Source organism: Bacillus sp. ABP14 (assembly GCF_001831375.1).
Classification (GTDB): domain Bacteria; phylum Bacillota; class Bacilli; order Bacillales; family Bacillaceae_G; genus Bacillus_A; species Bacillus_A paranthracis.
Window position 1 is genome coordinate 1,370,240 of sequence record NZ_CP017016.1, and the last position, 57,671, is coordinate 1,427,910.

At 35.5% G+C, this 57,671-nt stretch carries 58 protein-coding genes, 1 pseudogene, 2 riboswitches and 2 other annotated features (1 of these 63 cut by a window edge); of the genes and pseudogenes, 41 read left to right on the forward strand and 18 right to left on the reverse strand.

Annotated features, from left to right (window positions below):
* The first annotated feature begins 149 nt into the window (after positions 1-149).
* The 11 genes from lysA (at position 150) to BGI23_RS07265 (ending at position 10,314) form a co-directional block, all read left to right on the forward strand.
* Entirely contained in the window at positions 150-1,466 is a 1,317-nt protein-coding gene (gene lysA / locus BGI23_RS07210) for a diaminopimelate decarboxylase (RefSeq protein WP_070805584.1), read from the forward strand.
* A 117-nt stretch (positions 1,467-1,583) separates the two neighbouring features.
* Positions 1,584-1,692: riboswitch (SAM riboswitch) on the forward strand.
* Positions 1,693-1,764: 72 nt separating this feature from the next.
* Positions 1,765-1,908 (forward strand): YezD family protein, encoded by a 144-nt coding sequence (locus BGI23_RS07215; protein WP_000116161.1) that lies wholly within the window; start codon positions 1,765-1,767, stop codon positions 1,906-1,908.
* An 86-nt stretch (positions 1,909-1,994) separates the two neighbouring features.
* Positions 1,995-2,699, forward strand: coding sequence for a phosphoadenylyl-sulfate reductase (cysH, locus tag BGI23_RS07220; RefSeq protein ID WP_070805585.1), 705 nt, complete (start codon positions 1,995-1,997; stop codon positions 2,697-2,699).
* A gap of 38 nt (positions 2,700-2,737) precedes the next feature.
* Positions 2,738-3,874, forward strand: a complete 1,137-nt coding sequence (gene sat, locus BGI23_RS07225) for a sulfate adenylyltransferase (protein WP_070805586.1) — start codon at positions 2,738-2,740, stop codon at positions 3,872-3,874.
* 12 nt (positions 3,875-3,886) lie between these two features.
* Positions 3,887-4,480, forward strand: a complete 594-nt coding sequence (gene cysC / locus BGI23_RS07230; RefSeq protein WP_000380508.1) for an adenylyl-sulfate kinase — start codon at positions 3,887-3,889, stop codon at positions 4,478-4,480.
* An 11-nt stretch (positions 4,481-4,491) separates the two neighbouring features.
* Positions 4,492-6,114 (forward strand): nitrite/sulfite reductase, encoded by a 1,623-nt coding sequence (locus tag BGI23_RS07235; RefSeq protein ID WP_070805587.1) that lies wholly within the window; start codon positions 4,492-4,494, stop codon positions 6,112-6,114.
* Positions 6,115-6,124: 10 nt separating this feature from the next.
* On the forward strand, positions 6,125-6,325 hold the full coding sequence (locus tag BGI23_RS07240; protein WP_000366909.1) for a DUF3906 family protein: 201 nt from the start codon (positions 6,125-6,127) through the stop codon (positions 6,323-6,325).
* Positions 6,326-6,411: 86 nt separating this feature from the next.
* Positions 6,412-7,188 carry a uroporphyrinogen-III C-methyltransferase gene (gene cobA, locus BGI23_RS07245; RefSeq protein ID WP_070805588.1) on the forward strand — a complete coding sequence of 259 codons (777 nt, stop codon included), beginning with the start codon at positions 6,412-6,414 and terminating at the stop codon, positions 7,186-7,188.
* Between the two features lies 1 nt (position 7,189).
* Positions 7,190-7,945, forward strand: coding sequence for a sirohydrochlorin chelatase (locus BGI23_RS07250; protein ID WP_000644365.1), 756 nt, complete (start codon positions 7,190-7,192; stop codon positions 7,943-7,945).
* The gene (locus BGI23_RS07255; protein ID WP_070805589.1) at positions 7,920-8,537 is read left to right on the forward strand and encodes an NAD(P)-binding protein; all 618 of its coding nucleotides are present in this window, start codon (positions 7,920-7,922) and stop codon (positions 8,535-8,537) included. The genes BGI23_RS07250 and BGI23_RS07255 overlap by 26 nt, the downstream gene beginning before the upstream one ends.
* Positions 8,538-8,598: 61 nt before the next feature.
* Positions 8,599-8,847: a binding site (T-box leader), on the forward strand.
* A 111-nt stretch (positions 8,848-8,958) separates the two neighbouring features.
* Positions 8,959-10,314, forward strand: a complete 1,356-nt coding sequence (locus BGI23_RS07265; RefSeq protein ID WP_000665448.1) for a sodium-dependent transporter — start codon at positions 8,959-8,961, stop codon at positions 10,312-10,314.
* A gap of 30 nt (positions 10,315-10,344) precedes the next feature.
* Here BGI23_RS07265 and BGI23_RS28350 read toward each other — a convergent pair whose 3' ends face one another.
* Both BGI23_RS28350 and BGI23_RS07270 read right to left on the reverse strand, forming a co-directional pair.
* Complete coding sequence (locus BGI23_RS28350; RefSeq protein ID WP_001095994.1) at positions 10,345-10,506, reverse strand: hypothetical protein; 162 nt, start codon at positions 10,504-10,506, stop codon at positions 10,345-10,347.
* Between the two features lie 101 nt (positions 10,507-10,607).
* Complete coding sequence (locus BGI23_RS07270; protein WP_070805590.1) at positions 10,608-11,879, reverse strand: murein hydrolase activator EnvC family protein; 1,272 nt, start codon at positions 11,877-11,879, stop codon at positions 10,608-10,610.
* Between the two features lie 494 nt (positions 11,880-12,373).
* Between BGI23_RS07270 and gltP the strand changes: the two genes are divergently transcribed.
* The 9 genes from gltP (at position 12,374) to BGI23_RS07315 (ending at position 20,090) form a co-directional block, all read left to right on the forward strand.
* Positions 12,374-13,645, forward strand: a complete 1,272-nt coding sequence (gene gltP / locus BGI23_RS07275; protein ID WP_070805591.1) for a glutamate/aspartate:proton symporter GltP — start codon at positions 12,374-12,376, stop codon at positions 13,643-13,645.
* Positions 13,646-13,711: 66 nt separating this feature from the next.
* Positions 13,712-14,230 carry a ribonuclease FAU-1 family protein gene (locus BGI23_RS07280; protein ID WP_070805592.1) on the forward strand — a complete coding sequence of 173 codons (519 nt, stop codon included), beginning with the start codon at positions 13,712-13,714 and terminating at the stop codon, positions 14,228-14,230.
* 120 nt (positions 14,231-14,350) lie between these two features.
* Positions 14,351-14,456: riboswitch (SAM riboswitch) on the forward strand.
* A gap of 94 nt (positions 14,457-14,550) precedes the next feature.
* Positions 14,551-15,867 (forward strand): Na+/H+ antiporter NhaC family protein, encoded by a 1,317-nt coding sequence (locus tag BGI23_RS07285; RefSeq protein ID WP_070805593.1) that lies wholly within the window; start codon positions 14,551-14,553, stop codon positions 15,865-15,867.
* 228 nt (positions 15,868-16,095) lie between these two features.
* The gene (locus tag BGI23_RS07290; RefSeq protein ID WP_000808648.1) at positions 16,096-16,452 is read left to right on the forward strand and encodes a lmo0954 family membrane protein; all 357 of its coding nucleotides are present in this window, start codon (positions 16,096-16,098) and stop codon (positions 16,450-16,452) included.
* 50 nt (positions 16,453-16,502) lie between these two features.
* Positions 16,503-17,165 carry a PspA/IM30 family protein gene (locus BGI23_RS07295; RefSeq protein WP_000814138.1) on the forward strand — a complete coding sequence of 221 codons (663 nt, stop codon included), beginning with the start codon at positions 16,503-16,505 and terminating at the stop codon, positions 17,163-17,165.
* A gap of 106 nt (positions 17,166-17,271) precedes the next feature.
* Positions 17,272-18,012, forward strand: coding sequence for a cell wall-active antibiotics response protein LiaF (liaF, locus tag BGI23_RS07300; protein WP_000716091.1), 741 nt, complete (start codon positions 17,272-17,274; stop codon positions 18,010-18,012).
* A complete protein-coding gene (locus BGI23_RS07305; protein WP_000744320.1) occupies positions 18,012-19,067 on the forward strand; it encodes a sensor histidine kinase in 1,056 nt (351 codons plus the stop codon). Before liaF ends, BGI23_RS07305 begins: the two co-directional genes overlap by 1 nt.
* Complete coding sequence (locus BGI23_RS07310) at positions 19,064-19,696, forward strand: response regulator (RefSeq protein ID WP_000598709.1); 633 nt, start codon at positions 19,064-19,066, stop codon at positions 19,694-19,696. Before BGI23_RS07305 ends, BGI23_RS07310 begins: the two co-directional genes overlap by 4 nt.
* Positions 19,697-19,751: 55 nt before the next feature.
* The gene (locus BGI23_RS07315; protein ID WP_369805084.1) at positions 19,752-20,090 is read left to right on the forward strand and encodes a DUF3922 domain-containing protein; all 339 of its coding nucleotides are present in this window, start codon (positions 19,752-19,754) and stop codon (positions 20,088-20,090) included.
* 23 nt (positions 20,091-20,113) lie between these two features.
* Here BGI23_RS07315 and brnQ3 read toward each other — a convergent pair whose 3' ends face one another.
* Positions 20,114-21,469: a branched-chain amino acid transport system II carrier protein BrnQ3 gene (gene brnQ3 / locus BGI23_RS07320; protein ID WP_001099145.1), complete on the reverse strand. Its 1,356-nt coding sequence runs from the start codon at positions 21,467-21,469 to the stop codon at positions 20,114-20,116.
* A 57-nt stretch (positions 21,470-21,526) separates the two neighbouring features.
* Positions 21,527-21,785, reverse strand: a binding site (T-box leader).
* 270 nt (positions 21,786-22,055) lie between these two features.
* Between brnQ3 and BGI23_RS07325 the strand changes: the two genes are divergently transcribed.
* Positions 22,056-22,265, forward strand: a complete 210-nt coding sequence (locus BGI23_RS07325; RefSeq protein WP_000880630.1) for a hypothetical protein — start codon at positions 22,056-22,058, stop codon at positions 22,263-22,265.
* Positions 22,266-22,304: 39 nt separating this feature from the next.
* Here BGI23_RS07325 and BGI23_RS07330 read toward each other — a convergent pair whose 3' ends face one another.
* A complete protein-coding gene (locus BGI23_RS07330; protein ID WP_070805594.1) occupies positions 22,305-23,081 on the reverse strand; it encodes a class I SAM-dependent methyltransferase in 777 nt (258 codons plus the stop codon).
* A 108-nt stretch (positions 23,082-23,189) separates the two neighbouring features.
* Between BGI23_RS07330 and BGI23_RS07335 the strand changes: the two genes are divergently transcribed.
* Positions 23,190-24,044, forward strand: a complete 855-nt coding sequence (locus BGI23_RS07335; protein ID WP_070805595.1) for a YhfM domain-containing protein — start codon at positions 23,190-23,192, stop codon at positions 24,042-24,044.
* 104 nt (positions 24,045-24,148) lie between these two features.
* Here the strand turns inward: BGI23_RS07335 and BGI23_RS07340 are convergent, their stop codons facing one another.
* The gene (locus BGI23_RS07340; RefSeq protein ID WP_070805596.1) at positions 24,149-24,346 is read right to left on the reverse strand and encodes a hypothetical protein; all 198 of its coding nucleotides are present in this window, start codon (positions 24,344-24,346) and stop codon (positions 24,149-24,151) included.
* Between the two features lie 87 nt (positions 24,347-24,433).
* Here BGI23_RS07340 and BGI23_RS27175 point away from each other — a divergent pair.
* Both BGI23_RS27175 and BGI23_RS07350 read left to right on the forward strand, forming a co-directional pair.
* Positions 24,434-24,798 (forward strand): annotated as a pseudogene (locus BGI23_RS27175) (site-2 protease family protein); the annotation flags it as partial.
* Between the two features lie 114 nt (positions 24,799-24,912).
* Positions 24,913-25,431, forward strand: a complete 519-nt coding sequence (locus BGI23_RS07350) for a hypothetical protein (protein WP_070805597.1) — start codon at positions 24,913-24,915, stop codon at positions 25,429-25,431.
* Positions 25,432-25,483: 52 nt separating this feature from the next.
* On the opposite strand, the gene BGI23_RS27180 is transcribed toward BGI23_RS07350, so the two are convergent.
* A protein-coding gene (locus BGI23_RS27180) for an IS3 family transposase (RefSeq protein WP_157441027.1) occupies positions 25,484-26,841 on the reverse strand; the annotation gives its coding sequence in 2 pieces (ribosomal slippage) (positions 25,484-26,385 and positions 26,385-26,841; 1,359 coding nt in all).
* Positions 26,842-27,043: 202 nt separating this feature from the next.
* Between BGI23_RS27180 and hmpA the strand changes: the two genes are divergently transcribed.
* Entirely contained in the window at positions 27,044-28,252 is a 1,209-nt protein-coding gene (gene hmpA, locus BGI23_RS07365) for an NO-inducible flavohemoprotein (RefSeq protein WP_070805599.1), read from the forward strand.
* 32 nt (positions 28,253-28,284) lie between these two features.
* Here the strand turns inward: hmpA and BGI23_RS07370 are convergent, their stop codons facing one another.
* Positions 28,285-28,797, reverse strand: a complete 513-nt coding sequence (locus BGI23_RS07370; RefSeq protein WP_000600590.1) for a Crp/Fnr family transcriptional regulator — start codon at positions 28,795-28,797, stop codon at positions 28,285-28,287.
* 169 nt (positions 28,798-28,966) lie between these two features.
* Between BGI23_RS07370 and BGI23_RS07375 the strand changes: the two genes are divergently transcribed.
* On the forward strand, positions 28,967-29,194 hold the full coding sequence (locus tag BGI23_RS07375) for a hypothetical protein (protein ID WP_000882907.1): 228 nt from the start codon (positions 28,967-28,969) through the stop codon (positions 29,192-29,194).
* 294 nt (positions 29,195-29,488) lie between these two features.
* Here BGI23_RS07375 and BGI23_RS07385 read toward each other — a convergent pair whose 3' ends face one another.
* From BGI23_RS07385 to BGI23_RS07395, 3 genes are all read right to left on the reverse strand, one after another.
* Positions 29,489-30,289 carry a sulfite exporter TauE/SafE family protein gene (locus BGI23_RS07385; RefSeq protein ID WP_000455758.1) on the reverse strand — a complete coding sequence of 267 codons (801 nt, stop codon included), beginning with the start codon at positions 30,287-30,289 and terminating at the stop codon, positions 29,489-29,491.
* Positions 30,290-30,406: 117 nt separating this feature from the next.
* A complete protein-coding gene (locus BGI23_RS07390; RefSeq protein ID WP_000380271.1) occupies positions 30,407-31,405 on the reverse strand; it encodes an inorganic phosphate transporter in 999 nt (332 codons plus the stop codon).
* An 11-nt stretch (positions 31,406-31,416) separates the two neighbouring features.
* Complete coding sequence (locus tag BGI23_RS07395; RefSeq protein ID WP_000231448.1) at positions 31,417-32,037, reverse strand: DUF47 domain-containing protein; 621 nt, start codon at positions 32,035-32,037, stop codon at positions 31,417-31,419.
* A 312-nt stretch (positions 32,038-32,349) separates the two neighbouring features.
* Between BGI23_RS07395 and BGI23_RS07400 the strand changes: the two genes are divergently transcribed.
* Positions 32,350-34,392 carry a transglycosylase domain-containing protein gene (locus tag BGI23_RS07400; RefSeq protein WP_000769281.1) on the forward strand — a complete coding sequence of 681 codons (2,043 nt, stop codon included), beginning with the start codon at positions 32,350-32,352 and terminating at the stop codon, positions 34,390-34,392.
* 95 nt (positions 34,393-34,487) lie between these two features.
* Here BGI23_RS07400 and BGI23_RS07405 read toward each other — a convergent pair whose 3' ends face one another.
* The 3 genes from BGI23_RS07405 to BGI23_RS07415 form a co-directional block, all read right to left on the reverse strand.
* Positions 34,488-34,916, reverse strand: a complete 429-nt coding sequence (locus tag BGI23_RS07405) for a hypothetical protein (protein WP_070805600.1) — start codon at positions 34,914-34,916, stop codon at positions 34,488-34,490.
* 195 nt (positions 34,917-35,111) lie between these two features.
* Positions 35,112-36,935, reverse strand: a complete 1,824-nt coding sequence (locus BGI23_RS07410; RefSeq protein ID WP_070805601.1) for a Gly-Xaa-Xaa repeat protein — start codon at positions 36,933-36,935, stop codon at positions 35,112-35,114.
* Positions 36,936-37,178: 243 nt separating this feature from the next.
* Entirely contained in the window at positions 37,179-38,450 is a 1,272-nt protein-coding gene (locus BGI23_RS07415) for a PAS domain-containing sensor histidine kinase (protein WP_000937011.1), read from the reverse strand.
* Positions 38,451-38,610: 160 nt separating this feature from the next.
* Here BGI23_RS07415 and BGI23_RS07420 point away from each other — a divergent pair, with 160 nt between their 5' ends.
* Positions 38,611-39,456, forward strand: a complete 846-nt coding sequence (locus BGI23_RS07420) for a DUF72 domain-containing protein (protein WP_000897342.1) — start codon at positions 38,611-38,613, stop codon at positions 39,454-39,456.
* 445 nt (positions 39,457-39,901) lie between these two features.
* Here the strand turns inward: BGI23_RS07420 and BGI23_RS07425 are convergent, their stop codons facing one another.
* The 4 genes from BGI23_RS07425 to deoD all read right to left on the reverse strand — a co-directional run bounded on the left by BGI23_RS07425 (position 39,902) and on the right by deoD (position 43,529).
* The gene (locus BGI23_RS07425; protein WP_001094859.1) at positions 39,902-40,096 is read right to left on the reverse strand and encodes a DUF3924 family protein; all 195 of its coding nucleotides are present in this window, start codon (positions 40,094-40,096) and stop codon (positions 39,902-39,904) included.
* Between the two features lie 119 nt (positions 40,097-40,215).
* Complete coding sequence (locus BGI23_RS07430) at positions 40,216-40,746, reverse strand: tyrosine-type recombinase/integrase (protein ID WP_000806236.1); 531 nt, start codon at positions 40,744-40,746, stop codon at positions 40,216-40,218.
* A gap of 107 nt (positions 40,747-40,853) precedes the next feature.
* Complete coding sequence (locus tag BGI23_RS07435) at positions 40,854-42,665, reverse strand: sensor histidine kinase (protein WP_000797495.1); 1,812 nt, start codon at positions 42,663-42,665, stop codon at positions 40,854-40,856.
* Positions 42,666-42,821: 156 nt separating this feature from the next.
* Positions 42,822-43,529: a purine-nucleoside phosphorylase gene (gene deoD, locus BGI23_RS07440; RefSeq protein WP_000110703.1), complete on the reverse strand. Its 708-nt coding sequence runs from the start codon at positions 43,527-43,529 to the stop codon at positions 42,822-42,824.
* A gap of 175 nt (positions 43,530-43,704) precedes the next feature.
* On the opposite strand from deoD, the gene BGI23_RS07445 reads away from it, so the two are divergent.
* On the forward strand, positions 43,705-44,493 hold the full coding sequence (locus BGI23_RS07445) for a hypothetical protein (RefSeq protein ID WP_070805602.1): 789 nt from the start codon (positions 43,705-43,707) through the stop codon (positions 44,491-44,493).
* A 4-nt stretch (positions 44,494-44,497) separates the two neighbouring features.
* Here BGI23_RS07445 and mprF read toward each other — a convergent pair whose 3' ends face one another.
* Positions 44,498-47,083 (reverse strand): bifunctional lysylphosphatidylglycerol flippase/synthetase MprF, encoded by a 2,586-nt coding sequence (gene mprF, locus BGI23_RS07450; protein WP_070805603.1) that lies wholly within the window; start codon positions 47,081-47,083, stop codon positions 44,498-44,500.
* 186 nt (positions 47,084-47,269) lie between these two features.
* Between mprF and BGI23_RS07455 the strand changes: the two genes are divergently transcribed.
* The 12 genes from BGI23_RS07455 to resE all read left to right on the forward strand — a co-directional run.
* A complete protein-coding gene (locus tag BGI23_RS07455; RefSeq protein WP_070805604.1) occupies positions 47,270-47,659 on the forward strand; it encodes a hypothetical protein in 390 nt (129 codons plus the stop codon).
* A gap of 21 nt (positions 47,660-47,680) precedes the next feature.
* Complete coding sequence (locus BGI23_RS07460) at positions 47,681-48,172, forward strand: YpuI family protein (RefSeq protein WP_000067566.1); 492 nt, start codon at positions 47,681-47,683, stop codon at positions 48,170-48,172.
* Between the two features lie 105 nt (positions 48,173-48,277).
* Positions 48,278-49,192 carry a superoxide dismutase gene (locus BGI23_RS07465; protein WP_000082666.1) on the forward strand — a complete coding sequence of 305 codons (915 nt, stop codon included), beginning with the start codon at positions 48,278-48,280 and terminating at the stop codon, positions 49,190-49,192.
* Between the two features lie 111 nt (positions 49,193-49,303).
* On the forward strand, positions 49,304-50,428 hold the full coding sequence (gene dacB / locus BGI23_RS07470) for a D-alanyl-D-alanine carboxypeptidase DacB (RefSeq protein ID WP_001252623.1): 1,125 nt from the start codon (positions 49,304-49,306) through the stop codon (positions 50,426-50,428).
* Positions 50,421-51,017 carry a spore maturation protein SpmA gene (gene spmA, locus BGI23_RS07475; protein WP_000247807.1) on the forward strand — a complete coding sequence of 199 codons (597 nt, stop codon included), beginning with the start codon at positions 50,421-50,423 and terminating at the stop codon, positions 51,015-51,017. The genes dacB and spmA overlap by 8 nt, the downstream gene beginning before the upstream one ends.
* On the forward strand, positions 51,014-51,544 hold the full coding sequence (gene spmB, locus BGI23_RS07480) for a spore maturation protein SpmB (RefSeq protein ID WP_000029511.1): 531 nt from the start codon (positions 51,014-51,016) through the stop codon (positions 51,542-51,544). Before spmA ends, spmB begins: the two co-directional genes overlap by 4 nt.
* A gap of 289 nt (positions 51,545-51,833) precedes the next feature.
* Positions 51,834-52,562, forward strand: coding sequence for a 23S rRNA pseudouridine(2605) synthase RluB (gene rluB, locus BGI23_RS07485; protein WP_000440555.1), 729 nt, complete (start codon positions 51,834-51,836; stop codon positions 52,560-52,562).
* Between the two features lie 93 nt (positions 52,563-52,655).
* On the forward strand, positions 52,656-53,177 hold the full coding sequence (resA, locus tag BGI23_RS07490) for a thiol-disulfide oxidoreductase ResA (RefSeq protein ID WP_000742210.1): 522 nt from the start codon (positions 52,656-52,658) through the stop codon (positions 53,175-53,177).
* A 121-nt stretch (positions 53,178-53,298) separates the two neighbouring features.
* Positions 53,299-54,924 (forward strand): cytochrome c biogenesis protein ResB, encoded by a 1,626-nt coding sequence (resB, locus tag BGI23_RS07495; protein WP_070805605.1) that lies wholly within the window; start codon positions 53,299-53,301, stop codon positions 54,922-54,924.
* 14 nt (positions 54,925-54,938) lie between these two features.
* Positions 54,939-56,096 (forward strand): cytochrome c biogenesis protein ResC, encoded by a 1,158-nt coding sequence (gene resC, locus BGI23_RS07500; protein WP_000250096.1) that lies wholly within the window; start codon positions 54,939-54,941, stop codon positions 56,094-56,096.
* Positions 56,097-56,398: 302 nt separating this feature from the next.
* The gene (resD, locus tag BGI23_RS07505) at positions 56,399-57,115 is read left to right on the forward strand and encodes a DNA-binding response regulator ResD (protein WP_000426862.1); all 717 of its coding nucleotides are present in this window, start codon (positions 56,399-56,401) and stop codon (positions 57,113-57,115) included.
* On the forward strand, positions 57,115-57,671 hold the 5' portion of the coding sequence (gene resE / locus BGI23_RS07510) for a sensor histidine kinase ResE (RefSeq protein WP_000964669.1). It continues 1,219 nt past the right edge of the window; the window shows 557 of its 1,776 coding nt (coding positions 1-557); it begins with the start codon at positions 57,115-57,117; its stop codon lies off the right edge, out of view. Before resD ends, resE begins: the two co-directional genes overlap by 1 nt.

The following is a 57,671-nucleotide window of genomic DNA, read 5'->3' on the forward strand; positions in this document are numbered from 1 at the left end:
ACAACTCGTTTATTTTTTCAATATATATTTTTCCTAATAAGAAACGCGTGTGAACATTGTTCCGCGCGTTTTTTGTCTATCTAAAAGCGTGCTGCAATGAATAGAAGATTGGGGTTATGAGTTTTAGAGGAAATAAGGGAGGAATTCAAATGTATTTACACGGCACAAGCCGAATCAATGGGCAAGGACACTTAGAAATTGGAGGGTGCGACACGACGCAGCTAGCAAAACAATATGGAACACCACTTTATGTATACGATGAAGAGTCAATTCGAGGAAAGTGCCGCGCGTTTCATCGTGCTTTTAAAGAAAGTGGGTTCTCTTATCAAGTAGCATATGCAAGCAAGGCGTTCTTGTGCATGGAGATGTGCCGAGTAGCACGTGAAGAGAATATGTCATTAGATGTTGTTTCTGGAGGAGAATTATATACTGCACTACAAGCAGGATTTCCTGCATCGCGCATTCATTTTCACGGCAATAACAAAACAGATGAAGAAATTGTGATGGCTCTTCAGGCGAATATTGGTTGTTTTGTCGTAGATAACTTCTTAGAATTAGAAATTTTGCATGATTTAGCAGTGCAACATGGGAAATTTGTGAACATATTAATTCGTGTAACGCCCGGAGTAGAGGCGCACACACATGAATATATTACAACAGGTCAAGATGATTCAAAATTTGGATTTGGCGTGTCAAATGGTCAAGCGATGCAGGCAATTGAGCTTGCTTTACAAAAATCAAATTATAACGTGTTAGGAATTCATTCACATATCGGATCACAAATATTTGAAACGGCTGGCTTTGTGCGAGCGATTGAAGTTCTTCGTCAATTTTTAGAAGCAGTGAGAGAGCGAACAAACTATGTAGTAAAAGTGCTAAATGTAGGGGGAGGATTCGGAATACGCTACACAGAGTCCGATACACCATTAACTCTTGAGACGTATGTGCGAGCTATAACAAGTGCGGTGAGAGAACAATTTACGTTATGTAATTATCCATTGCCAGAAATATGGGTTGAACCAGGCCGTAGTATTGTGGGTGATGCCGGAACGACACTTTATACAGTCGGATCTGTGAAAGACATTCCTGGTATTCGGAAATATGTATCAGTGGATGGTGGGATGACTGATAACTTAAGACCTGCTTTATATAACGCTCGTTATGAAGCGATGTTAGCGAATCGAGGGAATGATGAGAACGAGGAAGTTGTTTCGATTGCAGGGAAATGCTGTGAGAGTGGAGATATGTTAATTTGGGATATTAATCTACCGAAAGTTGCTTCTGCGGATTTACTAGCAATTTCTTGTACAGGGGCATACGGGTACTCGATGGCGAATAATTATAATCGGATTCGTAGACCAGCTGTCGTCTTCGCGAAAGGTGGTACATCACAAATTGTTGTAGAGCGCGAAACATATGAAAATATTATTGGGAACGATCGCATACGTATAAAAGAACTTGTTTAAATGAGGAAAAAGGAGTTGTTCGGATGGGCAATTCCTTTTTTATAAAATAAAATAATTAAAATATATCGGAAAACTAGGATTGAAAAAAATCAGAATTGTGATAAAATACAAATACAAAGCTTATCAAGAGAAGCGGAGGGAACTGGCCCGGCGAAGCTCGGCAACCTGCTTATAGAAAGCAAGGTGCTAAATCCAGCAAAATGGAATCCATTTTGAAAGATAAGGTAAAATATATTACCGAACAGTCTTTTCGAAATGGGAAAGATTTTTTTTATGAATAAAAAGGGGGGCTGTTCGCGTGAGTGTACGGGAACATTTTGAGGAAGTATCTGAGAAAATTGAAGCGATGCTTGCTGATATGAAATATGGTTCAATTACAATTGTTGTGCAAGATGGAAAAGTCATTCAATTAGAGAAAAGTGAAAAAGTACGTTTAAAGTAAAAAGCGCTGACTAGAAAAACTAGAGGCGGTTTTAACCTATTTTATTAGGTTAAAACCGTCTTTTTGCTTTTACAGGGGGAAAAAACATGTTGACGTATGAAACGTGGGAAGAAAATGATGTTTCATTTTCAGAAGAAGATGAAACGAAAGGCGCGTTATCTGTATTAAGTTGGGCTTATAAAGAATATAAAAGTGAAATTGTATACGCATGTAGCTTCGGAGTGGAAGGGATGGTACTGCTGCATCTTATTAACCAAGTAAATCCATCTGCTAAAGTTGTTTTTTTAGATACTAACGTACATTTTCAAGAAACGTATGAATTAATTCAAAAAGTGCGGGAACGATTTCCTTCATTAAATATTATAGAAAAACAGCCGAAACTTACACTTGATGAACAAGTCAACTTGCATGGTAACAAGCTATGGGAAAGCAATCCTAATCTTTGTTGTAAAATTAGGAAAATTTTACCATTAGAAGAATCATTAGCGAATGAAAAAGCGTGGATATCGGGACTGAGGAGGGAACAATCAGAAACGCGTAAGCATACAAAGTTTATAAATCAAGATCATCGCTTTCGATCTATTAAAGTTTGTCCGCTCATTCATTGGACGTGGAAAGAGGTATGGCGATATGTATACAAACATAGTTTGCCGTATAACCCATTACATGACATTGGATATCCAAGTATTGGGTGTGAGAAGTGTACGTTGCCTGTAGGAGAGGGTGGCGATTCAAGAGATGGTAGATGGGCAGGGAAAGTAAAAACTGAATGTGGCCTTCATTATCAATAAGGTGAATTTGAAAATAAAACTAAGAGAGGGTATAGAAAATGAGTACAAGAAACGAATTAATAAATCGAATAGACGAGACATACGACGTATCACAAATTGAAAAAGAAATTGGGCTAGACAACATTGCATTAAGTGATTTAGAACTATTAGCGACAGGGGGATATAGCCCGCTTACTGGTTTTCTAGGAAAGAAAGATTATGATTCGGTTGTAGGAACGCTTCGTTTAAATAATGGAAGTGTTTGGAGTATACCCATTACATTACCAGTAACGGAAGAGGTAGCAGAGACGCTAAAAGTTGGAGAGGAAGTAAAACTTGTTAACGGTGGAAATGTATATGGTGTTATTCAAATAGAAGATATTTTTGTGCCTGATAAGGAAAAAGAAGCGTTACTAGTGTATAAAACGACGGATGAGGCTCATCCTGGAGTGAAAAAATTATACGAAAGACCGAACGTTTACGTCGGAGGAGCTATTGTTCTGACGAAACGCTTTGAAAATAATCCGTTTCCTTCTTATCATTTAGACCCAATTGAAACGAGAGAAGAATTTAAAAAACGTGGTTGGAAAACAGTAGTAGGATTTCAAACGAGGAACCCGGTGCATCGTGCCCATGAATACATTCAAAAATCTGCTCTTGAAATTGTAGATGGACTCTTTTTAAATCCGCTCGTTGGGGAAACAAAATCGGACGATATTCCAGCTGATGTAAGGATGGAAAGCTATGAAGTATTACTTCAAAACTATTATCCGAAAGATCGTGTCTTTTTAAGTGTATTTCCTGCGGCAATGCGTTACGCAGGACCGAGGGAAGCAATATTCCATGCATTAGTTAGAAAGAATTTTGGATGTACCCACTTTATCGTAGGGCGCGATCATGCTGGGGTAGGAGATTATTACGGTACTTATGAAGCGCAAGAAATTTTTACAAACTTTACAGTGGAAGAGTTAGGGATTACACCGTTATTTTTTGAACATAGTTTTTACTGTACGAAATGTGAAGCGATGGCTTCGACAAAAACATGCCCGCACGGAAAAGAAGATCATGTTATTTTATCGGGTACGAAAGTAAGAGAACTATTAAGAAACGGTGAGATTCCGCCAAGTACATTTAGTCGTAAAGAGGTAGTAGAGGTACTAATTAAAGGTTTGAAAAAAGAAGTAGTAACAGAATAGGGAGAGAATGAGATGGATACGAATATTACTTGGCATACAGCTTCTGTTTCAAAAGATGAGAGAAGAGTGAAGAATGGGCATCATAGTTTTGTAATTTGGTTTACTGGTTTATCAGCTTCGGGTAAATCTACAGTAGCAAACGCGGTTGCTCGTAAACTATTTGAAAAGAATATTGGAAACTATGTACTTGACGGAGATAATATACGCCACGGTTTAAATAAAGACTTAGGCTTTTCTGAAAGTGATCGTATGGAAAATATAAGGCGGATTGGCGAAGTGGCGAAGTTATTTGTAGATCAAGGGACTGTTGTTCTTACAGCGTTTATTTCACCGTTTCGAGTAGACCGAAAACAAGTTAGAGATCTATTAGCTGCAGATGAATTTATAGAAGTGTTTGTAAAATGTCCAATTGAAGAGTGTGAGAAACGTGATCCGAAAGGGCTTTATAAAAAAGCAAGAAAAGGTGATATTAAAGACTTTACAGGTATCGATTCACCATATGAGGAACCAGAGAAAGCGGAATTAATTGTACAAACGCACAAGTATTCTATTGAAGAATGTGCAGAACAAATCGTGAAGTACTTACAAGAGCGTAGTTTTATATAGGGGGATAAAAAATGAGTTATGAAAAAGTATGGGCTAACAATGAAAAATTAAATCAAACTGAGAAAAATAAATTAAAAAAAGATGGATTGGAAATCTTTAATGACATTCCTTACTATGCAGAGAATGGCTTCGAATCTATTCCGAAAGAAGAGTGGGACGCATTCAAATGGGCAGGGTTGTATTTGCAAAGACCGAAAGAAGCTGGTTATTTTATGATGCGTGTAAATATTCCTTCTGGCATTATTACGAATGCACAGGCAGAAGTGCTTGCTTCTATCGCTGAGGATTATGGACGTGACGTAATAGATATTACGACAAGACAGGCGATTCAGTTTCATTGGTTAGAAATTCATCAAATTCCAGATATTTTTAAAAGATTAGCAAGAGTTGGGTTATCTTCAGCTGGGGCGTGTGGTGATATAACGCGTAATATTACAGGAAATCCACTTGCTGGCATTGATGCAAATGAATTATTTGATACAACGCATATTGTGAAAGAGGTATATGACTACTTCCAACATAATGAAGAGTTTTCTAACTTACCACGTAAATTTAAAATGTCTATTAGTTCTAACATTTATAACGCAGCAAACGCAGAGATTAACTGTGTTGCATTTACACCTGCTACGAAAGAAATAGATGGTGAGAAAAAAGTTGGTTTTCATATAAAAGTAGGCGGTGGGTTATCGGCTCGTCCATATTTAGCTGATGAATTAGATGTATTCGTTTTACCAGAAGAAGTCAAAGCGGTAGCGATTGCGATTGCTACGATATTCCGTGATTTTGGATATCGTGAAAAACGTCATTTAGCTCGTTTGAAATTTCTTGTTGCAGACTGGGGAGCAGAGAAGTTTAAAGAGAAACTAATAGAATATACAGGACCATTACAAAGTAAAGGAGAAAGTGCTCTTAAAGGCTGGAATGCGGGATACTTTTATGGTGTCCAAGACCAAAAACAAGATGGACTAAAATATGTAGGTTTTAATGTGCCGGTAGGACGCCTACATGCAGAAGAAATGTTTGAGATTGCAAGAATTGCTAAACAATATGGAAATGGACAAATTCGTACATGTAATTCACAAAACTTCATTATTCCGAATGTTCCGCCAGAAAATGTAACTGGCTTGCTAAATGAGCCGTTGTTTGAAGCGATATCAGCAAATCCGAAATCGTTTATTGGTCACGCGGTTTCTTGTACGGGTATTGAATATTGCAATCTTGCATTAGTAGAAACGAAAGAAAGATTACGAAAAATTGCCGAATACTTAGATACACAAATTGCACTCGATGTTCCGATTCGTATTCATATGGTAGGATGCCCGAATTCATGTGGTCAACGTCAAATTGCTGACATTGGATTACAAGGTGTAAAAATGAAAACGAAGGAAAAAGGAATTGTTGAAGCCTTTGAAATATATGTAGGTGGAACGCTGTTAGATGGTGGTGCTTATAACCAAAAGTTAAAAGGAAAAATAGATGGTGAGGATCTACCTGATGTACTCGTATCATTTATAAGTTATTTCAAAGAAAATAAATTACCAGCTGAAACGTTTTATGATTTTGTAGGCCGTGTTGGTGTAGAGACATTACAAACAGCGTTAAATAACGTGTTAGAAGAGGTAATAGCGTCTTAGGAGGGACAATATGGATTTATATCGATTTGAAGCTGTATTAGAGAATAGTATTGTTCCAATTGTTGTTGTTGCTGAAAGTGAAGAAAAGGCATTTAAGATGGCGGAGATTGAGCTTGAAAAACATTTTTTACCGTTACCAGAAGTAAAGGAGATTGCTCTATTTGAAAAAAAGAAGATTCGAAAAAGCGCGGCTTTTGTTATTCATGAGTAAGGAACATTGAAATATGAAGAAATGAAAACTTCCATTCCTATATAAGGATGGAAGTTTCACTTTAATAGTAGAAATGAGGAGAGATGATGGGAAAAGTATATATCGTTGGAGCGGGCCCTGGTGATCCAGATTTAATTACTGTAAAAGGATTGAAATGCATTGAGAAAGCAGATGTTATTTTATACGACCGTCTCGTGAATAAAGAATTGCTTTCCTATGCAAAGCCCGAAGCGGATTTAATTTATTGCGGAAAACTACCAAATTATCACACGATGAAGCAAGAGACAATTAACACGTTTCTTATCAAATATGCGAAAAAAGGAAAAGTTGTAACGAGGCTAAAAGGTGGGGATCCATTTGTATTTGGTAGAGGAGGAGAAGAAGCTGAAGCGTTAGCAAAGCAAGGTGTACCGTTTGAAATCGTTCCTGGTATTTCAGCTGGAATAGCTGCTCCTGCTTATGCTGGTATTCCAGTGACACATCGTGATGCAAGTGCAAGTTTTGCTATTGTGACAGGGCATAGAAAAGAAGATGCTGAAGAGGAAGTGAAGTGGGGAAATTTAGCGAAAGGTGTAGAGACTTTAGCTGTATATATGGGGGTTAGTAATTTACCCTACATATGTGAGCAACTGATAAAGCATGGAAAAGATAAAAGTACGCCTGCTGCTATTATTGAGCGGGGAACGACATCTATGCAGCGCACAGTTGTTGGGACGTTAGGAACAATTGTAGATGTTGCGAAAAAAGAACAAATTCAAAATCCAAGCATGATTGTAATTGGAGAAGTCGTCCGTTTTCGAGAAAAAATCCATTGGTTTGAGAAACAGACAGAAAGTACGTATCAAGTAAGTGGAGTGTTATAAAATGAAAGCCATCTTATATATATGTCATGGAAGTCGCTTGAAAGCAGCGAAAGAAGAAGCGGTTGCATTTATTACGTCATGTATGAACCGTGTAGAGGCAAGTATTCAAGAAATTTGTTTTTTAGAGTTAGCGAGTCCAACTATTGATGAAGGGTTCCGTACATGTGTGAAGCGTGGTGCTACAGAGATTATTGTTATTCCAGTTTTTTTATTAGCGGCAGGTCATGTGAAAAAAGATATCCCGTTTGAATTGGAAAAGTTAACCAATCAATTTTTGAATGTTAAAGTGACCTATGGTAATCCGTTTGGTGTATCAGAAACACTTGTTAAATCGGTGTATAGCGGAAGTGGCATTGAACAGGAAGATAAGAATGAAGTGACGTTACTTCTCGTTGCAAGAGGGAGCAGTGATCCTGAAGTACTAAAAGATATAAACTGGATCGCTTCTTTATTTCAAATGGAAGAGAAAATTAAAAAAGTAGAAGTTTGTTATTTAGCAGCTGCCGAGCCGAAATTTGAGGAGAAGTTAAAGGAAGTTGTAGAACGAAAAGAAAAGAATATCGTTGTACTGCCTTACTTGTTATTTACAGGTTTGCTTATGAAGCATATTGAAAAAGAAGTACGCCAATATGAGCTAGATGAGATAAAAATAAGTCCATATTTAGGGAAGAATGAAGCGTTTCAGTATATGTTAATTCAGAAAACGAAGAAATTATTGAAGGGAGATCAATATGTATCCACTTACAGTGCGAGTTGAGAAGAAACGTGTTGTTGTCATTGGTGGAGGGAAAGTCGCGGGATTCAAAATTATTCCTTTACTAAAACAAGGTGCAGATATAGTTGTGGTAAGTCCTGAATTGGATGCAAATTTAGTGAAACTTGTAGAAGAAAAGAAAATTCGTTGGTATCAAAGGGAGTATGAAAAAAGTGATATTAAAGACGCCTTTTTAGTTGTTGCAGCGAGTAGTGATGCTGTATTAAATGAACAAATTGCTGAAGATAGCGCAGAAAATCAATTAGTAAATGTTATTACGAATCCGGAAAGTGGTAATGTTCATTTTCCGGCAGCGATTCATCGTGGATTACTGAATGTGGCTGTTTCTACTGGGGGAGCGAGCCCAAAACTTGCAAAAAAAATTCGAGATGATATCGCAAATAAATATGATGAGACGTATGAATCGTATCTTGATTTTTTATACGAAGTTAGAATAAAGGTGAAAGAATTACAAATAGAGAAAAGAGAGAGAAATATATTGTTGCAAGAGGTATTGAAGTCGATATATGTTCAAAATGAACAAAAAAGAGAATTGTTTTTACAAGAATTAGAGAGAAGACTTCATATAGGATAATAAATAAATTGTACTTTACAACTATAAGAATATAATTTATAATCACAAGTAACTTCAATAGATGAAATCGATGAGCAAGAAGAGTATGTATATTTGATACGTTCAGAGAGCTGGGGTAAGGTGTGAGCCCGGTACGATAAAATATACAGAATGGGCTTGCGAGAGGTATGTTGAACATTGTAGTAGGCAACCCGGGTTCCGCCGTTAAAAGGATAGAGTATCGGAGTTTTTCCTGTACTTGAACAAGTGGGATTTGTCAATCCAATTGAGGTGGTACCACGGTATTAACATTACATATATCGTCCTCTACATGCATATTTGCGTGTAGGGGACTTTTTTATTTTCTAAAGGAGGTGTGCGAGTATGAAATGAAAGTGTATAATTGATAAAAGTTTAAATATTCAGAAAAGGAGAATTTATGATGAAAGAAACACAGCAATGGACGTCGAAAATAGGCTTTGTACTCGCAGCAGCCGGAGCCGCAGTAGGTCTTGGTGCAATATGGAAATTTCCATATGTTGCAGGTAATGGCGGGGGAGGCGCATTCTTCCTTGTATTTTTACTATTAACTTTATTTATAGGTATGCCACTCCTTTTAGCTGAATTTGTTATTGGACGTAGTACGCAAAAAGAGGCAGTTACAGCGTATAAAGTATTGGTGCCAAATAGCAAGTTATATCCTTGGATTGGTCGTATGGGAGTTGTTACTTGTTTTAGTGTACTATCTTTTTATAGTGTTGTAGGTGGATGGATTTTACTTTACTTATACTATAGTGTGACAGGAAGTTTCTGGAATGGAGTGACTGATTATGGGCAATTATTCGGTGAGACGATTTCAAATCCAGTAAGCGCGATTGGAGCGCAATTTGTCTTTATGCTTTGTACGATTTTTGTTGTAAGTAAAGGTGTAGAGAAAGGGATAGAAAAAGCAAGTAAGTATATGATGCCGCTATTATTTATTTTGTTTATTGCAATTATTGTTCGTGCGTTAACACTGGATGGTGCTTTTGCTGGGGTAGAGTTCTTCTTAAAACCAGATTTTTCAAAGCTGACAGCAGATACGATTTTATACGCGATGGGACAATCATTCTTCTCGCTAACAGTTGGGGCCTCGGTAATGGTCACGTATAGTTCCTATTTGAAGAAAGAAGAACATTTAGCAAAATCAGCAACATCTATTGTAAGTTTAACTGTTTTTATTACAGTACTTGCAGGATTAGCGATTTTTCCAGCGATTTTCGCATTAGGTGTTAAGCCGACTGAAGGACCGGGGTTACTATTTATCGTCCTTCCAGCGGTATTTGCGAAAATACCATTTGGACAATTTTTCTTCATTATGTTTTTGGTGTTATTCTTCTTTGCAACGTTAACATCTGCGATTTCCATGCTTGAAATTGTAGTAGCATCTGTTGCGAAAGATAATGAGAAAAAGCGTCCGTCAGCATCGTTATTAATTGGTATTCTAATTTTTGCAGTTGGAATTCCGTCAGCGTTATCGTTTGGTATTATGAGTGATGTGAAAATATTTGGGAAAACATTCTTTGACTTAGTCGACTTCTCAGTAAGTAACGTATTGCTGCCGTTAGGGGTACTAGCTATTTCGCTATTCGTACCAAATAAAATGAGTAAAGAAATGTTAATGAAAGAATTAGAAGTTACGGAAACGAAAGGGAAAACATTATTTAATATTTGGTTCTTCTTACTTCGTTATGTTATTCCAGTAACTGTAATTATTGTATTTTTAAATGTGATAGGTGTATTTAAAATGTTTGCATAATAAAAAGACGGAGAAATCTCCGTCTTTTTATTATGTTGTAGGTGTATTTAATAAACGATTATATGCTTTATAGGCTGTGACGACTGCGAGGAATGACCCGATTAAAAATAAAACTGAGCCACCAAATGTAAATATCCGGCCAATAAAAGTCTCTCTAGCTTCTTGTATTTCTTGTTGTAATTGTGTATTCATATAATTCACCCCGTAAACTATAGGCATTTAGTTATAGTCTATGTAGAATGCCTATAGTGTGTGAAGTGGAAATAAAAAAACTCGGTATGCACCGAGTTTTTTTATAATCCGATATAAGGAGATGGATCAACTGCGTTTGTCTTACCGACATTCCATTCTCCAAGATGAAGTTCAAAGTGTAAATGTTGTCCGTATGATTGGCCAGTATTCCCCATAAATCCAAGTTGAGCTCCTTGTTTTACAGTTTGTCCATTTGATACAGAACGGCTACTCATATGAGCATATACTGTTGTATATGTTTTTCCGTTAATACGATGAGATAAGTACACAACATTTCCGTAACTAGATGATAATTCTGAGCGAATAACAACGCCATCTGCAGCGGCAATAATTGGAACAGTTCCTGAAGCAGCGATATCGATTCCTTTATGGTTATCTATAGAGCGCACGCCAAAACCAGAAGTTTTTGATCCAGCTGCTGGTTTAATAAATCCTCCGATGTTTGTATCGTGTGGTGTTGGGGCCGCTTGAGCTGATTGAGCAGATGTAGCAGCTTGTTTACGAGCTTCTTCCGCCTTGCGAGCTTCCTCAGCTTTACGAGCTTCTTCTGCGCGTTTTTCTTCTTCAATTGCCTTTTGAACAGCTTGACGTTGATTTTCTAAAATGCCTTTAGATTCTTCTAATCCTTCAATCTCTGAATCTACTTTTGCTACTTTCGTATGTAGATCGCTAATAAGAATTTGTTGCTGTTGTTGGTTGTTTCGTAATTCTTGTTGTTTTTGTTCTAATTTTTGCTCGGATTCTTTCAGTTGTTGCTCTTTTTTCTCAACAGCCTCTTTTTCTTTCGTCACAGCATCTTGGTCATTTGTTTGTTTTTTCACAATATCAGTATCGTTATTTAAAATTAAACTGACAGAGTACATATTATCAACAAGATCAGCAATGTTTGCAGAATTTGTTAATACTTCCGTAATGATATTTGTGCGAGGTTTTTCTTGCATAGATTGCAGTCGTTGCTTAATAACTTCCTGACGCGTATCTATGTTTGTTTGTAATTGCTCTATATGTTTCTTTTTTTCAGTAATTACTTGTTGTGTCTTACTAATTTCTTTTTTTGTATCGTTTAATTCAGCTTCGTTTTTATTAATAGAAGTAGTTAAATCGTCGATTTTCTTTTGTAATTCTTGAATTTCTTTTTCTATTTGTTCTTTCTCGGCTGATTTATTTTGTAAGTCATTTTGTTTTCCTTCTAATTCAGATTGAATATTAGATAATTTATCTTGATTCGTTTCAGCGTATGCGGGTGAAAGTAATGGGGAAGCAAAAATCGTTCCTGCTGCTAAAACGCTGAACGCTACAAATTTCTTTTTCATGGTTGTCTGGCTCCTTTCCCTATGAATGTTATATATCATAAGAAGAAGAGTGTCTATCGTTGTAACCATAATGTAAAGAAAATTTTATAAAATTACTAAGTTTTGTCGGAATTTATCATTTTTTTACGGTAATTGTAATGGTGATTCTATTTTTTAGTTTGTGTAACAAAGGTGTGTTCTGGATTACGTTTTGTTAAATAAAGGAATAAATAGGTCTATTTTATGTAGTGAAATTTAATTTGGAAACTCAATAAAATACTAGTAAGGAATCGTTCTCATGTGAGGTTTTCTGACATGGGTTTTGTTTTTGTCAAGAAAATTATTTGCGTTCGGGCAAAGTTATTTTGTTGTCAGATTTTAAATTTTGATTTATGATTTTTAACAGGGACAAAATGTAGTGAATTGTCGAATAATATGTAATACTCTTAATTTCAAGTTTTATAGATATAGAATGAGAGGTAGAGTGACACATCGAAGAGGGGGTTACAACAAATATGAAAAGAATAGGACTTGCATGGCAAATTTTAATAGGGCTTGCGCTTGGTATTGCAGTTGGAGCGATTTTCTTTGGCAATCCGGCAGTGGTGAGTTACTTACAACCAATTGGTGATATTTTCATCCGATTAATTAAAATGATCGTTGTACCGATTGTTGTAGCAAGTATTGTTGTTGGGGTTGCTGGTGTTGGCGATGTAAAAAAATTAGGCCGACTAGGCGGAAAAACAATTATTTACTTTGAAATTATTACAACAATTGCAATTATTGTAGGTCTATTAATTGCGAATATTTTCCAACCGGGAAAAGGCGTAAATATGGATCAGTTAACGAAGACAGATATTTCGAAATATACACATACGACAGAGCAAGTACAAAGTCATTCATTTGCAGATACATTTGTAAATATTGTTCCAACGAACATTATGAAGTCATTAGCTGACGGAGATATGCTTGCTATTATCTTCTTCTCTGTATTATTTGGTTTAGGGGTAGCAGCAATTGGTGAAAGGGGAAGACCGGTTCTTCAATTTTTCCAAGGTGTAGCTGATGCAATGTTTTACGTAACAAACCAAGTTATGAAATTTGCACCATTTGGTGTATTCGCACTAATTGGTGTTACAGTTTCTACATTTGGTCTTGCTTCATTAATTCCATTAGGGAAATTACTAATTGTAGTATATGGGGCAATGATTTTCTTCGTTGTAGTTGTCTTAGGACTTACAGCGAAAATATTTGGAATTAACATTTTCCAATTCTTTAAAATTTTAAAAGACGAACTGATCTTAGCGTATTCAACAGCAAGTTCAGAAACAGTTTTACCGAAAATTATGGAGAAAATGGAAAAGTTCGGTTGTCCGAAAGCAATTACATCTTTCGTTATTCCGACAGGTTATTCCTTTAACTTAGATGGATCAACTTTATATCAAGCAATTGCAGCTCTTTTCTTAGCACAAATGTACGGTATTGATTTATCTATTACACAACAAATTACATTATTACTTGTATTGATGGTTACATCAAAAGGTATCGCAGGTGTACCGGGCGTATCATTCGTTGTATTATTAGCGACACTTGGTACAGTAGGTATTCCAGCTGAAGGTTTAGCCTTCATCGCCGGTATTGACCGTATTTTAGATATGGCTCGTACAGCAGTTAACGTTGTAGGTAACTCTTTAGCAGCTGTAGTTATGTCTAAGTGGGAAGGTCAGTATGATGCTGAAAAAGGACAAGCCTATTTAGAGGAAATTTCCAATAAGCAAGCAGCTTAATTATAATTTGAAAAAGCTCTCACATAATATGTGGGAGCTTTTCTATATAGAAGGGGAGCGGACGTAATGAAACGTAAATATGGTGACGGTTCTTCGTGGAAGCGACTAATAGAGAAAGATTATACGGTTAAGCAAATAGAAGAGGGAATACTAGGAATACTGGAAATAAAAAAGGTGAGAGAACCTAGTTGTAAAGAATATGACGGTAAAGAGCTATGTATTGCTGGCAATCAGTATACGTGGATTCAATATTTCATAGACGAGAAAAACTTTGCGATTACCGCTATGTTAGATGATCAAAAGGAATTAGTGCAATATTATATCGATGTGGCGAAAGACTATGAAATAGACGAGCGTGGTTTACCGTATTTTGATGATTTATATTTAGATGTAGTATTATTACCCAATGGTAAAATGTATGTATTGGATGAAGATGAGTTAGAGGATGCTTATAAAAGTGGCGATGTTACAAAAGAAGAGTATGAGTTAGCTTGGTACACTACAAAGTGGATTATAGCTGCAATAAAAAATAATGAATTTTATTGGATTTCAATATTGGAAGAAGAAATCAAAAAGTTAAAATGATTATTGTATTCAAATTTTTGTATAATTACCAAAAAAATCTATACAAAAAATAATTGACTTTTGTTTTGTAAGCGAGTAAAGTTAGGGAAGAAATTATTATTAAAAAATAAATATGAAACCTTCTTATAAAGAGAGGCGGAGGGACTGGCCCTACGATGCCTCGGCAGCGGACTCGATTTCAGAGTGCTGTGCCAAATCCAGCAAGCATATGCTTGAAAGATGAGAAGAGCGTTTCTTATAGATGTATAAGACCTCTTCTCGTTGGAAGAGGTCTTTTGTTATTCATTAGAAAAAGGTTGAAACTAGGGAGAGATGGTACTTTGAAAGAAACGAGAGGAAATGGTTTGGCATTATTACCACTTGGGATATTTTTGGCGCTATTTATTGGTTCTGGAATTATTACAGGTGATTTCTATAAATTGCCGATACTTGTAGCAATTTCAATTGCTGTAGGAGTCGCTTTAGCAATGAATCGTAAAGAAAGTTTTCATGTAAAAGTGGAACGATTTGCTAAAGGTGCAGGGAACCCAGACATTATGATTATGGTTCTAATTTTTGTACTGGCAGGGGCATTTTCTGAAACAGCAAAAGGGATGGGTGGCGTTGATTCTACAGTTAACTTAGCGTTATCAATTTTACCACAAGGATTTATCGTAGCTGGCATTTTCGTTATAGGAGCATTTATTTCATTAGCGATGGGAACTTCAATGGGAACAATTGCTGCATTAGCACCAATTGCTGTAGGTATTAGTGGGCAAACTGATATCTCAATTGCACTTACGATGGCTACTGTTGTTGGCGGAGCGATGTTTGGTGATAATTTATCATTTATTTCAGATACAACAATCGCAGCTGTACGTTCACAAGGAACAGAAATGAAAGATAAGTTTAAAACGAACTTTTTAATTGTATTACCAGCAGCTATTATTACAATTGTACTATTAGTAATCATTACTTTAGGAAGTGATACGCAGATTAAAACGCATAGCTTTGACTGGATAAAGATTTTACCGTATGCAGGAGTACTTATTACAGCGCTACTTGGTTGGAATGTACTTATCGTGTTAACTGGTGGAACTGTACTATCTGGGGTTATCGGTCTTTTAGATGGAAGTTATACGTTAGAGAGTTTCTTTAAAAGTGTAACGACTGGAATGGGCGGTATGATGGAGTTAGTATTACTTGCTATTTTAATTGGCGGTATGGTCGAATTGATTCAATATAATGGTGGCATTCAATATTTAATGAATATTTTAACGCGTAACATTCGTTCAAAAAAAGGAGCAGAGTTCGGTATAGCTGGTTTAGTAGGTATGACGAATATGTGTACAGCGAATAATACCATTTCTATTATCTTTACAGGTCCGCTTGCGAAAAACATTGCAGATCAATATGAAATTGATCCTCGTAAATCAGCGAGTGTATTAGATCTTTTCTCGTGCTGTGTGCAAGGGTTAATTCCGTATGGTGCGCAAATGTTAACAGCAGCAGGATTTGCGGCGCTATCTCCAATTGAACTGTTACCATATGCGTTTTATCCAATTTTAGTTGGAGTATGTGGAATCATTTCTATATTAATTGGTTTCCCGAGGTTTTCTAAAGTAGCGGAAAAGAAAGGGTATCATAAAACAGCATAATGAAAATGAAGTGTATGAAAAGTAACGAAAGCCGTACAGAGAATGTTCTCTGTACGGCTTTTTATGTGCGGGAAAAGAGTGAATGATCCCATGCTACCGTATGTTTTTACAAAAGGCTGAATGCAACTCGGTCTTAAGTCTGAGTTAAAAACGGTTCTTAAGCTCGTTATGGAAAAAAGAAAAAATAGTTAAGATAAGAGTATCAAATCGAAGGGAGGCAAGCACAAGATGAAACAATTTCTAGCGTTTATCGCGGCTGGTATTTTAGCTTTAATTGCTCTTGGTAGTCTTGCTGGTATTGTAGGATTCGCAATCGGAGCAGGAGTTGTGTACTGGAGCTATAAATCATTTGTGCGAGCACAATCATTTTTTGGAAAGTTAGCTTGGGGTATTGTTGGTTTGATCGGTTTGTCCATCGCCCTTTCTCATTCCCCAGCATTAATCGGTATTGCAGCATTAGTAGTTTTATACTACGGATACCGTGAGTGGAAAAAAGAAAAAGATGTAGTTGTTGATTCTGCTCCAGAAAGTTCTAAACCATATAGCAACTTTGAAGATGAGTGGAACAAGTTAATGAAAAACTAATATAAAATCAATCAAATCAAATTTATAAAGTAGAAGAGAGGAAGATTATAATGAAACAATCTTTATTCGGACGTGTACGCGATGCAATTTTAGCAGATTTTCATAATGTGTTAGATGAGAAAGAAAGAAAAAATCCAATTGCTATGTTAAACCAATATTTACGTGATAGTGAGCGTGAAATAACAAAAATTGAGAAGTTAATTCAGCGTCATAAAACATTAAAATCTAACTTTGCTCGTGAGCTTGAGCAAGCACGTTATTTCGTGAATAAAAGATCTAAGCAAGCGATCATCGCTCAAGAAGCAGGCGAATTACAACTACATGAGCGTGCATTAGAAGAAGTAGCTTATTATGAAGGGCAAGTAACTCGATTAGAAGAAATGTATGCAGGTGTTGTAGAACAAATTGATGAGCTAGAGCGTCGTCTTTCTGAAATGAAAAATAAATTAAAAGAAATGCACGCAAAACGTATGGAATTAATGGCACGTGAAAATATGGCACATGCAAATCGTCGTATGAATACTGCGATGCATAAAATGGATGAAAATAATCCATTCTTACGCTTTGAAGAAATTGAAGATCATATTCGCGACTTAGAAACTCGTATGAACGAGGAGCATGAACGTGATACATTTGATATGAAGATTGCAAAGCTTGAGCGTGAAATGAAAGAAAAGAATGATGTATCGTTAACGAAAGAGTTAACAAAATAATAGTAGTATATTATAAAACAGGCTTATGATATAGTGATAGGAGAAAAGGTGTTGGAAAGCAATGCCTTTTCTTCTATGTATATGTGACAAGAAGGGGGGAGCTGAAATGAAGAAACATTTTTCAAAGACACAATTAATGGGGATGCTCCTCATCATATTTGGATTCGGTCTTTTTCTTGATATGATACTTGGACATTTTGAACCAGGTGGTCTCATTTTTGCATTTATTATGCTTATGTTTGGAAGGCATTATCGTAAAAAGAATCGTTATGTACGGGGAAATGTATTTTTATTTGTCGGTGGTATCGTATTTTTATTCTTCTTATTTTCATCAGCAGCATTTGTTCTTGTCGTATTTGCTTGTTTAGCTTTAATTGGTTATCAATTGATTCAACAAGGGCATCAGCAAAAAGCAATGAAGGTTGAAATTAAAGAAGAAGGGATTATAGACGAAGAGAAGCAAATATATCGTACAGAACCATATTTAAAAAATATGTTTGTAGGCAATGTACGAATGATGGATCATATTTATGAACTTGAGGATATTAATGTTCAATATGGTGCTTGTGATGTGGAAATAGATTTAACAACTGCTATGATTCCAGAAGGAGAAACGGTAATTGTTATTCGGGGTGTCGTTGGTAATATTCGTTTATATGTGCCATATGATATTGAACTGTCTTTAAATCATTCTGTTATTGTCGGACGTGTGCTCTTGCCAGGTCATGAGGAGACAGGGTTTAACCGCAATGTTACATTTAGAACAGAGCAGTATAAAGAGGCTCCTCGTCGTATTAAAATTATTTCTTCGCTTGTCGTAGGCGATACGGAAGTGAGGAAAGTATAATGAAGAAACAAAAAAATATTTCGTGGATGTATATTCGTTATTCTATGTTGTCCTCAGTTAGTATCGCACTCATTTGTACAATTGTATATGTATGGAAAAGCGAGCAACAAGTATATGATTTATTATGGAAGGAATCCATCGCTTCTGTTCCAATTGGCTTGTTTATTATGACTACAAGCTTACTTATCGGGGGAATTGTAGGATATGCAATCGGTTACTATATAGAGCAGCGTATACAAGGATTAAATACGTTTCTATTTGAAGTAGAGCGAGGGAATTTTCCGAGTGATGTTTCGTTTACCGCAGATGATGAATTTCATGAAGTGGAACGAAAAGTAATCGGTCTGGCTCGTCGATTAGAGGAGCAAGCTGGACTCTTTCAAAAGGTAACGAATGAACGAGCTCATTGGAATGAAGAGATGAGACAAGAAGCGATTTCCCAAGAAAGGCATCGATTGGCGAGGGAGCTGCATGATTCTGTAAGTCAGCAGCTTTTTGCAATGTCGATGATGATGTCGGCTATTAATGAACAAGTAGCTGAATTTCCAGAAACGACGAAAAAGCAGTTACAGCTCGTTGAAAATATGGTTGTAAATGCACAGTCAGAAATGAGAGCATTGCTTCTTCATTTACGCCCAGTACAGTTAGAAGGTAAGAAACTAACAGAAGGTATAGAAGAATTATTAACAGAACTATCTAGAAAGCAACATATGAAAATTGAATGGTTAATTGAACCGATTCAATTAAAAAAAGGTGTAGAAGATCACTTATTCCGCATTGTACAAGAAGCGCTATCTAACACTTTACGTCATGCGAAGGCAAAGAAAACGGAAGTGCGTCTTCGAAAAATTGATCAATATGCAATATTGAAAATTATTGATGATGGTGTAGGTTTTAAAGTAGGAGTGAATAAGGCTGGTTCTTACGGATTAAGGTCAATACAAGAGCGTGTTCATGAAATTGGTGGGACACTAAAGGTACTTAGTTTTCCAAATAAAGGTACACAAATAGAAGTAAAAGTACCGATTATGATTGAGAGAGGGGGAGAATCATGATTAAAGTATTACTAGTGGATGATCATGAAATGGTTCGAATGGGTGTATCAGCATATTTATCAACGCAGCCAGATATTGAAGTAGTTGGAGAAGCTGAAAATGGAAGAAAAGGTTCAGAGTTAGCTTTGCAATTAAGGCCGGATATTATTTTGATGGACCTTGTCATGGATGAGATGGATGGTGTTGAAGCAACACGTGCTATTATTCAAGAATGGCCAGAAGCAAAAATTGTAGTTGTAACGAGCTTTTTAGATGATGAGAAATTGTATCCTGTTATTGAGGCTGGAGCGACAAGTTATTTATTAAAAACATCAAGAGCGAGTGATATAGCAGACGCTGTACGAGCTACTTATGATGGAGAAACGGTATTAGAGCCGAAAGTTACTGGTAAAATGATGTCTCGTATGCGTCAGAAGAAAGAACAACCTTTGCATGAGGAGTTAACAGAAAGAGAGTCTGAAATTTTGTTATTAATTGCAGAGGGGAAAAGTAATCAAGAGATTGCAGACGAGTTGTTTATTGCCCTCAAAACAGTAAAGACACATGTGAGCAATATATTAAATAAGCTAAATGTAAGTGATCGGACACAGGCGGTTATTTATGCGTTTCGACATCAATTGACGAAATGATAAAGTGAAATTTTAACCAGTGGGGTGGTCCCCACTGGTTATTAGTTTGTACAAAATCTTTTTATTGACGCCAATAAATGTAAGCGTTATCATTTGGTTGTTAACAGTACATACAAAGGGGAGAATGTATATGCTAGTTCAAACTATATTCGGCATGGGTAAGTCTAAAAAATTAGGGGACTATGTGAACGCATTACAAGCGCTTTGTGAAGAATATAATGTTGAAACAGATAAAATTGCAATTGTTGAGGCGACAGAAGAGTACTATTTATTTTTAGTAAAGCAAGAAGAGTGCTACGATGTTGTCAAAGTAGAAACAGTGGATACAAATATTGATTATTATACGAAAGCGTATAAAATAAGTAGTTTTAATCATAGCGCTTATCAAAAGTAAAAAAACTCCCTTTCGGGAGTTTTTTAGGATGCTTTTACTTCATGAGATTCGGTTAGTAAGGGAACTTTTTTCGCGCCACTTAGCTTAGCGATTGCAAGGCCAATAAGAGCTCCGGCTAATGCAGGTACTAGCCAACCTATTCCTTCATTATATAAAGGGATAAATTCAAAATATGATGTGATAAATGAAACTGAAATACCACCTTGTTTTAATCCATCAAATACGCTTACAATTGCAGCTCCAATTAAAGCACCTACATAAACAGAGCGATATCCACCAAAATATTTATGAAGTAACGATAGTAGAACAAGTACAATCGCAACTGGATATACAACAAGTAGAATTGGAACAGAGATGGAAATGATTTTTGTTAAACCTAAGTTGGCAACTAATAATCCCAATACACAAATGATACTTGCGAACGTTTTGTATGAAAATTTAGTCAATAATGTCGAGAAATATTGACTACATGCAGATACAAGTCCAACACATGTTGTTAAGCAAGCGAGTGTAACGATAAGAGATAATAAAAGTAGACCATATGGACCGAATAATTGTTGTACGATCACAGTAAGTAATTGCCCACCATTCTTTGCATATCCGAGCGAGACGCTAGTTGCACCGAGCCAGCCAAGCGCACCATATACAAGTACGAGGCCAGTAGCAGCAATAAGTCCAGCTTTGGCTGTTGCGATGGCAATGGATTTACGATCCTTTACACCTTTAGAGCGAATGGTATTTACAACGATAATTCCAAATGCAAGTGCTGAAATGGTATCCATCGTTAAGTATCCTTCCATAAAGCCTTTGAAAATCGGAGAAGTTTGATACTCTTGCATTGCAGGTCCTGATTGTCCAAGTGGTGTAAAGACACTTTTAACAAACAATAAGAAAATAGAGAGTAATAAAATAGGTGTTAATATATTTCCAATACGATCTACAAGTTTAGATGGATTCAAACTCAGCCAATATACGATAGCAAAGAAGATGATTGTATATACAAAAAGTACGAGGTTGCTAGAGCGAATCGTTTCTGGTAAGAAAGAACTAGCGCCCATTTCATAAGCGACATTTGCAACGCGTGGAATACCCATAGAAGGACCGATGGCGATGTATACAACTACCGTAAAGAATATTCCGAATAATGGGTGAACATGACTTGCAAGTTGCTGCATACCATTTCCTGATAAAGAAATTGCGATAACTGTTAGTAGTGGTAAACCGACTCCTGTTAGTAAAAATCCAATCATTGCCGGCCAAAAGTTTTCGCCTGCATTTTGTCCAAGCATGGGAGGGAAAATTAAATTACCTGCCCCAAAAAATAAAGAAAATAGCATAAGACCCGTGAAAAAAATATGTTTTTTTGATACAGTGTTCATTGTTTTTCCTCCTTTTTTAAAATTCATTTGTAAGAACACAAAAAACTCGTCCCTAAAGAAAGGGACGAGTTATATTTACCCGCGATACCACCCTAATTTATACATGTAGAAATAATTCTATATGTATACGGCTTTGCAACGTACAACATGATACGTGTTCCTTGTAACGGGGGACAGCCGGTAAGAACTTACTATAACATTCGGTTCTACTTCTCGGAGATGATTTTCGGCTACGCACTGAACGTTGGCTTTCAGCAAATCGCCAACTCTCTGGGGAACAGTTCTATAACGTACTCGTTCTCGTCAATGAATTTTTATTCAAGTATTCTGACAGTATTGTCACATTTTTTTTTTAGAAAGTCAATATATTTTTTAATAAAATATATATATGCGGAAATGTTATTTGTTTTGAAATGAATAGTTGATGTAAATTGAATTGTAAAACAGAAGTAAAAATTTGCGGAGAATTGTAAAAATTATAGAGAAAGTTGATATTTATAGGAGTAAAGAAGGGATTGTTTGAATTTAGAGAGAATAATACAACAATCCACTTGCTGGAAAGAACAAACCAAAAGAGGTGACTGAAATGCTTGCGATGGGAGTATTATTTGGCATTATTGCTATAATTGGTTTTATGTGGTTATATTATTCGCGTTCGTTTAAACAAGCAGAAGTTTTACTCTTTCAAAAAGGTAGTTTGTTGACAAATCAGTCTAGATATTTAGTATGTCCGAAGTGTGGAAGTGCACAGGCCAGAAGTGGAGGATATCAAGAGTGTTGCAAAATTAGATTATGAAAGAAGGAAGCCTCACATTATTTTGTGAGGCTTCCTTCCTTACAACTTCATGGCGCTCCAAATAGTCCAACGATCTCTTTCGATAATAGGAGAGACGTTTTGTAAGGCGGTCTTTACTTGTTGTAGAAGTTGAGAAAGTTCATAATCTGTTAGTTCATATAGAATGGATCGGCCTGTTCGAGGTGATAAATCTTGCAATAATGCCTCTACAGAACCATGTATTTTTCGTATCTCCCATTGTGTTTGAGTCGGGAAAACGTAAAGAAAATGTTTTTGTAATTCTTGCTGTATCGTGGTGGTTTTTGGACGTCTTTTTGATTCGATTTCAATGAGTTTTGGAAAGATAGAGAAAAAATATCCACGGATGTGTTCGGGACTTCCAGGGATCGTACAATCTTCAATAGTTCGGTCTTGTACAATAAGTACACCGTTTTTCTTTAATATACGAGAAGCTTCACGTAGAAATGTAGGAACGTCTTGTAAATGATGAATAACTGCGCGCGAAATAACAATGTCGAATGTATCATTAGGATATGGGACGCTATGTGCATCACCGTGAATGAATGAAATATTTGAAAATCCGCTACAATTTTCTTTTGCAGCCTGTAATATTTCTTTTGAAAAATCAAGTCCAACAACACTTTTTGCTCCCATAAGAGCAAGTTCTTTCGTATAAATTCCGCCACCACAGCCGATATCAATTATTTGCTTGTTTTGTATATTTGTAATACTTTTTATCATTTCTCCCCAAGAAATATGGGCGTTTCGCTGTGCGTATGTGTATTTATTGTTTGCATCGTGAAAATTAATAGACATGAAAAAGACCTCCTTTCAATGCTTAGTATAGCGTATTTTATAGTGTGTCACGTTTTTGTTTTTGGTATGAAGATTATAAGGATTTCTTATTGTAAAGGGAGGATTAAGTTGAAAAGGAAATATGTATTATTATTGTTGTTTGCTATGTTACTAGCATCTTGTAGTCAAACTGAGCCAAAAAAAGAAACAGAAAAAGTAGAAGAGACGGTGAATGAAGTGAAAGAAACAATAGGGGTAACTGTTATACAAAAAAAACATAAAGAGAAAAAGTTACAGGAATCGGAAGCTAAGTTAGTAATAGACATTATGGATAAAGCGGAGAAACAAGAAATAACAGGGAGCTTTGGTGAACCCGAATATGAAATACAAATTAGTAGAGATGGGAAGAAAGAAACGTATTATGCATGGCTAAGAGGAGAAGACAGACGAGGTTGGGTACAACATAAGAAATCTATGTATATGCTGAATAAAAAAGATACAGAAAAGCTTTTGGCTATATTTCCAAATGTTTCAGAACAAAAAGAAGATGAGAAGCAGGTAGGTCCTTTAACGGAAGTAACAAAAAAAGATTTGCAGATTACCGCGTTTCATATTAAAGCAAGTGATCAAAAAGTGAATTATACGGTACGGTATACGATTTCACAATCACTATACAACAAGTTAGAGAAGGAACGAGAGTATTATTTGCAAGTCATTTATCCGGAAAAAGTTCAAAAATTAATTGGAGCAAAAGAGAGTGAAGAAATTTTAGGTGAAAAGGTAAAGGAAGGATATAAACAGTATGAATTACATGCTACTGTGCAGGTAAAAGGTGCTTCAGAATCACAATTAAAGGCATTAGAAACATATTATGAAAATTATGATTTGAAAATATTAAATAGTAAACAAGAAAAAATAGGTGTTTTTCAAAATATTATTCAAATTGTTAAAGAGTATGGTGAAAAAATGAATTTACAAAGGTAAAGTGAATCTTTATTTAGTCCTTACAGATTGGGGTGAATAAAAATTTGTCAATTTTATATGTACTTTCCTAGGAAATGATAATAGAGAGGGGACGCCCCTCTCTATTACTTTGCTTTTGCAGATGGCTCATTCATTGATTTTCGTGTAATAAGGAAAGAAATCATAAGAGCGGAAAGGATGATAAGGGCAATAAATACGTGATTAGGCAACAAATCTAATAATAATACGTAACAAACGGTATAAAAAATAAGAGTTGAAGCTAAAAACGATAGAGCGCCTATTATGAGAGATTGTAAATTCAATTGTGTGCACCTCCTTTTATTTATATTTTTGGCTAAAAATGGATTATATAAACATTATTTCTAACAATAGAAAAAAAGATGTCATAAATGATGCAACATGAAATAAATGTATTAAGGCAAAAAGAAAGAGGGAAAGAATTAAAAAAAGGAGAGCTTCAAAAATTGAAGTATTAGAGTATCTGTTACGAAAGTTTGAGCCGCTAGATTAAGTCCCATATAAAGATGAAAAAGAAACACATACCATTCATATAAGAGCAGCGTTTGAATTGTCAGAAAGAAAAATACAGGAATGGGATGCAGAAAAGAGACAACAGAAAAACTATTATAAAGTGGATACGAAAACGAAATGGACGGTATTTGCTTGTTATATCGGATTAATGGCTATACTCGGTTACGCAGCTTATGAAGGATATATTGTTTTACAAGAACATTTGCCAACGAGAAATGTATAAAAGAATATTGTCGAAATGATAGGGAGAATTTATACAGGAATTATATTTCTACGAGAGAATGTTACAAGTATAGTCATACATTGTAATAACTTTAGTAGAGAAGGAGTTCTGTATATGAAGAAATTGTTAAATGTATTCGTGATTATTACCGTAATGATCATTGCGAGCTATAGTCTTATGAAAGTATTATTACATTATGCGAATAAGCCCGCTGGGGTAAGTACAACATCTGAAATAGAAGATGTGCAAGAAGAGACAAAAGTACTAGATTTTATTCGTATGACACATGAAAGTTATAATAATTTCTTAAATTATGGTAAAGCAGAGAATTATACAGAAGGGGACTGGAACCAATTTAAACAATGGTTTCAACAACAAGAATCATCGTTAAAAAATATACATACAGACATAAAGAATGAAAAAATAAAACGTGATGTAAATAGAAGCTATGAAATTGCAAAAAAAGGTGTGGAACTTCAAAATATTGAGTATGTAGTTTACGCACATCGTGTATATCATGACTTAGATATTATCGTAAATAAATATAGGGGTGAAACGAACATCTGGGGGTATACAGAATTTGGAGGTGGGAAAGATATAAGATTAATTGAACAAGCTATTCAGTCTAAATAATAAGCTAGCTAGAATTTGAAGTGACCCCTAAAAGTTAGACACGGTTATTTCATTAGGCAGCTTGATAAAAGTGAGTCCGGTATTGTACCGGGCTCATTTTTAATTTTGCCTTAATCCGTTTCGTATTATAATAATCTATATATTTTTCTAATTCTATTTTGAAATGCTCTACACTTTCAAATTCTTTTATGTAGAGAAATTCAGACTTCATGATGCCAAAGAAATTCTCCATTACTGCGTTGTCGTAACAGTTGCCTTTACGAGACATACTTTGTACGATACCTCTTTCTTGTAATGCGTGACGGTACTGTTTCATTTGATAATGCCAACCTTGATCTGAATGCATCAATAATTGGTGACTTTCAGGTAAACATTCTAATGCTGTCTCTAACATTTCTGAAACAAGTGAATAAGTCGGTCTAGAGCCAATTGTATAGGTAATAATTTCACCATTATACAAGTCTAATACAGGTGATAAATAAAGTTTCTCACCAAATAATTTAAATTCCGTAATATCGGTTACCCATTTTTCATTTGGCGCATATGCAGTAAAATTACGTTCTAAAATATGGGGTGCAATTTTACCAACTGTTCCTTTATAAGATTTATATTTTTTCATACGTATAAGGCATTTTAAACCTAACTCTTTCATAATCCGTTGCACTTTTTTATGATTCACTATTCGATTACGGTTAACTAATTCATCACGAATACGGCGATATCCATAACGACCTTCGTGTTCATCATAAATCGCTTTAATTTCTACTTTTAAATCCGCATCTGGATCGATTCTATCCATTTGTTTTACATAAAAGTAATATGTGCTTCGAGGGATACCCGCTAACCTTACTAATTCTTTCACTTGAAACTCATGCCTTAATTCATAGACTACTTGTGCCTTGTCTTGTTTCGTGATTTTTCCTTGTTTTGAACTAAGGCATTCAACTTTTTTAAATACGCATTTTCCATACGTAAGCGTTCTAATTCAGCTTGTAACGCTTCAACTGAACCTTCTACCGGAATCTTTTTCGTATCCTGTTTTGTGTTTTTATTTTTCATGGATGGACGCCCCTTTTTCTTTGGTTCAAGGGCATCTAAACCACCTACTTCAAATTGCTTCTTCCATTGATAAAGCGTTGAAAAAGAAGGAATCATGAATGTAGCTGCCGTATCCATTAACGACATACCCGATTGAGCCATAAAATTTAGTACGTTTAGTTTAAACTCTACGGTGTAATTTGTATAGACCTCGTGTAAACCTTCTTCTCCATGAAGTTCGTATAAGCGCAACCAGTATTGAAATTGTGCCTTTGTAATATGCATCTGTTTTGCATATTCTGCTTGAGAACTTGTTTTTGGATTAAATCCTTGAACAAGCGTTAACTTTGAATCCTTCGTAAATTTTGTCATAAAAAAACTGCACCTCCAATTGTTAGACTGTGTCTAACAATTGGGGTGCAGTTCAAATTCTAGTTGGCTTATTTTCTTTTTTACGTACAATGTTCATATATTTTTCACAAAAACACCGTGTTAATAGTGATTAAAATCACAATCTGTATTATACAATTCAGTTAAACTAAAAACAGTTAAGGAAATAGAGGAGTGGGATACAATGTTAAGTGAAAAAACAATTGAAATCGTAAAGTCAACAGTACCATTATTACAGGAAAAAGGCGTTGAAATTACAACGAGATTTTATGAAATTTTATTTTCGGAACATCCGGAGTTATTGAATATTTTCAACCATACAAATCAGAAAAAGGGAAGACAACAACAAGCGTTAGCGAATGCTGTTTATGCAGCTGCAACGTATATTGATAATTTAGAAGTTATTATTCCGGTTGTAAAACAAATTGGTCATAAGCATAGAAGTTTAGGTATTAAAGCAGAGCATTATCCGATTGTAGGTACATGTTTACTACGTGCAATTAAAGAGGTCGCAGGTGCACCTGATGAAGTGTTAAACGCATGGGGAGAAGCTTACGGTGTCATCGCTGATGCATTCATTAGCATTGAAGCAGAGATGTATGAAGAAGCGGCACATAAAGAGGGCGGATGGAAGGATTTCCGTAACTTTGTAGTTGTTAAAAAAGTGAAGGAAAGCGATGTTATTACATCATTTTATTTGAAACCTGAAGATGGAGGGAAAGTTTCTTCATTCATCCCAGGACAATATGTAACGGTTCAGATAAATATTGAAGGTGAAACATATACACATAATCGTCAATATAGCTTATCAGATGCCCCTGGAAAAGAATATTATCGTATTAGTGTAAAGAAAGAAAAAGGTGTAGATACACCGGATGGTAAAGTATCTAACTACTTACATGATCATGTAAAAGAAGGCGATATATTACCAGTAAGTGCACCTGCAGGAGATTTCGTATTAAATATGGATTCAACATTACCAGTTGTACTAATTAGTGGTGGAGTAGGTATTACACCAATGATGAGTATGCTAAATACGTTAATTGAACAAAATTCAAAACGTAATGTATGTTTTATTCATGCAGCGATAAATAGCAATACACATGCAATGAAAGAACACGTTGAGGCAGTAGATAATGAATACGAACAAGTTAAAGCATACACTTGCTATTCGGCACCGACTGAAAAAGATCTGGAAATGAAAAACTTTGATAAAGAAGGTTTCATTGACGCTGAATGGTTGCAAACGATTATTCCGACAACAGAAGCAGAATTTTATTTCTGTGGTCCCGTACCATTTATGAAACACATAAATGCTGCACTAACTAATTTAGGCGTGAAACAAGAGCATATTCATTATGAATTTTTCGGTCCGGCAGCAAGCTTACAATAGATGTAGTTTGAATAAGCAAAAAAACGAGGTATTTATTTTACCTCGTTTTTTATTTGTTCTCGTAATAGCCGATTTACCGTTTCACGGCGTATACCGATCAGTTGACCAATTTCAGTTTGTGTTAATATTTCATATATAGGAATGTCACCTAAATATAGTGTGAACCATTCTTGTAAGCGATGAAGGCGTTCTTTCGGAGAGACGGTCGTCAATTGGTCGATACGTTGCTGCATCATTCTTAATTTTGACTGTAATTGCATAGCGATATTTGCATATGATGCAGGATCCGCTTGAAGTTGATCATACCATTCATTACTCATTATAGGTTCAACTTCTGTTTTCATTAAAGCGATTGCTGTACCGTGATATTCTTTCGGTGAAATTAAAGAATGGTGAGGTATCGTTTCTCCTGGAACGATAATATTGAATAGAAATGGTGTTCCATTTTCTTCTAACCTTACTACTTTTAATAAACCTGTTTTTATAAAATATAAAGGACCGTCCTCACCTTGACGGAATAGTACATCTCCTTTGTGTAAAATCAATGTTAGCCCCCCATTTAAACATTTCTATTACTTTTATTTTAGCGTATATGTATACAGACAATATGTTTTTAAACAGCAATTTCATTGACGAAATATATGCTATTACAGTAGTATACTATTTAGTGTGTAATAGTACTAGCAATGAATACGCTGTAGGGGGTTTAGTATATTGTTAGATGCGATAAAAATGACGGATATGAGAATTCCAGCGAATGCCATCATTCATGTAGAAGAGATGAAAGGTGGAGTCGTGTTATCCGTTGAAGTAGATGGCCAAATTATTTATACGATGGCTTATGATGAAGAAACAGATAGTTATGCTGAATTATATGATCGAAACGATAAGAGGGCGTGCCAAGTACATGAAGATTTTATGGGATGGTCACTTCTTCATTAAAAAAGATGTCAATATGACATCTTTTTTTATTAAACCGATAGAATATACAAAGAAATGAAATATAAGGATAAAATTTGTAATAAATGATTTTGCATTGTTAGCACTTTGTAACTGCAACTGAATTATTTTTTCGCTATCATAAAGATAACAGTCGCAGTCATAGGAGTGGTCAACGTGAAGAAAGTACATATTTCCAATTACATGTTATTATGTGTTTGTCTAATTTTATTTGTTCTCTTAGGAGGATTTTTATATTCATGTGTATAAGAAAAAACGCATTCTAAAAAGAACGCGTTATAAAAAAGAAGTAATGATTAATCTAGTCCCAAGAATAATTAATGTGATACGCAATAAATTAATTACGGCGTTACCGCTTAATTTTGTATTAATATATGCCCCGATTTTTCCACCAATCCATGCACCAGGAATAAGAATTAATGCGTAAATCCAGCTGACATTTCCAAGGGAGATGTGAGTTGCAGAACTTACAATTGCTGATAGAAATACGATAAACATCGAAGTTGCTACAGCAATATGTGCTGGGAATGCAAAAAGTAGCATCATTGCTGGAACAAGTAAAGCACCGCCACCAATTCCAAATAATCCAGATATAAAACCAACTATAAAGGCGATAAAGATAGCGAGAAGCGGTGGGAATTGATAGTGTACAGTGTTTCCTTCGTTATCTGTAAAAGAGCGCTTGATTACAGTCATATTTGATAAAGAAAGGGGTTTTAATTTGTCTCGTAACATAAGAAGAATGGAGACAAAAATAAGAAAAATCCCAAAATATAAAGAAAATGTATCTTGGTTTAAAAATTTATTCGCCCACGAGCCGATGATACCACCAGGGCCACTCCCGATAAATAAAATAAGTCCACTTTTGTAATCTACTCGTTTATGCTTCATATAAGTAAGGGTGGAAGATAGTCCCGTAAAAACGACTGTTACCATTGAAGTTCCTACTGCAAGTTGTGGTGACAGGCTATGTAATCCGATTAATAACGGAACAATAATAATTCCGCCGCCAAGTCCGACTAGACTCCCGACTGTCCCGGCGATTAGCCCGATGAAAAGTAACATGATGTATTCCAAAATTGCCAACTCCTCTATATAACTTATCCACCAATTATTATACACGCTTTTTCATGAGAAAAAGCTTTGTTCACAAAAAAGTCGTCTTCCTAGAAAAATAAGGAAGACGACTTTTAATTAAAAGATTAAATGTAATAAAGAATAAAATAAAGCAGCTAATGAAGCTGAAATAGGAAGTGTGATAACCCAAGTAATTAACATGCGTTTTGCAGTTCCCCATTTTACACCTTTTACACGATGAGAAGCACCAACCCCTAAAATAGAAGAGGAGATAACGTGCGTCGTACTAACTGGTAAGTGAATGAATGTTGCCCCGAAAATAACAAGAGATGATGATAAATCAGCAGCTACACCATTTACAGGACGAATTTTCATAATTTGTCCACCGACAGTTTTAATAATTTTCCATCCGCCGACAGAAGTACCAAGACCCATTGCAATGGCACAAGATAATTGTACCCAGAACGGGATGTCGCTAGAAGTATGATAACTATTCGCCATAAGAGCCATTGTAATAATTCCCATTGCTTTTTGCGCATCATTCGTACCATGTGTATAAGCTTGTAATGCAGCAGTGAAAATCTGGAATATACGGAAGTTTTTGTTCGTCTTAGTTAAATTAAAGTTTTTAAAGACGACTTTAAAAATACTGTATACGATATAACCAATAACAAATGCGATAATTGGTGAAATGATTAAAGCTTCAATAATTTTTATGAATCCTTTAAAGTTTAATGAACTAAAACCAGCAGCAGCGATAGCTGCACCTGCGATGGAGCCAATGATTGCATGCGAAGAACTACTTGGAATACCGTAGTACCAAGTAATCAAATTCCATGCTATTGCTGCAAGTAAAGCGGCTAAAATTACAAGAGAACCATTTTGTAAAGCGAACGGATCAACGATATCTTTCGTAATCGTTTTTGCTACACCTGTAAATGTCATCGCACCTAAAAAGTTCATAATAGCTGCCATAATAATTGCATGTCTAGGCTTTAGAGCTTTCGTTGAAACAGCCGTTGCAATAGCGTTTGCTGTATCGTGAAATCCATTAATAAAGTCAAAAGCTAAAGCGCAAATGACTACTAAAACGGTCAGTATCAAGAGTGTATCCATGATCAAACTCCTTACGCGTTCTTCATAATAATTGTTTCTAATACGTTTGCAACGCTTTGGCAGCTATCCGCTACTTCTTCAAGCTCTTCGTAAATCTCTTTGTATTGAATGATCTTAATTGGATCTTTTTCACGAGAGAATAAGTGCTTAATCGCGTGACGGCGAATATCATCACATTGTGATTCATAATCTTTAATCTTAATCGCATTTGTACGAATGTCGACTAATTTTTTGTTAGACATTAATTCAACAGAGTTTGCAATTTCAATCGCACATTGATTAATTGCTTCTACGAATTTAATCATGTATTCATCAGCTTCTGTAATAGAATACATTTCGAATAGACCAGCACTATGATCTAATCCGTCTAATACATCATCCATACTCATTGCAAGCTGTAGGATGTCCTCACGTTCAATAGGAGTAATAAACGCTTTGTTTAGCTCCATAATGATTTCGTGAATAAATGAGTCACCTTTTGACTCATACTCTTTCATGCGCATAGAAAACTCTTTTAAATCGCTAGCATTTTTAATTTTATACTCCACGAAAAACTGCGCGCCTTCTTTTAAATTTTCGGAAACATTCATTAACATTTCAGAAAATTTATCTTTTTTTGATTTAAAGACCATTATTAGTTACCCCCACAAAAGTAATATATGTAAAATATATTGGCTAGTCAATTCTAACAAAAAACTGTCGTTTTTTAAAACATTTTATCGAAAAGTTTACAAAAACTTAACATAACTCTTATTGTTGTATTAATAATATTAATAATCAATATTGAATATCTTACTTGTAGAATGTCCTTTTCTTGCAAAAAGTATGAATGTGAAAGAAAAGCTTTACACTACAGGAAAGACTACGTTATTATAATAAATTTAAAAGGAGGTATATTCTTCCTTTTGAAGAGAAGAGTGTAAACAAACGAAGGAAGTGAACGAATGAAATTGAAGAACACTCACTTAAAAAAAATGCAGGAGTGGTTCAACAAGAGGAAGAAGCTTCGTAATTCATTAATTGTATTAGGAAGTTTGCTCGCTACTCTATTTATTGCTATAAATATAATAATTTCTATTCAAGACATATCTGAATTAAAGCAAGCTGTTCCGCAGCCGACCTTAATTTATGATGCAAATAATGAAGTTGCGACTAAATTAGCTTCTTCTAAAACAGAAGGCGTAAAAAAGAAAGATATTCCTGATATTATGGTTCAGGCCATTGTTGCAGTAGAAGATAAGGAATTTTTTAACCATCACGGGATTTACTATAGTGGAATTATAAGTGCAGTTTTTAAAAATATTACAGCAGGAGAAGTTGTAGCAGGTGGAAGTACAATTACACAACAACTTGCGAAAAATGTATTTCTGACACAAGACCGCACATACTCTCGAAAAATTAAGGAATATTTTTTAACAAAAAAAATAGAGCGTACGTATACGAAAGATGAAATCATTGAAATGTATATGAACCAAATTTATTTTGGTGAAGGTGCTTGGGGTATAAAAAGGGCAGCTAAATCTTATTTTGATAAAGATGTAAAAGATTTAACAATTTCAGAAGCAGCAACGATTGCGGGCTTGATTAAAGCACCATCTGCGTATTCACCTTATAAAAACTTTAACAAGTCAATTGAAAGACGTAATGTCGTATTAAGTTTAATGAAAGAGCAAGGGTATATTTCGGACGAACAGTATAATAAAGAAAAAGAGAGTGGACTTGTGTTAAAACGTGGCGTTGATGATAAATACAAGGGAAAATACTCTCAATATGTAGACTATATTGTTAGAGAGGCGATGGACAAGTACGAATTAACACAAAATGAAATTTTAGCAGGTGGTTATCGTATTTATACAGAGCTTGACCCGAAAAAACAACAGGCCGTAGAAGACGTTGTGAATAATGATAGTTATTTCAAAGATAGTGGCTCAGACCAACTCATGCAAACGGGTGTAGTTCTTATGAATCCCAAAACAGGTGGTATACCAGCTTTAGTTGGAGGCAGAGGGCCGTATCAGTTTTTACAGTTTAACCATGCAACCCAATTAAAAAGACAACCGGGCTCAACGTTAAAACCTTTGGCTGTATATGTACCAGCGTTAGAACAAGGATATGAAGTATACGATATATTAAAAGATGAACCATTTAACATTAAAGAATATAAACCACAAAATAGCGATCATACTTTTCACGGTGATGTGACAATGTATGAAGCCGTAGCAAAGTCGTATAATGTTTCAGCTGTGTGGCTATTAGAACAAATTGGATTAGATAAAGGATTGAAATCTTTAGAGCGATTTGGTATTCCATTAGTGCCAGAAGATCGTACGTATCCGATTGCTTTAGGCGGTATGCATGTGGGGACATCTCCATTTGTAATGGCTCAAGCATACAGTACATTTGCAAATGACGGAGTCCAAGTGGAAGCTCATGCAATTAGGGAGATACAAAATGCTGAAGGTGAAACGCTTGGAAAGTGGTATAAGAAAGAGACACGAGTGACGAGTGAGAAAGTTTCTCAAAAAATGACATATTTATTAAAAGGTGTTGTCGAAAAGGGAACGGGCGAAAAGGCAAAAGTTAATAATGTTGATACAGCAGGTAAGACAGGAACTACTCAAATTGTAAATGGCCCGAGCACCGGTGCAAAGGATTCATGGTTTGTTGGATACACACCAGATTTAGTAGGTGCGATTTGGGTAGGGTATGATAAAACCGATAGCGATCATTATGTTCCGGGTGGTAGTCAAATTACGACGACAATGTTCCGGGATATTATGAAAAAAGCGAACGCAAATCCAGCTCAAAAAGCATTTCAGTTATCGCTCATATCTGAGGCTGATTATAAAAAACAATTGACTACAATAGAAGAGGAAAAACGAAGAAAAGAAGAAGAGAAGAGAAGGAAAGAAGAGGAACAACAACGAAAACAAGAGCAACAAGAGTGGCTTGATAAAGTGAAAGAATGGATTCCTTCATTTTGGTAAAAGAAAGAGGCGAATAACGAAATTCGCCTCTTTTTTGTATGAAAAACAAAATGAAACTTTAAATGGTAGAGATTTTCATCTATCTTTATTAGCTATTATTCGTTAAGTATAATGTTCGCACTGCCATAGGATTCGGAATCGTATGTGACACTTATTCTACCTTTGCTTATAGGTTCATAAGGTAATTCTTCTTCGTAATTACCGTTATTCTCATTGTGGATAGAAAGTGTAATTTCATCGATTTTTTTATTTGTATACTGATTTTTAATCGTTTCAGCAATTTGGAGTAACGCCTCGGAACTAGAAGCTTTCGTAATAAGCATTCCTTTTATAACCCTTTTTTCATTATTTGTGGAATTGGAATAAGGGATGTTGCTTTGTTTTGTATACAAAAGTTTGTATGGAGCAGTTTTTCTCTCTGCTTTTGATATAGTGGAATATTTTAGAGTTAAAAAAAATCCTACACATAAAATAATGCATACCATAAGTGCAAACCAAATGCGTATTAGTGACATAACTCTCATTTTCATCCCTCTTTCATATCTTTGACTTCACTATTTATCATACAAAATAAGGATTAAGATAGAGTAAATTTGAGGTAAAGAAACGTAAAGAAGGAGCACTTATCCTCCCAAATAAGTGCTCCTTTCTATATAAAGAGAGATTTAATGCACGGTTAAACGATACATATTATTATAAATATACTTTTTAAGCGAAAATTAGTAAATTCGGAATACAGATAGTGTTGCTGTTGTATCGCCTGTGTTAGGAATAGAAATAGTGTTTGCTGTAGGCTGTATAGAAATCGTTGTACCAGCTTGTAAAGTAACAATTGTAGAGAAAGAAACAGCACTACCGATAACGTTAGTTGAGAAATTACGAGTAGGTGGTTGACCATTGAATGAAATACCGAATCCAAATGGTGAAGACCCTGGGAAAGTTGTAGACGCTGAGAAACTAATATCATATACGCCTGTTTCTAAAATCGTTAAAGTATCTGAAGTATCATTGAAAGAGATATTAGTTAATTCAAACACTTGATTGAATTGAAGGTTTGTTCCAGGTGATATAGTTTGTGGATTTGAGTTTCCGATTGCGGCGATCGTTACAGGAATTGGTGTACCCGCTGGTCCGGTTGCGCCAGTAGCGCCTGCTGGTCCTTGAGGTCCTTGAACGCCTTGAGGTCCTTGAGGTCCAGTAGCGCCGGTAGCCCCCGCAGGCCCTTGAACGCCTTGAGGTCCTTGAGCACCAGTAGCGCCAGTAGCCCCCGCAGGTCCTTGAACGCCTTGAGGTCCAGTAGCACCAGTAGCGCCTGTTGCCCCTCCTGGCCCTTGGACGCCTTGAGGCCCTTGAGGTCCAGTAGCGCCTGTAGCGCCCGCCGGCCCTTGAATACCTTGAGGTCCAGTAGCGCCGGTAGCACCCGCAGGTCCTTGAACGCCTTGAGGTCCTTGAGCGCCAGTAGCCCCCGCAGGCCCTTGAACGCCTTGAGGTCCTTGAGCACCAGTAGCGCCAGTAGCGCCTGCAGGTCCTTGAACGCCTTGAGGTCCTTGAGCACCAGTAGCGCCTGTAGCGCCTGCTGGCCCTTGAACGCCTTGAGGTCCTTGAGGTCCAGTAGCGCCGGTAGCCCCCGCAGGCCCTTGAACGCCTTGAGGTCCTTGAGCACCAGTAGCGCCAGTAGCCCCCGCAGGCCCTTGAACGCCTTGAGGTCCTTGAGCACCAGTAGCGCCAGTAGCGCCTGCTGGCCCTTGAACGCCTTGAGGTCCTTGAGCACCAGTAGCGCCAGTAGCGCCTGCTGGCCCTTGAACGCCTTGAGGTCCTTGAGCACCAGTAGCGCCAGTAGCCCCTGCAGGCCCTTGAACGCCTTGAGGTCCTTGAGCACCAGTAGCGCCTGCTGGCCCTTGAATACCTTGAGGCCCTTGAGGTCCAGTAGCGCCTTGAACACCTGCAGGTCCTTGAGCGCCTTGAGGTCCTTGAGGTCCAGTGGCACCTTGAGCCCCCGCTGGTCCTTGAGGCCCAGTAGCGCCAGTAGCCCCCGCCGGTCCTTGAGGCCCAGTAGCGCCAGTAGCACCAGTAGCGCCTCCGCCTCCAAGACAACCTGATCCGTATTGAACTAGGATAGCTTGGATCTCGGTTATAAGTTTAACTAGTTTGTCGGTCGTACAACAATCTACTTTGAATAACTTAGCGATATACAATAAATAATTAAGCAGGCTTTGTAGTTCAACGTACAACGCTCCGCATGAGAAAGGTGTTGTTCTTAAAATAGTTAATAGATTAGCAATGATAGAATTTCCAATTTGTTTTTGTGCTGGAGATAAATCTAAGCAATTGAGAAATTTTTGTAAGTTATTTAGGGCAGCGATTAAGTTATCGATATTATTTTGAGAAGGGTTTTGAAAAACAGCTTGAATAGCTTGGCCAAGAGCTTGAAGAAGTCTAACAAATTCTGTAAGTTCGGACTTAGAGATGTTAATATGACTACAAGCTCTGACTTCGCAACAGTCATTACCATAAAATACTTTTCCTTTATTTTTATTGTTCATCTTTTCATTCCTTTCTTTCATAGAATCAATAGTCATTACTATATATTAAAATGAAATTTATACTAAATCCGTGATGGACAAACTACCATTTCTAAAAAAATAAGAAATTGGCCCGCTTGGCAAACAAATAAGTAAGATATAGAGAAGGTTTCATATAATGTAAAGAAGGAAAGTTCAACATAAAAAACTGCATGTCAATTGTTAAGGGATTTAACAATTGACATGCAGTTCGTGGATTGGATTTTATTTGTCTTGATTTAATCTTTCAAGGGCTGTTTTAGGTAAGATTGGAATTGAAATAGTAAAAGTAGTACCATCTTCATTACTAGTCATTTTTAATGTACCGTTATGATTTTGAATAATTTTTTTTGTTACTGCCAAGCCGAGTCCTGTACCGGAATCTTTTGTTGAGAAGAATGGATCAAAGATATATTCTTGAATCGCTGATGGAATACCAGTCCCATTATCAGTGAAAGTAATACGAACAAAATTATCTAGGCGGTAACTAGTAATTTGGATAGAAAGTTTTTTTTCCCCTTGAGCATCGACAGCGTTCTGGAATAAGTTTAAAAAAACTTGCACAAGTTCATGACGATCAATATGAACTAAAATATCATCTAATTCGGTAGAAAAATTATAATTAATTGAAATGTTATGTAAAAAGACTTCGCTAGCTAGTAACTGTTGAATATACTCACGTAAAAACGTATTAATGGGAAAGGGTTCTCTTGTAAATTCACGTGTTTTTGAAATAGATAAAAATTTTGTAATGATACTATTTGCGCGATCTAATTCAGGAATAAGTAAGTTTTTAAATAGTTCTTTATTAGATGGAGAAACAGTTTCTTGTAAAAATTGTAAATAACCTCGTACGGTTGTAAGAGGATTACGGACTTCATGTGCAATACCAGCTGCGATTCGCCCTGCTAACGAAAATTTTTCTGCATCACGTTCTGTGTTTAAATAATGAAAGACACTAATAACTCTAAAAATTTCTCCATTATAATCACGAATAATTCGGTTATTTAAAATACCATAGTTTTTGTCTAAAACTTCTTCATTATATATTTCCATGCCTGTTCTTAATGTTTCAAGAGCTTTAATTTTTTCTTCAGGTAATTTTAGTAATTGTTGAATTGGCTTTCCAATTATATCATTTCGTACTACACCAAAATCATCTGCCGCAGCCTGATTACATAAAGTTATATTTCCTTTATTATCAACAAAGGTTACATGATGTGAAAAAGCATCAAAAATATGAACAAAGTATGTTTCAAGTTGTTTAAATAAAAATAATGAATCGCAAGTAAGCTGAAAATCAGCCTCTTTATTCTCTTTTTGTATGTTTTGAATAGAATGAGTTGATCTCGTTTTCTTTATTTGTAAACCAATCTGTGGATTTTTATATGTGAAATGATGTGGTAATTGATTCACAAGTTCTTCATAAAAACGTACTTTATTTTCTAATTCTTCTATTCGTTTTTCATGAGACACAATATCATCTTTTGGAAGCATAAATAAATAACCCCTCAATTTAAAAATTCTTCCATCTAGTATATCATATTTTTATACGGATACTCTTAAAGAAGGGACTACTTAATGAAATTGATTGGTCGAAGTGTTCAGGAAGTGAGTAGAATGGATAGTAGGTGAAGTTAAAAAGGGAGGAATATATTTGCTTTTCATTGGAGTAACAGGGTGGGGAGATCATGATTCTTTATATATAGACCCCTATGAAAATAGAAATAAATTACGAACATATAGTGAGTATTTCCCTATAGTAGAAGTGGATAGTTCATTTTATGCGATGCAACCTGCACGAAACTATACAAAATGGGCAATGGAAACACCGAAAGATTTTTCTTTTATCGTCAAAGCATATCAAGGAATGACAGGACATATGAAAGGTGAAGTTCCTTTTTCTACGTTCGATGAGATGTTTGATGTATATAAACAATCTATTCTTCCTTTAATTGAAGCTGGTAAATTAAAAACGATTTTATTTCAATATCCACCATGGTTTGATTGTAAAAAGAAAAATGTAGATTTTCTTCGATATACGAAAGAAAAAATGGAAGGTTTGCCGTGTGCAATAGAATTTCGAAATCAAACATGGTTTTATCCAGAAATGAGAGATAAGACGTTACAGTTTCTAGAGCAAGAAAAATGGATTCATACAATTTGTGATGAGCCACAGGCAGGGATGGGTTCAGTACCACTCGTATTAGAAGTAACGAATGCAGAGATGGTGTTAATACGTTTTCATGGCCGAAATGTTCATGGCTGGCTTGATAAAGGGGAAAATTGGAGAGCGGTTCGTTGCTTATATCGCTACAACAATAAAGAATTAGAAGAATGGGTAGAAAGACTAGAACAATTAAAAAAGAAGACAAAGGACATATACGTATTATTTAACAATAATTCAGGCGGAGATGCAGCTGATAATGCGAAACAGCTTATGAAAATGATGAACATTACATATGGTGAGCCAAAGCCTGAGCAATTAAATTTGTTTGAGTGATAATAAACAAGAAAGGCACTGTACAAACAGGGGGAATGTACAGTGCCTTTCTATATGAAAAAGAGGGGTAACAATGTTACTGAGCGTTTGGTTGATTCATCAATTGTTGGCTTCGTAATAAATGATAATGGTTATCATTATCATTGTCAATGGTTTTCCTGAAAATAAATAAAAAATTTTTTATGGGATAGTAACGATAGGGAGATCCCTAATAGGAGTTTGGCTAAAGTAAAGAATTGTTTCGAGGTAGATTTCCTGCAAACCCCTGATAAAGTGAAACTTTAATCAGTGAGGTTTTGTTCATCCCCCACTGATTATCAGCCCTCACCAATCGGGCTTTTACGGGCAGCCCGACCTCCATCTAACTTCTTTACTTCCGCTGAATTTTGAGGTGGGGGTCATACTGCCCGTTAATGCGGGATAAAGTATAAAAAAAGAACAGCAATTAATGCTGTTCTTTGCTAGTGATGAATTGTTGTAAATCAAAAGGAGTTATCGCTTGGATAAATTCTTTTGAGATAAGTGTTTGAACAAGAGTACTCTCAGAAATAGAAGCACCTGTTTTCTTTTCATAAGCTTGTTTCAATAAATCAAGTTTTTCAGCCGTTTCTTTCGGTAATTCAATTGTTAAAGTGTTCATAATTTCTCCCCCTTACTATTAGAGTACCACTACAATATAGGAGAGACAAGAAAAGAGAATGTGAAACATAAAAAAGGTTACCATTTATAAATGGTAACCTTTTTTATGTATAAGAGTTATTAAGCAATACCGATATACTTTAAAGTTTTTGATGGAGTACTATGATCAAAGAAGTGTTGTAAAAATGCGATATCAACACCTGATTTGTATGCGCAATATCCCCAAGTTTTTCGAAGTGTATGTGAGCTAATCCCTTCTAATCCAACTTCTTTTGCAGCTTTGTTTAAAATGTACCACGCATGTTGTCTCGTAATAGATTTTGTTCCTTTTTGAGACTTTAACAATGGTTCATTACGTTTCCAAGTTTTACGTTCTTTCATGTAGTCTTCGATTGCGTGCTGTAAGTCTTCATTTACAGCGAACCATTTATGTTTTTTTACTTTTTCATTGTAAAATAAAATGGAATGGCGAACATTTTCGTTTTCATCGATTACATCACTAACTTTTAATTGTAAGATTTCACTTACTTTTAAGCCAGAATTTACAGCTAATACGAATAGTAAGCCATCACGTTTCGAAGATTGTAAAAGTATATTTTTGATAGTTTCTAATTGTTTTTCGTTTTGAATAGGTTGTCCTGCTTGTTTCATTTCACGCACTCTCCTCTTTTATATGTGTAAAGGAAAGGATTAACTTGTTTTTAACTATAAAGGGAGAGTGTGAATTTCATGTGAACTCCTAGTGAAATTAAGACAAATTATTTGACTTCTTTTACTTTTTGTAAATTAAAGTAGAATACAACGCTATTAGTCGTGTTATATACACCGTACTCAGCATGGTGGAGATCTAAAATGTTTTTTACAATAGATAAACCGAGACCAGTACCACCAGTATGACGGCTACGAGATGCATCTAAACGGTAGAAGCGATCCCAAATTTTTTCAAGACTTTCTTCTGGGATAGGATTTCCTGTGTTTTCGATTTCGACTTTTACTGTATCTTCCATTGCTATAACGGAGACTTGTATTTTTTCTCCATCTGGCGTATAGCGAATTGCATTGCTAAGTAAGTTCACAACCACTTGCTCAATACGACTACGATTCGCTTTCACAACTATAGAAGAGTCTACATCTATGTTCACTTGTAAATGCTTTTCTTCCATGCTAAATAATAATTTTGTATAGACTTGTTGAATTAATTCACCGATTGAGAATGTCGTCATATCTAGTTTGTACGTACCTGATTCTAATTTTGCTAATTCTAACATTTCAACAATAAGTCTGTTCATATTTTCTGTTTCTTCTAAAATAACATCTGTGTAATACGTCGTATCTTTACTAACACCATCTTTAATTCCTTCTGCGAAACTTCTAATTACACTGAGCGGTGTTTTTAATTCGTGTGATACACCAGAGATGAATTCTTTCCGCGTTTTTTCTAATTGACGTTCACGTTCAATATCTTGTTGTAATTTTGTGTTTGCAACATTTAATCGATCGATTCGATCTTTTAAATTTACAGATAACGTATTAATACTACCAGAAAGTCCGCCAATTTCATCGTCTGCTGTTACAGGTAATTTCTCGCTAAAATCAAAGTTGGCCATTTTCTTTGTAACGCGATTGATTTTAATTAATGGTTTCACAATGATTTTTGAGTAGTAGAAGGATAACAAAATAATTACGAGAAATACGATGATTAAGGCATAGACATAATAATCTTTTAAAACGAGCATCGCTTCATTAACAGGTTGCAAGGATGCTATCGCAAAAGCATATTCTGTAATCTCTCCATTTTCTATAATAGGTTTTACAAAGATACTATTCTTTATATTTTCCCCGCTATCTATGATATAAGTGTTTAATTGCTGCGAGTTAGCAGTGCCATTTCTAATAAGCTCTGCAAAATATTGAACGGCTTGTAATGTTTCAATATCATTTGCAAGACGAACCTCGGCTTTCGATGGAAGCTGTAACTTAGATATAGTACCAGTAAACTCAATTTGAGTAACAGTTTTGTATCGGTTTGTAAGTCTATTTTTAGAAGGATTACCATTAATAGATGAAAAATCTGAATTGGTATATTCGTTTTGCCAATGATTATAATTTGTTGTCAATTTTATTGGTGTTATTGTTTTGTTTTGTAGCAAACCTACGACGTTTATCACATCGTCTTTTTTCAATCCTAAGTTTTCGAATTTCTTATATTCTTCGGGTGTTAAAAGATTATTAAGCGGAATGGAATATGTTTCATGATTTTTAGGATTAAATACATCAATGTAGTAATTGTTGTCGCTTTTAATAATGCCATTCTTATTTAAAAATTGCATGTCAGCATTTGTTTTATCATGAAATTCTTGTTTTAGTTTTCTAACTTCCTCAGGATCTTTTTCGCTTTTTTCATAATTAGCTACGAATTTTTCAAAAGCAGTTTGAACGGTTTTTACTTTTTTATTGATATAAAATTTTTCTAAAAATAGAGATTGCCCTAGGAAAAAAAGGAGGAATATGATTGTAAATAATGTTGATGTTAATAGAAATAGTTTAAAGACGATACTTCTGTTTTTCACTGCGTCACCTCTTGTGAGAAATACTGTAAATGATTACTTTATTATAACAAACGTTACAAAAAAGTAGAGGAGAAAATCTGTCTCTTTCGAAAGTAGTTTTTAATAAAAGGTCACATAAAAAGAACTCGACAGACGTATGACGAGTTCTTTAATGTATTATTGTTGAATTGCTGCATCTAAAGCGATTTCAATCATTTCGTTAAATGTAGTTTGACGCTCTTCAGATGTTGTTTCTTCACCAGTGAAGATGTGATCGCTTACTGTTAATACAGATAACGCATTTACACCGTATTTCGCTGCTAATGTGTAAAGAGCAGTTGTTTCCATTTCTACTGCTAGTACACCGTAATCTCCAAGTTTTTTCACTATGTCCATGCTCTCACGGTAAAATACATCTGCTGTTAAAACGTTACCAACACGAACGTGTAAGCCTTTTTCAGTTCCAGCATCGTAAGCTTTCTTTAAAAGATCAAAGTTTGCAGCTGGTGCAAAATCAAATCCTGGGAATGTTAAACGGTTCATATTAGAATCCGTACAAGCTGTCATTGCAATAATAACGTCACGTACTTTTACGTCTTTTTGAATCGCACCACAAGTTCCAACGCGAATTAAATTTTTAACTCCGTAGCTTTGGATTAATTCGTTTACATAAATAGAAATAGAAGGAACACCCATACCTGTACCTTGCACAGATACACGTTTTCCTTTATAAGTTCCAGTGAAACCTAACATACCACGTACGTTATTATAGCAAGTAACGTCCTCTAGAAATGTTTCAGCAATATATTTTGCACGTAATGGATCACCAGGTAATAGAATAGATTCAGCGATTTCACCTTGTTTTGCTTCAATATGTACACTCATGAAAAGTCCTCCTTATAATGTATTGATAGAAATCAATATCATTTGCATTATACACTACGAATCCTTTTAATTAAAATCTTTTTATTCTTTGTAATATGTGCAAAACAGGAGGATTTCATAAATCACAATCTAGAATATATAAGTAAGAAGTTTTGTATGAACAGAGACAATAAAAATAGTAGGTGATGTCTTGAAAAATCTTGTCATTGGATTTGTTGCTTTGTTATTTATTGTAGTAGGTGGATTTTACATAAAAAAGTATCAGGAAACTACAGAGACTGTAGGTGATGTTCAGGAAGTGAAATGGGATGTGTCAAATGGAAAAGGAAATGAGAAAGTAGATATTTCGTTTCAATTATTAAATAATAAAAATAACGAAGTTCGTGGTGTGAATGATCAAATTCGGGCAGTTATTGTAGACGGAAAGTTAAAACATGTACAACAAATGAAACCTACATTTGCAGGGAGTGGATCATATAAGGTATCTTCTAAAATAGCGAGAGATGAAGGATATACAATATTTTTATATGAAGACAAAAACAAGTCTGTGAACTCATTTGCGAAGAAAGATTTTGGGAAAGAAATAGACGAGAAAAATAAGAAAAAAGTAAAATTTCCAATTGATAATGTACTTACAAAAAAAATAGGGGAATATGAAGTTTCTCTTTTATTTGGTGCATTGCATCCGAATGAGCCAGTGACGTTAACATTTCAATTCCAAGCAAAAAAGGGTGAGAAATTGAAATTACATGCAGAGAGAGGAGAAATTGAGGCGCTCTATATCGTGGATGAAACGAGAGAAAACTTTTTATATGCAATACCTGTTGATACAGATGAGCAATTACAATATCGCATTACATTTCCTGCCGAAGGAACGTATAAAATATGGGGAGATTTCTATATAAATGGAAAGAAATATGAAAAAGAATTTATTGTACAAGTTCAAAAAAGAAAAAACAGCTAACTATTTAGCTGTTTTTTCTTTTTCCTATTAATTTTGTTACAGAGAGCATTGTAATTGGTAAAGAATGATTCTTTCTAAATGCTAAATATTTACCGCTCCATGTTGGTTTATATTTTTCTTTAAAATGTCGTAACCCGCTGAAACTATATGTGTAACGAACATTATTAAAGATGGCAGCAGCAACCCGTTCAGACCAGAAAGATTGTGTCGATAAACCTACATTTGAAAGTGGTGCCATACCAATATTAAAGGAGTGGTATTCATTTTCTTTTGCCCACTGGAATAGGTGGATGAAAATTGCATCCATAATGCCGCTAGGCGCATCTGGATAATAGCGCATTAAATCAACAGACAATGATCCGTCTTGATATACGGGCATAAATGTCGTGAATGCAATGATTTTTCCATCTGCATCAGATAATGTAGCGATAGGAGCACGGCTAATATATTCACGATCAAAGTATCCGAGTGAGAAACTTTTCTCTTTTTTTCCACCGAGCCATGCATCTGAAACTTTTTTTAATTCTTCAAATAGTTCATCTGAGAACGGCGGCTGGTGAATAGAGAATATATAGCCTTCTCGTTCAAAACGGTTGAAAGTCGCTCGCATACCGGCGCGTTTTTTTCCTGTTATTGTAAATGTATTCAAATCAACGACAGCTTCTTCACCAAGCTTAAAGAAGTTGTAACCAAAATCATGATATAAACTCATCCATTTACTTTCGATTTGGTAGAATACACAAATGTATCCAAATCGGTCAGCTTCAGCTAAAAACTCTTGTAACACAGTACGGTAGGAGGAAGGATCTCCAATTGGATCACCTAGCACAACAAGACGTTTTCCAGTTATAGAGAAGAGAAGGAGCGCTTTCCCATCACTACTAAAGAAGAATTGTTTATCGCCTAAAAAACCTAAATGACTAAGTACATTTCCACCATGTTCATCTAAAAAGTTTTGTAATCTTTTATCATTAGCTGGTTGCCCGGGAAATTCATTTCGATAACGATTAGCAATGAGTGAGCCAATCAGTAAAAATGTAGGAACGAAAAAGGCAGCTGCTAATGCACTTCGTTTTACTTGCGTAATATTACGAACGACAAAATCAGGTTTAAAAGCTTCTTTTGCACCTGCAAATAAAATACCTAAGTTTTTATATAAATATAAAGTTATAAGTAAGAATATAAAAACTTTTACGATATCAGAAAGTGAGACTTCCATTTTCTCGCGTACAAATCTTTTACGAAGCATATATAATACAGCGAGTACAATTAATAAAATAAACGTTTCTTCAATATCAATCCCTTTTAGCGTATTAAAGATAGCTGCTCCGATTAAAGAAATAATCGTCATATAGTAAGAACGTTTTGTTCCATAATATATGCCTCGTGAAAGGATCAGGAGGAGAATACCGAATGTTAGTGATAAGCTAAAAGAAAATTGAATAAGATGTTTTGGAGCTAGAATATGTAAGGCGTGAGCTCTGTTTATACTTGTCGGTAGAATGGTCGATAAAATAACCATTAATCCAGCAAATACTGTTAAAGCAGCAGAGGCCCATGAACCTAGTTTTCCTAGAAAATCACGCTGCAAAGTCCATATAACACCAGTTGTTTCTAATGCAGGCGCAATAAAAGGTTTGTCTTCAAACTTTTTAATGGCCACGCCTGTCATTTCAAAAGCTGCAAAAATAAGACCAAGGCAGAATGGTAAAATGTAATAGACGAGGCGATATAATAACATAGCAGGTAGTAATACGCCTGTATCAATGCCATATTGTCCGAGCCCAGTTAAAAAGACAAGGTCAAATGAACCAAGTCCACCAGGTACAAGACTAACAACACCAGCTAAAGCGGCAATTACATACACACCTAAAAACTTTTGAAATTCGATATCAATGCCAAATAATATTAGTATGACGTACATAACAATACCAGCAGATACCCACTCAACTAATGAAACTAATGAGTATAAAACAGTTGGATTTTTCTCTTCTTCTCGTTCATCTTGTCCTTCGGTTTGCTTTGGTTTTCTATTTTTTAGTTTAGAAAAGCCAATGTATATAGGGACGAAAAGGGCGAAGAAGATCAAAACAGGCCATAGCCACGGTTTTTCATGCAAAATAAAACTTGTGTCTAATATTCCAATAAGGCCGAGGAATGAAAGAATAGCGAGTCCGTTAATAAAAGCAGTTGTCATCCAGGCGATACTTTTAATCAGTTTGCCATTTTCTTTTATGTATGGACGATAAAGCATCGTACGTACACCCGCTCCAACGAGACCACCAAATCCAATAAATCCATTTAAGGTATTAGCAATCCATGAGATACGAAAAATCTTTTGGACAGGTATATCAGCTTTTAAATAACGAAGCATAACATAGTCGTAAAAGAACATTGTTGATACGGCAAATGCACCAAGTGTAATGGCTAAAAAGACTCCTCCGGTTGGAATGTTTTTAATTGTATTGATTGCTTCTAAAAAAGAAATGCCTGCTAATTCTTTTTTTGCTTGAAAGAATACAATGGTTAATACAACAAATGGGAAGATAATTTTCCCGATTTGTAAGAAACGTTTCCATGAAAACGACATAAATACAACTCTCCTTGTATAAGAAAACTGAGACAATAATATTATTATGACAAACTTCAAGAAAAATAAAAAGGTAAATTCCTGTATAAGGAAGCTATTTTTTATAAGGGTTATATTTAAAAGAGTATTTCGTTTGTCAGAAAATTAAGTTAAAATGAATTGAAAGAAGGAAGAGAGGGGAAGTAGATGATTATAATAGGTTATGCGGGATATGAGCTAGAGAAAGCAAAACCTAATACGTCAGAAGATTTTTTTAATAGATCTGAAGTGAAATATATATTAAATGATAAAGAAAGAATCTTTTCTGTTTTATATGTTCGATATTTTGAAGAAGTTGTACAAGAAATTACTCCTTTTGAAGGAAATCCGGTATGTAAAGTAGAAAATCAAGACATATATTTGCGGGATATTGTAGCGATCTGTTGTTTACTGAAAGAGAATGAGCTTCGCATGCAAAAACGTTTGTATTTAAATAATATAGAAGAATTCCAACAATATTTTGATGAGGAAATAGTCGTGAAAGTACAAGAAATATTGGCTGAATTACATAAAAATAAAAGAGTAGAAATAGAGTGAACTGGCAAAGGAGAGGGAAAAATGTCTAATCTAATGGTGGAAAATCAAACAGAACAAGTTTCTATGTTTTTAGAAGATGTTATTCATTTGATAACCAATTATGTAAATTATCATACGTTGCCTTCTTTATTAGAAGAGACACCGGCAGGAAACGAACAATATTATAAAGGGTTATTAGCGTCAATAAGACGTCTTCTCGTTTTTTGTGAAGAAGGGCATGATGCGTGTTTTGTTTTGTTAAATAGCCAGCCATTTCGAAAGACAGCAGCTGAAAAGATTTTATATAAAATTTATCATCAAGTAATTGCAGAGTTTTTTTCACCAAAGAGTGATCATTGGTATGAAAATAGTCGGTCTGCTTATACAGGGAAAAACTCCATCGTTTTTCAACAAACGCCACCTGCATCTATAGAGCAAGTAATGAAGAATTTAGAAGGTAAATTTCAATTGATGCGTGAAGAACTAGAATATTATGAGACGGATTACCAAACAAAGATGTTACACAAATATTAATTGTGAAAAAGAAGCTAAGGGTACTTAGCTTCTTTTCCTTTTGTAAAGTTATATAAGGGGTTTCCTTTGAATATATTTAAGGGGATAGCATTAAGGAGGTGTAACATGAGTCAGCAAGGTGTATTCACAGATTACTTTCATGAAGTAGAAAGCTGGTGTGAAAGTGTTCTTCACGTATTAGATAGCCGTGCAATGGAAGTGTATGATGTCCATATGCTTGCTTATAAAATTCAAACGTTATTAGACCGTATGAAAGAGCATGAGTATGATACAGATGCAGAGTTTATGTATGAAATAAGTGATGATGTAGAACATATTCAGCATCATTTGCAGGAAGTATTCGTGCAGGGAGAAGAGGAATATGAACTATGTGAAAGAGGGGATAGTGAACGAGCTGTTCCAATTGGAGGGCATATACTCCCACCACTACCTTATCCATATAATGCGTTAGAACCGTATATTTCTAGAGAAATTATGATGTTACACCATGATAAACATCATCGTAGTTACGTGGAAGGATTAAATAAGGCAGAGAAGATGATGGAAGAAGCGAGAAAAACAAATCAATTTGATTTAATTAAGCATTGGGAAAGAGAAGCTGCTTTTCATGGATCAGGTCATTACTTGCACACAATATTTTGGAATAACATGAAAAAAGGTGGCGGCGGAAGTCCAAGAGGGGCTCTTTCACACCGGATTGAACAAGATTTTGGAAGTTTCTTGCGTTTTCAAAAACATTTTACAGAAGCAGCCTCTAAAGTGGAAGGTTCAGGATGGGCAATTCTCGTTTGGGTTCCGCGATCGGGAAGATTAGAAATTTTACAGAGTACACTTCATCAATTATTTACACAATGGGATACGATACCGCTCCTTGTACTAGACGTGTGGGAACATGCGTATTATTTACAATACCAAAATCGAAAAGATGAATATATTAAAAATTGGTGGAATGTTGTAAATTGGCCGGATGTAGAAAAAAGATTTGAAAGTGCAAAACAAATAGAATGGACACCTTATTAGACGCAGGTTCTCTGCGTCTTTTTTATTGGAAGGAGAGGGAGATTTCGTTCATATTTTAAAAGGCCAAGCATACACTTGTACAAAAAGTGCCAAAAGGACGTGGGGGGAAATATGAGACGAATTTGTGTAATCATTACGCTTCTTATTATGTACGCAAGCGTTATACCAATTCCTACATATGCAAAGATGACCAGCAATGTTAGTGCTCGAAATGCTGTATTAATGGAGCAACAGTCAGGTCGCGTATTATACGGAAAAGCAGAACATGAGCCGCAGAAGATTGCTAGTATAACAAAAATTATGACTGCCTTGTTAGCTGCTGAGTCAGGGAAAATGAAAGAAATGGTCTCGGTTAGTAATGAAGCAGTGAGAGTAGAAGGCTCAGCAATTTATTTAAAGCCTGGACAGAAAGTAAAATTAGAGGATTTAGTATATGGACTCATGCTTAGATCTGGTAATGATGCAGCACAAGTAATTGCTGAAAATGTAGGAGGGAGTATAGAAGGGTTTGTATATTTAATGAATGAAAAGGCGAAACAAATTGGAATGAAAGATACTCACTTTTCAAACCCACATGGTTTGGATGGAGATGGCTCCCATTATTCGTCGGCCTATGATATGGCACTTTTAACAAGGTATGCAATGGGGAACGAAACCTTTAAGAAGATTTTTGGGACAAAAACGTATAAATCAGATTCGTGGGATTATCCGTGGAAAAACAAACATAAACTTGTGACGTCTTATTATGAATTTGCAACAGGAGGAAAAACGGGTTTTACGAAGAAAGCAGGCCGGACGCTTGTTACAACAGCATCAAAAGATGGACTAGATTTAATTGTCGTAACTTTGAGCGCTTCTAGCGATTGGGATGATCATATGAATTTATTTGATAAAGGTTTTGAACGTTTCAAACAAACAAACGTGGTAGGACAAGGAGCTCTTGCTGAAATAACTGAAAAGAAATATGCCAATCATGTTTATACGAAAAATAGTTTTGCGGTACCTTTAACTGAGCAGGAAAGAAAGAATGTCGTATTAAAAGTTGAACTTGATAAAAGTGCGAAACTTAAGGATGGAGTAAAGGTTGGAAAGACAGAAATTTATGTTGGCAATGAGAAAGTTGGAGAACGAAATTTATTTTATAGTAAACGAAAGTTAGTAGCTACAACGGGAGTGTATTGGAATAATGTGAAAGAAATTTTTTCTCATATGATAGGTGTTGGAAGCGATGGTTAATCTCGTATGGGTAGCGATGGCAGTCATAGGGATTGTATATGCCATGATAAATGGAACGATGGAAGCAATCAATAAAGCAGTATTTGATGGAGCAAAAGACGCAGTAACAATTTGTATAGGACTCATTAGTGTTTTAGTATTTTGGCTCGGTTTAATGAAAGTTGCAGAGGAAGCAGGATTGTTAAAAAAGTTAGTGTCACTTTTTATGCCGATAGTAAAAAGATTGTTTCCAGAAATACCAAAGGACCATCCGTCAATGGGATTTATTTTATCGAATATGATGGCTAACTTTTTTGGGTTAGGTAATGCTGCGACCCCTCTTGGTATAAAAGCGATGGAACAATTGAAAGAGTTAAATGGGGGAAAGGATTCGGCGAGCCGTTCTATGGTGACGTTTCTTGCGTTAAATACATCAGCGATTACTTTAATTCCTACTACTGTCATCTCAATTCGAATGACGTATGAATCAGCGAATCCAACTGAAATTGTTGGGGTAACATTCATTGCACAAGTACTCTCTATGATCGGAGCGATTTGGATTGATCGCTATTTTTACCGAAGAAGGAGTAGGAAGGGGCGGAAAAAATGAGTATTGTTAATACGATATCATTATGGGTAATCCCTTGTGTAATTGGTTTTATCCTTTTATATGGAACGATAAAGAAAGTGCCGACGTATGAATCGTTCGTTGAGGGGGGGAAAGAAGGGATTCAAATTGCAATCTCTATTTTACCGTTTATGGTTGGAATGCTCGTATCTATTTCTATATTTCGAGCTTCAGGTGCATTAGATGCAATGATATCAGTAATGAAGCCGATGTTAGATTTAATTCATGTCCCAGCAGAAATTGTTCCACTAGCACTTATACGCCCTATTTCGGGCTCTGCTGGTTTAAGTATTACGACCGATTTAATTGCCACATATGGACCAGACTCGTTCATTGGACGATTGGCTTCTACAATGCAAGGGAGTACAGATACGACTTTTTATATTTTAACAGTATACTTCGGAGCTGTTGGAATTAGAAAAATGGGAGATGCATTAAAAGTAGGACTTTTTGCTGATTTAATCGGAATTATTTGTTCGATTGTGTTTGTTTCTTTAATGTTTAAGTAATACTATTCATTTTTTATGCTATTTCGCTTATAATACGTATACGACCACTATTAAGGTGTTGCTTAATAGTGGTTTTTTTATGCGGTATTTTTGACAAAATAATGAACTTTTATTGTGAGCAATATGAAAAATATGGACAATAATAAAAGGTAAAACCATGATTTGACCTTTATATGTTTATTATCATCGCTATGTTGTTTAAGTAAGAGGAAGCGAAAAGCCGTTAAGCGTATGCGGTTGCCAAGTCTTTCTAATGTAAGGTAAGATAAATTCGAGGTGAAAAAAAGAAATGGAACGATTACAAAAAGTGATTGCGCAAGCAGGTATTGCATCGAGAAGAAAGGCTGAGGAATTAATTCAGCAAGGAAAAGTGAAAGTTAACGGGAAAATAGTGAAGGAGTTAGGAACGAAAGTAACTCCTCAAGATAAAGTAGAAGTAAATAACATCCCTCTTGAAAAAGAAGAACCTGTTTATTTTTTACTATATAAACCAACTGGCGTAATTTCAAGTGTATCAGATGATAAAGGAAGAAGTGTTGTAACAGACTTTTTCCCGGAAATTACACAACGTTTATTCCCAATCGGACGCTTAGATTATGATACGTCTGGCGTATTATTAATGACAAACGATGGGGACTTCGCAAATGTATTAATGCACCCTAGATATAAAGTTGAAAAAACATATGTTGCAAAAATAAAAGGTCCTCTAACAGGTGAGAAAATTCGCATGTTAGAACGCGGTGTTATGTTAGAAGACGGAAAAACAGCACCAGCGCGTGTGAAAATCATTTCTTGGGACAAGCGTAAAGAAATGGCGATTGTACAATTAACAATTCATGAAGGTCGTAACCGTCAAGTACGTCGTATGTTTGAAGCTTTAGACTGTAAAGTAGTGAAACTAAAGCGTGAACGCTACGCCTTTTTAGAAGTGGGTAGCTTGCGACCTGGTGATGCAAGAGAATTGACACCGCATGAGGTGAAACAATTACGTGCATTGGCTTCTACAAAGCCTCGCTAATCGATATTGTGAAACTTTCACCAGTGGAATGCTCCGCTGGTGATTTATTAAAAATACATATATTCATCACTCGTCGAAGAGAGGGGAAACAATATGAAAAAAAATCGTTTATTATTTCGCGTTATTATTCTGCTCATTTTAAGCGGTGCTGTAGGATTTACACTTTATCAAGGATATTTCTCTAAAGAAGAGAAAATGGAAATTGGAAAAGAAGCACCTAACTTTGTTGTGACAGATTTAGAAGGAAAGAAAATTGAGCTAAAAGATTTTAAGGGAAAAGGTGTATTTTTAAACTTTTGGGGTACGTGGTGTAAACCTTGTGAGAAAGAAATGCCTTATATGAATGAACTATATCCAAAGTATAAAGAAAAAGGCGTTGAAATCATTGCGTTAGATGCAGATGAAACGGATATTGCTGTTAAGAATTTTGTGAAACAATACGATCTTAAGTTTCCCGTTGCAATCGATAAAGGTGGAGAAATTATAAAAACGTATGGAGTAATACCATTACCAACAAGCTTCTTGATTGATAAAGATGGTAAGGTGATTCAAGAGATTAAAGGTGAACAAACGAAGGAACAATTGGAGGAGTATTTAAAGAAAATCACTCCGTAATAAAGAAAACCTTTACATACAAGGCGCTTACCTATAGTGCCTTCGGTTTAAAAATTCTGAGTATTGCGGTAACTTGAAGTTAGAATATACAATAGTACATATAGATACAGGGGCGGTGAGAGTGTTGAAAGAAATTAAATGTGAATGTGGACATGTGAATCCGATAGGAACTGTTTTTTGTGAAGCTTGTGGGAAACCATTTGAAAGCAATGAAAATATAAAACTATTGGATATGCGCTATGAGGGGAGTGCTCGGAGATCTCTCACGCAAACAAAAACGATTATTGATAAAATTTGGAGCTTTTTCTCTTCTGTAAAAGTAGGTGTATGGCTCATTGTAATCACTTTAGCTGCATCGGCGATAGGGACTATTTTTCCGCAAGAAATGTACATAACTCCAGGAATTGCACCAGCTGAATATTATAAGCAAGAATACGGATTTTTAGGGCAATTATACTATCAATTAGGCTTTAATAATTTATACGGTTCATGGTGGTATATGATGTTAATTGCTTCAATTGGTATTTCTCTTGTGATATGTAGCTTAGACCGTGTCATTCCACTTTATAAAGCTTTAAAGAAGCAAGGGGTAAAAAGACACCCTAGCTTTTTAAAGAGACAAAGATTATATGGCACCGGTACACCGCAAGAGGGAGATTTTGAAAAAGTTCAAAAGAACTTAAAGAAAACGAACTATAATGTGAAAGTGGAAGACGGAAACGTTTTAGCAGAAAAGGGGCGTTTCTCGCGTTGGGGTCCATATGTAAATCATATCGGTCTTATTATCTTTTTATTCGGTGCGATGCTTCGTTTTTTACCGAGTATGTATGTAGATGAAACGCTTTGGTTACGTGATGGTGAAACGAAAGAAATACCAGGGACGGATGGCCAATATTATTTAAAAAGTGAGAAGTTTATAAAGGAAGTTTATGATAAAAGTAAGGACAAGGAAGTTTTTGATGAAGCAATTGACCGTGTAGGTGATAAAATGATTGCGAAAAACTTCCAAACGAATGCCGTATTATATAAAGCGGTAGGTGAAAAGATAGCTGGACAAAAACCAAAATTGGAAAAAGTAAAAGAAGTTGAAATTCGAGTAAATGAACCGCTGAAATTTGATCAATTTGCTGTTTATCAATTGAGTTATAGAGAAAATGAATTTAAAAGTATGTCCTTCCGTTTGCAAAATAAAGAAAATAATCAAAAGTGGGGACCGATTAAAGTTGATTTAACAAACCCTGCAGAAAAATATGATTTAGGAAATGGTTATTCTTTAGAACTATTAAGCTATTTCCCTGATTTTTATTTTGATGAGAATGGAAGACCAAATACAAAAACAAAATTACCAAACAACCCTGCATTCGTATTTAAAATGTTTACACCTGAAACACCAGATGGTGAAGTGAGTTTTGTTGGTATACAGCAAAATATAGAAGCTGATGGGAATAACAAATATAAAATGTCCTTTGCAGGTGTGGAAATGCAAAATGCAACAGCACTTACTGTAAGAAAAGATTTAACGCTTTGGATTCTCGGTATTGGAGGGTTTATATTTATGGTTGGTGTCATTCAAGGTATGTATTGGAATCATCGCCGTATTTGGATACAACGCGTTAATGATGAATGGTGGATTGCAGGACATACGAATAAAAACTGGTTCGGTTTAAAGAAAGATATTGAAAGAGTACTAGAAGGTACAGCAATTCCGCAACCAAATGATAAAGTAGTCGATAAAAAAATTAGTTAAGGTGGGGAAACGATATGGTGCAAATAAGTAGTAACTTTCTCTTTACCGCATTTATTTTATATTTAATTGCCACTCTATTTTTTGGGGGAGCAATTAAAGAAAAGGGTCATAAATGGGCAAACGTAGGAATAACGATTACAATTTTAGGGTTTATTGCACAAACAGTTTATTTTGTAACAAGGTGGATCGCATCAGGTCATGCGCCAGTTAGTAACTTTTTTGAATTTGGTACGTTTTTCGGCATGATGCTTGTCGGAGCATTTATTGTCATGTACTTTATGTACCGCGTAAGTATAATCGGACTATTTGCATTACCAGTTGCGCTTTTATTAATTGCTTATGCAAGTATGTTTCCGAGGGAAATATCACCGCTTATTCCATCTTTAAAAAGTAATTGGTTACATATTCACGTGACGACTGCGGCTGCAGGACAAGCAATTTTAGCAATTAGTTTTATTACGGGCGTTATGTATTTATTGAAAAATGTAGATCAATCAGTGAAAAGTAAACGTACATTTTGGCTAGAGACGGTAGTATTCACACTTGTTTGTACAGTTGGGTTTATTGGAGTAACAACGGTATATTCTAGTATGAAATATGAAGCAAAGTTTCAATGGATTGATAAAAATGAACAACAAGTGGAAATGAAATACAATCTTCCGGCTTTAGTGGGGCCGCATGAAGGGAAGTTACTGACAGAAAATAAATTAGAGCCGACAGTTGAAGTTCCGGCGATTGTAAATGCGAAAAAATTAAATACTGTTATTTGGTCAGTGTTAGTCGGAACGTTACTCTATATTGTATTAAGGCTAATTTTACGTAAACGAGTATCAGCGGCACTTCAGCCGTTAGTGAAAAATACGAATAGCGATTTGTTAGATGAAATAGGATATCGTTCTATTGCAATTGGATTCCCAGTTTTCACATTGGGTGCATTAATTTTCGCCATGATTTGGGCTCAAATAGCGTGGACACGTTTTTGGGGCTGGGATCCGAAAGAGGTTTGGGCACTTATAACGTGGCTTTTTTATGCGGCGGTATTACATTTACGTTTATCAAAAGGATGGCATGGAGAGAAGTCAGCATGGTTAGCGGTAATTGGTTTTGCAATTATTATGTTTAACTTTATTGTAGTAAACTTAATTATCGCGGGTTTACATTCATACGCATAGAGAAATAAAATAGGAGAGTGTATGTCACTTTCCTATTTTATTTTTGTCAACTTTTCTTCTTTTTTGAGAAAAACATGACAAAGTAGCGGTTGATTTTGTAAAATGATGTCGAGGACATTATATACTGTTCAAAAAAAATACATAGTTTTGGAAAAAAATTGAACAAACTTTATTATTCTTGTGAAGCATAATATGGAAAGTGAAACATTTAGAGGATTGCTTAAATAAACGAGAATAGCGCAACATAATAGTATAGAAGGGTAGGTGTGAACCGTTGTGGTAAAAGTACGCAACGGGTAGAAATGGAAAATGAATCAAGAATTTTAATTGTAGACGATGAGGATCGTATTCGTCGTTTGTTGAAAATGTATTTAGAGAGAGAACAATACACAATTGAAGAAGCAGACAATGGTGATACAGCTTTAGAAATGGCACTGCAAAATGATTATGATTTAATTTTATTAGATCTTATGATGCCTGGTAAAGATGGTATCGAAGTATGTAAAGGGGTTCGTGAGAAGAAAGCGACGCCAATTATTATGTTGACAGCAAAAGGTGAAGAAGTAAATCGAGTACAAGGGTTTGAGGTAGGAACCGATGATTATATTGTGAAACCATTTAGCCCACGTGAAGTAGTGCTTCGAGTGAAAGCGGTCTTACGCCGTTCTGTACCAACAACATTCTTTACGCAAGATACAACGACAAAAGATGTTACTGTATTCCCTCATTTAACAATTGATAATGATGCACACCGTGTTACAGCAGATGGTAATGAGGTGAACTTAACACCGAAAGAGTACGAATTACTATTATTCTTAGCGAAAGCGCCTGATAAAGTATTCGATCGTGAGCAATTGCTAAAAGAAGTATGGCAATATGAATTCTTCGGAGATTTACGTACAGTTGATACGCATGTAAAGCGTTTACGTGAGAAGTTAAGTAAAAAATCACCCGATGCTGCGAAGATGATTGTTACCGTTTGGGGCGTAGGTTACAAGTTTGAGGTTGTGAACGACTGATGCTTTGGAGAAGTGTAGTAGGGAAGTTATGGATGACCATATTACTTCTCGTTTCGTTCGTGCTTGGATTTGTTGCGATTTTACTTTCACAGTTTTTTAGAACATATTATGTTGATATGAGTGAAGCTAGGCTTCAAAAGGTTGCAACAAGTGTTTCAGAGTTAATTGAAGAAGGTGCCGATGTCAAAACGATTGAGAATATCGCGTACAAATTCTCTGACCCACTTTCAAGGATCATTATTGTAGAAGATGGTAAAGAAATATCTTCTTCACCGAAACAAGAAGGATTAGTCACTCTTACAATGGATGACTTAAAAGAAGATAAAGAATTAGCGGCTGTTTTTACAGACAAAAAAGAAATTAAGAATAACATTAGAAAAGCCTCTAATAGTAGAAAGAATAAAAATACTGAAAATGATATTATGATTGTCGGAAAACCAGTACAGTCAAAAAATGAAAGTGCAGTGTTTGTATACGAATCTTTACAAGTACCGATACAAGGTATGGAAAGAACGACTGATTTTATATTCTTATCAGCAGGGATTGCGATTATATT

Coding starts and splice junctions, on each gene's coding strand:
- spmB (WP_000029511.1), top strand. CDS start 51,014: ATGAGTATTGTTAATACGATATCATTATGGGTAATCCCTTGTGTAATT.
- mprF (WP_070805603.1), bottom strand. CDS start 47,083: ATGTCGTTTTCATGGAAACGTTTCTTACAAATCGGGAAAATTATCTTC.
- cysH (WP_070805585.1), top strand. CDS start 1,995: ATGTTGACGTATGAAACGTGGGAAGAAAATGATGTTTCATTTTCAGAA.
- hmpA (WP_070805599.1), top strand. CDS start 27,044: ATGTTAAGTGAAAAAACAATTGAAATCGTAAAGTCAACAGTACCATTA.
- BGI23_RS07350 (WP_070805597.1), top strand. CDS start 24,913: ATGAAGAAATTGTTAAATGTATTCGTGATTATTACCGTAATGATCATT.
- BGI23_RS07265 (WP_000665448.1), top strand. CDS start 8,959: ATGAAAGAAACACAGCAATGGACGTCGAAAATAGGCTTTGTACTCGCA.
- liaF (WP_000716091.1), top strand. CDS start 17,272: ATGAAGAAACATTTTTCAAAGACACAATTAATGGGGATGCTCCTCATC.
- BGI23_RS07290 (WP_000808648.1), top strand. CDS start 16,096: ATGAAACAATTTCTAGCGTTTATCGCGGCTGGTATTTTAGCTTTAATT.
- BGI23_RS07410 (WP_070805601.1), bottom strand. CDS start 36,935: ATGAACAATAAAAATAAAGGAAAAGTATTTTATGGTAATGACTGTTGC.
- resA (WP_000742210.1), top strand. CDS start 52,656: ATGAAAAAAAATCGTTTATTATTTCGCGTTATTATTCTGCTCATTTTA.
- BGI23_RS07305 (WP_000744320.1), top strand. CDS start 18,012: ATGAAGAAACAAAAAAATATTTCGTGGATGTATATTCGTTATTCTATG.
- spmA (WP_000247807.1), top strand. CDS start 50,421: ATGGTTAATCTCGTATGGGTAGCGATGGCAGTCATAGGGATTGTATAT.
- BGI23_RS07425 (WP_001094859.1), bottom strand. CDS start 40,096: ATGAACACTTTAACAATTGAATTACCGAAAGAAACGGCTGAAAAACTT.
- cysC (WP_000380508.1), top strand. CDS start 3,887: ATGGATACGAATATTACTTGGCATACAGCTTCTGTTTCAAAAGATGAG.
- BGI23_RS07400 (WP_000769281.1), top strand. CDS start 32,350: ATGAAATTGAAGAACACTCACTTAAAAAAAATGCAGGAGTGGTTCAAC.
- resC (WP_000250096.1), top strand. CDS start 54,939: ATGGTGCAAATAAGTAGTAACTTTCTCTTTACCGCATTTATTTTATAT.
- BGI23_RS07235 (WP_070805587.1), top strand. CDS start 4,492: ATGAGTTATGAAAAAGTATGGGCTAACAATGAAAAATTAAATCAAACT.
- BGI23_RS28350 (WP_001095994.1), bottom strand. CDS start 10,506: ATGAATACACAATTACAACAAGAAATACAAGAAGCTAGAGAGACTTTT.
- resD (WP_000426862.1), top strand. CDS start 56,399: ATGGAAAATGAATCAAGAATTTTAATTGTAGACGATGAGGATCGTATT.
- BGI23_RS07390 (WP_000380271.1), bottom strand. CDS start 31,405: ATGGATACACTCTTGATACTGACCGTTTTAGTAGTCATTTGCGCTTTA.
- gltP (WP_070805591.1), top strand. CDS start 12,374: ATGAAAAGAATAGGACTTGCATGGCAAATTTTAATAGGGCTTGCGCTT.
- deoD (WP_000110703.1), bottom strand. CDS start 43,529: ATGAGTGTACATATTGAAGCAAAACAAGGTGAAATCGCTGAATCTATT.
- BGI23_RS07280 (WP_070805592.1), top strand. CDS start 13,712: ATGAAACGTAAATATGGTGACGGTTCTTCGTGGAAGCGACTAATAGAG.
- BGI23_RS07255 (WP_070805589.1), top strand. CDS start 7,920: ATGTATCCACTTACAGTGCGAGTTGAGAAGAAACGTGTTGTTGTCATT.
- BGI23_RS07330 (WP_070805594.1), bottom strand. CDS start 23,081: ATGTCTATTAATTTTCACGATGCAAACAATAAATACACATACGCACAG.
- BGI23_RS07415 (WP_000937011.1), bottom strand. CDS start 38,450: ATGCTTCCAAAAGATGATATTGTGTCTCATGAAAAACGAATAGAAGAA.
- BGI23_RS07465 (WP_000082666.1), top strand. CDS start 48,278: ATGAGTCAGCAAGGTGTATTCACAGATTACTTTCATGAAGTAGAAAGC.
- BGI23_RS07460 (WP_000067566.1), top strand. CDS start 47,681: ATGTCTAATCTAATGGTGGAAAATCAAACAGAACAAGTTTCTATGTTT.
- cobA (WP_070805588.1), top strand. CDS start 6,412: ATGGGAAAAGTATATATCGTTGGAGCGGGCCCTGGTGATCCAGATTTA.
- brnQ3 (WP_001099145.1), bottom strand. CDS start 21,469: ATGAACACTGTATCAAAAAAACATATTTTTTTCACGGGTCTTATGCTA.
- rluB (WP_000440555.1), top strand. CDS start 51,834: ATGGAACGATTACAAAAAGTGATTGCGCAAGCAGGTATTGCATCGAGA.
- dacB (WP_001252623.1), top strand. CDS start 49,304: ATGAGACGAATTTGTGTAATCATTACGCTTCTTATTATGTACGCAAGC.
- BGI23_RS07430 (WP_000806236.1), bottom strand. CDS start 40,746: ATGAAACAAGCAGGACAACCTATTCAAAACGAAAAACAATTAGAAACT.
- sat (WP_070805586.1), top strand. CDS start 2,738: ATGAGTACAAGAAACGAATTAATAAATCGAATAGACGAGACATACGAC.
- lysA (WP_070805584.1), top strand. CDS start 150: ATGTATTTACACGGCACAAGCCGAATCAATGGGCAAGGACACTTAGAA.
- BGI23_RS07310 (WP_000598709.1), top strand. CDS start 19,064: ATGATTAAAGTATTACTAGTGGATGATCATGAAATGGTTCGAATGGGT.
- BGI23_RS07405 (WP_070805600.1), bottom strand. CDS start 34,916: ATGAGAGTTATGTCACTAATACGCATTTGGTTTGCACTTATGGTATGC.
- BGI23_RS07455 (WP_070805604.1), top strand. CDS start 47,270: ATGATTATAATAGGTTATGCGGGATATGAGCTAGAGAAAGCAAAACCT.
- BGI23_RS07395 (WP_000231448.1), bottom strand. CDS start 32,037: ATGGTCTTTAAATCAAAAAAAGATAAATTTTCTGAAATGTTAATGAAT.
- BGI23_RS07325 (WP_000880630.1), top strand. CDS start 22,056: ATGCTTGCGATGGGAGTATTATTTGGCATTATTGCTATAATTGGTTTT.
- BGI23_RS07240 (WP_000366909.1), top strand. CDS start 6,125: ATGGATTTATATCGATTTGAAGCTGTATTAGAGAATAGTATTGTTCCA.
- BGI23_RS07270 (WP_070805590.1), bottom strand. CDS start 11,879: ATGAAAAAGAAATTTGTAGCGTTCAGCGTTTTAGCAGCAGGAACGATT.
- BGI23_RS07250 (WP_000644365.1), top strand. CDS start 7,190: ATGAAAGCCATCTTATATATATGTCATGGAAGTCGCTTGAAAGCAGCG.
- BGI23_RS07295 (WP_000814138.1), top strand. CDS start 16,503: ATGAAACAATCTTTATTCGGACGTGTACGCGATGCAATTTTAGCAGAT.